Source organism: Pseudomonas sp. 5.2, assembly GCF_059025405.1.
The window spans coordinates 230,687-286,666 of sequence record NZ_JBYBHH010000006.1; the positions used below are offsets into that span (position 1 = coordinate 230,687).

Genomic DNA, 55,980 nt, shown 5'->3' on the forward strand with positions numbered 1-55,980 from the left:
CCAACGGCATGGCCAAGGACCGCATCCACTTCGAACTGTTCGCCGCCGCGGGCAGCGAAGCGCGCCGCGAAGCCCGTGAAGCTGCGCGCCAGGTGGATTCGGCGCTCAGCCATATCACCGTGATCAGCGATGGCCGGGCGCTGAGCTTCGACCTGCCGCGCAACAGCCAGAACGTGCTGGACGCCGGCAACGCCATCGGCGCCGAACTGCCGTACTCGTGCAAGGCCGGCGTGTGCTCGACCTGCAAGTGCCGGGTGATCGAAGGCGAGGTCGAGATGGACAGCAACCATGCGCTGGAAGACTACGAAGTGGCGGCCGGGTATGTGCTGTCGTGCCAGACCTACCCGGTGAGCGACAAAGTGGTGCTCGACTTCGACCAGCTCTAATACCTAGCCCGTGTGGGAGCGGGCTTGCCCGCGAAGAGGCCCTAAGCGCCACCGCAACACCTGTGTGACCTCAAAAACAACTACAACACCAAGAGATCGCTTGCCATGACCCCCGAATGCATAGAAAGCATCGCCAACCATCCCGACTTCCAGCACCTGGTCCGGCGCAAACGTCGCCTCAACGGCACCCTGACCCTGGCCATGCTGGTGATCTACTACGGCTTCGTCCTGTTGGTGGCGTTCTCCCCCAGCACCCTCGGCCAATCGCTCAGCGGTGGCGTGACCACCGTTGGCATGCTGGTGGGCGTGCTCATGGTGCTGCTGTCGTTCGCCCTCACCGGCATCTACGTGCACCGCGCCAACAACGTGCTCGACCCGCTGAACGACAAGGTCAAGCAGGAGTGCGCGCAATGAACTGGACTGCCATTTCGATGTTCATGGTGTTCGTCTGCTTCACCCTGCTGGTAACCCGCTGGGCCGCACTGCGGACCCGCTCGGCGAGTGACTTCTACACTGCGGGCGGCGGCCTGACCGGCATGCAGAACGGTTTGGCGATCGCCGGCGACATGATCAGCGCAGCGTCCTTCCTGGGCATCTCAGCCATGATGTTCATGAACGGCTACGACGGCTTGCTCTACGCCCTGGGCGTACTGGCCGGCTGGCCAATCATCCTGTTCCTGATCGCCGAACGCCTGCGCAACTTGGGCAAGTACACGTTTGCCGACGTCGTGTCCTACCGCCTGGCGCAAACCCCAGTCCGCCTGACCTCGGCATTCGGCACCTTGGTCGTCGCGCTGATGTACCTGGTGGCCCAGATGGTCGGGGCCGGCAAGCTGATCGAGCTGCTGTTCGGCATCAGCTACCTGTACGCGGTCATGCTAGTCGGGGTGTTGATGGTCGCCTACGTGACCTTCGGCGGCATGCTGGCAACCACCTGGGTGCAGATCATCAAGGCCGTGATGCTGCTGTCCGGCACCAGCTTCATGGCGTTCATGGTGCTCAAGCACTTTGGCTTCAGCACCGAAGCGATGTTTGCCAGCGCCGTGGCCGTGCATGCCAAGGGCCAGGCGATCATGGCGCCGGGTGGCTTGCTGTCGAACCCGATCGATGCGATTTCCCTGGGGCTGGGCATGATGTTCGGCACTGCCGGCCTGCCGCATATCCTGATGCGTTTCTTCACCGTCAGCGATGCCAAGGAGGCGCGCAAGAGTGTGTTCTACGCCACCGGTTTCATCGGCTACTTCTACCTGCTGCTGATCGTCATCGGCTTTGGCGCCATCGTCATGGTCGGCACCGAGCCGTCCTACCGCGATGCGGCAGGCGCGATCATCGGCGGCGGCAACATGGTCGCGGTGCACTTGGCCCAGGCAGTGGGTGGCAACCTGTTCCTGGGTTTCATCTCTGCCGTGGCCTTCGCCACCATTCTTGCGGTAGTGGCGGGCCTGGCCCTGTCCGGCGCTTCGGCGGTTTCCCACGACCTCTATGCCTGCGTGGTACGCAAAGGCCAGGCCACTGAACAGGAAGAAATGCGTGTCTCGCGTATCGCCACCCTGGTGATCGGCTTGCTGGCAGTGGTGCTGGGGCTGGTGTTCGAGTCGCAGAACATCGCCTTCCTCTCCGGCCTGGTACTGGCCGTGGCTGCATCGGTCAACTTCCCGGTGCTGCTGCTCTCGATGTTCTGGAAGGGCCTGACCACCCGTGGTGCAGTGTGCGGCAGCATGGCCGGTTTGCTCTCGGCCGTGGTGCTGGTGGTACTCGGCCCGGCAGTGTGGGTCAACGTGCTGCACAACGAACAGGCGCTGTTCCCTTACAGCAACCCGGCGCTGTTCTCGATGAGCCTGGCGTTTTTCGGCGCCTGGGTGTTCTCGGTCACCGACACCTCCGCGCGTGCCAGCGAGGAGCGTGGTCGCTACCTGGCGCAGTTCATTCGCTCCATGACCGGTATCGGCGCTGCCGGCGCCAGCAAGCACTGACTTCGAGAACAACCATGTCGGGTATAACAACAATGAACCGCACTCGCTTCTCTACTGCCGCTTGGCTTGCCACGCTCGCCCTGCCCTTGCCGGCCATGGCCGACTTCGTCAGCGACAGCCATGCACGCCTGGAACTGCGCAACCACTACATCAACCGCGATTTCCGCCAGAGCAATGCCCCGCAGGCCAAGGCCGAGGAATGGGGCCAAGGCTTTACCGCCCGCGTGGAGTCCGGCTTCACCGAAGGCCCGGTGGGCTTCGGCGTGGACGCCATGGGCCAGCTGGGTCTCAAGCTCGATTCCAGCCGCGAGCGCCGCAACACCGGCTTGCTGCCCTTTGGCCCGAACAGCCACGAGCCTGTCGATGACTACAGCGAGCTGGGCCTGACCGGTAAAGCACGGGTTTCCAAGAGCACCCTGCGCCTGGGCACCCTGCAGCCGATCCTGCCGGTGGTGGTGTACAACGACACCCGTCTGTTGTCTTCCACGTTCCAGGGCGGCCTGCTGACCAGCCAGGAGCTCAATGGCCTCACCGTCAACGCCGGGCGCCTCACCAAGGCCAACCTGCGCGATTCGTCCGGCCGCGATGACATGGGCTACGGCGCAGCCAGCAGCGACCACCTGGATTTCGGCGGCGGCAGCTACGCCATCACCCCGCAGACCAGCGTCAGCTATTACTACGCCAAGCTCGAAGACATCTACCGCCAGCAGTTCGTCGGCCTGGTCGATACCCGCCCACTGGGCGAAGGCCTGAGCCTGCGCAGCGACCTGCGCTATTTCGACAGCCGTAACGACGGCGCCGAACGCGCCGGCAACATCGACAACCGTAACTTCAACGCCATGTTCACCCTCGGCGTCAGGGCGCACAAGTTCACCGCCACCTGGCAACAGATGTCCGGCGACAGCGCCTTCCCCTTCGTCAACGGCGGCGACCCGTTCACGGTCAACCTGGTGACCTACAACACCTTCACCCGCGCCGGGCTCGATTCCTGGCAGGTGCGCTACGACTACGACTTCGTCGCCATGGGCATCCCGGGCCTGAGTTTCATGACCCGCTACACCGACGGCCGCCACGCCGAGACCGCCACGGTCAGCAACGGCCGTGAGCGCGAACGCGACACCGACCTCACCTACGTCATCCAGAGCGGCCCGTTCAAAGACGTCAGCCTGCGCTGGCGCAACGTCACCTTCCGTTCCGGCAATGGCCTGACCAATGCCGTGGACGAGAACCGCCTGATCATCGGCTACACCTTGGCGCTGTGGTAACAGCGCCCTTCCCCCATTAGAACAGCATGGAGAACAGCATGTCTGACGCCCCAACCCTGCAAAGCTTCATTGCCGGTCGCTGGATCGGCCAGCACGGCGCCCAGGCCCTGCGCAGCGCCTTGAACGGTCACGTTCTGGCCTACAGCCATGAAGAGCGCCCGGATTTCGCCGAAGCCGTGGACTTCGCCCGCGCCCGTGGCCTGGCCGCCCTCATGGCCATGGACTTCCAACAGCGCGCCGCCCGCCTCAAGGCCCTGGCCTTGTACCTGGCCGAGCGCAAAGAGCAGCTGTACGCCTTGTCCCACCACAGTGGCGCCACCCGCGCCGACAGCTGGATCGACATCGAAGGCGGTAACGCCACACTGTTCGCCTATGCCGGCATCGGCAGCCGCGAACTGCCCTCCGGCAACCTGGTGCACGAAGGCCCGGCCATACCGCTGGGCAAGCAAGGCCACTTTGCCGGCAGCCATATCCTGGTGCCGCGTGCCGGGGTCGCCGTGCACATCAACGCGTTCAACTTCCCGATCTGGGGCATGCTCGAGAAGTTCGCCCCGACCTTCCTGGCTGGCATGCCGTGCATCGTCAAGCCCGCCACCTCGACCAGCTACCTGACTGAAGCCGTGGTTCGCCTGATGAATGCGTCGGGCCTGTTGCCCGACGGCAGCTTGCAGTTGGTGATCGGCAGCACCGGCGACTTGCTCGACCGCTTGCAGGGCCAGGATGTAGTGACCTTTACCGGCTCCGCCGATACTGCTGCGAAATTGCGCGTGACGCCGAACCTGATCCGCAACTCGGTACCGTTCACCGCCGAAGCGGATTCGCTGAACTGCGCGATTCTCGGCCCGGACGTGACCCCGGACAGCGAAGAGTTTGACCTGTACATCAAGGAGGTGGCCCGCGAAATGACCACCAAGGCCGGGCAGAAATGCACCGCCATCCGCCGCGCCATCGTCCCGGCCAAGCACATCGATGCCGTCGCTACCCGCCTGCGCGAGCGCCTGAGCAAGGTGGTGGTGGGCGACCCTTCAGTGGAAGGCGTGCGCATGGGCGCCCTGGCCTCGCATGATCAGCAGCGCGACGTTGGCGAGCGTGTACGCAGCCTGCTGCAGAGCTGCGACCAGCTGTTCGGCGCCAGTGACGGTTTCGCGCCGCGTGGTGAGGGTGTTGCCGAGGGCGCGTTCTTTGCGCCGACCCTGCTCCAGGCCCGCGACCCGCATGCTGAAGGCGGTGCGCACGATATCGAAGCGTTCGGCCCGGTCAGCACGCTGATGGCCTACGATGACCTTGACGAAGCCCTGACCCTGGCTGCCCGCGGCAAGGGCAGCCTGGTGGCGACCCTGGTCACTGCCGACCGCGCCGTTGCCGCCAAAGCCATCCCGGTGGCGGCTGCCTGGCACGGCCGCCTGCTGGTGCTGGACCGCGAAGCCGCGCTGGAGTCCACCGGGCATGGCTCGCCGCTGCCGCAACTCAAGCACGGCGGCCCTGGCCGCGCGGGTGGCGGTGAAGAGCTGGGCGGCCTGCGCGCAGTCAAGCACTACCTGCAGCGTGCGGCCGTACAAGGCTCACCGAGCATGCTCACGGCAGTAACGGGCGAGTACGTGCGCGGCGCAGAAGTGATCGAGAGCGAAGTGCACCCGTTCCGTCGCTACTTCCAGGACTTGCGTATCGGCGAGTCACTGTTAACCCACCGCCGTACGGTAACTGAGGCAGACCTGGTCAACTTCGGCTGCTTGTCGGGTGACCACTTCTACATGCACTTCGACGAGATCGCCGCCAAGGAATCGCAGTTTGGCAAGCGTATCGCCCATGGCTACTTCGTGCTGTCGGCAGCGGCAGGCCTGTTTGTATCCCCTGGCGCCGGCCCGGTACTGGCCAACTACGGCCTGGATACCCTGCGCTTCATCAACCCTGTAGGCATTGGCGATACGATCCAGGCGCGCCTGACCTGCAAGCGCAAGATCGACCAGGGCAAGGCTAGCCCGTTGGGGCAGCCGCAAGGCGTGGTGGCGTGGGACGTTGAGGTTACCAACCAGCTGGGTGAGCTGGTGGCCAGCTATGACATTCTGACCTTGGTATTGAAGAAGGTTGACTGAGTAGCCTACCTGCCAAACGATGGGCTGCCTCGCAGCCCATCGCTCATTCATTCATCAACCCACCACGGCCGGGTCACCCACCGATTGATTGGGCTTGCTCCCGGAAATACGCCAGCTCACGGCGGTAATCCCGTACCGTTCGGCCATTGGCCTGCTGACTTTCTTGATCTTTTCCCGCCCGAATTTCGGAATGATGCCGATGCCCGCATCACAGCTGGCCCAATGCCAGGCCTCGGCATTGTCCAACCGTTCCAGGCGGATGATGAAACTGCGCGGTTGGCCATGCAGTTGGTAGTCGATGATGTACAGCTGTGGACCAGGCATCGCAGGGGCCTCCTCTTCTCCATGGATGACCTTTTGATTGATCTGGGCAGTGCCAGAAAATTCAAAAAATTTGCCAACCTAGGTCAATCGCTACGGTCGCCGTCCGCCGCCATGGCTGTTCTGGCCACCCTTGCGGCCGGCTTCAGCGGCGCGTTCACGGTCATTGGCGAAGTTGCCACCCGACACCTTGCCGCCTTTGTGCCCTGCGCGGGAGGCTTTTTCCCGGTCGTTGGCGAAATTGCCCGAGTTGGTTTCCTTGGTGCCGCCGCGCTGGCTGGTACGTTCTTGATCACGCGCCATGTGGTATCTCCTTGCGATGGAAAGGTTGCTGGGCCGTACCTTGATTCCGAGCCAGCAAATACGGGCAATGCTCAATCGAATTGCACACGGCTGACGGGTGGTGCCAAACGCCCCCAGGCCAAATGCTTGCGTGGTGGCATTAGGCATGCACGCTCCACTGGGTGGAATCGGACTCGATCGGCAGTTCGTCGATGGCATGGATCAGCCCGCTCTCCAGTGCCTCCTCGGGCCCCAGTATCCGCGGGTAGGCCATCAGGTAACGTGGCACGTCCAGCACTTCGGCACTGCCTTGGGTTCGCTCTGCCACGATTTGAGCGTACAGCCGCAGGTCGTAATCCAGGCTCATGGCGTATTCGGCCATCCTGGCGTGGTCGACCGACCCGTGAAGCGTCCAATGGAAAGGGTGAAACAAGAACTTGCTGAACGCGCAGGCGGTGCGATGCTCGCCCGCCAGAAACAGGATGTTGCCCATCGATTCCACCGTCCCCAGGTTGTGGGTATGCAGCGGAATCGGCAGCGCCCGCAGGAAGTTGTACAAGGTAAACCCATAGCTGCACTCCCCGCCCATGGTCGCGATGTTCAGTTGCAGCAGCTGTGCGCCTTGCTGCATGGCGCGCGAACAGGTGTTGATCAGGTTGCCGCAGGTGGATGAGTTGATCGGCCCGGTGAAATGGATGATGTGTCTGGCCATGTTTGCCTCCAGGGTTGGCGGTTCATGCCGGTGAATGGCCAATCCGTCATGGGGTGTAGTCGTCTTTTGCACCCGCTATGCGGTGGAGACGCCAACCGCGGCAAAGTTCAACTCTGCGTGCATTCCCCGTTGGTCAACCGTGCTGAACCTCACGGCCGCGCATCAGTCGCACTTTCAGAGCGACCTCTCAAAAAGCTGGCAATGAGGAAGGCAGCGTGAGCGAGATCCGTATTGGTATATCAGGTTGGCGCTATGGCCCTTGGCGCAAGGATTTCTACCCCAAAGGGCTGCGCCAGGACAGTGAACTCGCGTTCGCCTCGCGGGCAGTCAACAGCATCGAGATCAATGGCTCGTTCTACAGCCTGCAGACGCCCGAACGGTATCGGGGGTGGCGTGAGGAGACGCCAGAAGGCTTTGTATTCTCGGTAAAGGCACCGCGCTACATCACCCATGTACGGCGGCTCAAGGACATCGAAGCGCCGGTGGCCAATTTCTTTGCTTCCGGGCCTTTGTTGCTGGGCGACAAGCTGGGCCCGTTTCTGTGGCAGTTCCCACCCAACATGAAGTTCGACGAAGCACGCTTTGCGCGGTTTCTGGCGCTGCTGCCGCGTAACCGAAAAGCGGCGCGCGAATGCGCACAAGGGTGTGACGAGCGGCTCAAGGGCAATGGCGGCACTGACATCAAAGGCAACGCACGCTTGCGCCACGCCGTGGAAATCCGCCACGAGAGCTTTCTTTGCGAAGCCTTCGTGAAGCTGTTGCGCAAACACCGTGTGGCGCTGGTCGTGGCCGACAGTGCAGGGAAATGGCCCTATGTCGAAGATGTCACGGCCGATTTCGTCTACATGCGCCTGCACGGTGATGTGGAGCTCTACAGCAGTGGCTACACGGCGCAGGCCTTGCGCCGCTGGAAACAGCGCATTCTGCGATGGAGCCAAGGCAGCCAGGCAGACGACGCACACACCGTGCTACCCGGCGCACCGCCCAAGCGGGCCACGCGTGATATCTACTGCTACTTCGACAACGACCAGAAGGTCCATGCGCCCTACGATGCCCGGCGCCTTCTGGAGAAGTTGAAGCTGGACTATGACCTGCTCACCGAACCCGGTGTCGACCCGGAGGTTGAGCTGTGAACAAGACCTTGCCCACACCGCGCTGCATCATCGACAACGTCACCACGGTGCAAAGGCTGACCGTGCTGACTCTCAACGTGCACAAGGGCTTCACCGCCTTCAACCGGCGTTTCATCCTGCCTGAGCTGCGCGATGCCGTGCGCGCCACCGGCGCCGACCTGGTGTTTCTTCAGGAGGTGCACGGCAGCCACCAGCAGCATGCCGAGCGCCACGCAGCCTGGCCGGAAACGCCGCAGTACGAGTTTCTGGCCGACAGCATGTGGCCGCAGTTCGCCTATGGCCGTAACGCTGTGTACCCCCATGGCGACCACGGCAATGCCTTGCTGTCGAAATTCCCCATCAGCCAGTTCGACAACCGGGATGTTTCCATCGACGGCAATGAGCAGCGTGGCCTGCTCCATTGCCGCCTGGAGGTGCCTGGGCATAAAGAGGTGCATGCAGTGTGCGTGCACCTGGGCCTGCGGGAATCACACCGCCAGCGCCAGGTGCGCCTGTTGCTGGAGCTGCTCGACAGCTTGCCGCCCGATGCGCCGGTGATCATTGCCGGCGATTTCAATGACTGGCGCCTGAAAGCGGATGTGGCGCTGTCCGAACACCTGGTCGAAGCCTTTGGCGAGCGTTTCGGCACCCCGGCGCGCAGTTTTCCGGCGCGCCTGCCGCTGCTGCGGCTTGACCGCATCTACCTGCGCAATGCCATGCCGAGCAAGGCGCAGGTGCTGTCGAAGTACCCATGGTCGCACCTTTCCGACCATGCCCCCCTCACTGCGGAGATCAGCCTATGAACCGACCTTGGCTAGAGGGCAACAGCGTGCAGCTGTTGATCAATGGCGAACAGTATTACCCGCGCGTGTTTGAAGCGATGGCCCAGGCGCGGGAGGAAATTTTGCTGGAGACGTTCATCATCTTTGATGACAAGGTCGGCCAGCAGTTGCAGCAGGTGCTGATAGACGCCGCGCAGCGCGGCGTGCGCGTCGAAGTGGCGGTCGATGGTTACGGCACTGCCGACCTGCCCGACACCTTCATCTCGGCCATGACCGAAGCCGGCGTCAACTTTCATGCCTTCGACCCGCAGCCCCGGCTGGTGGGCATGCGCACCAACCTGTTCCGCCGCCTGCACCGCAAGATCGTGGTCATCGATGGGCAGCGCGCGTTCATCGGCGGTATCAACTACAGTGCCGATCACCTGGGCGACTACGGCCCCATGGCCAAGCAGGACTATGCCGTGGAGGTTACTGGCCCGGTGGTCGCGCAGGTGCATGCCACCAGCCGTCGCCTGATGTCCCCTGTGCTGCAGCCACCCAGTGAGGTGCGGCCTGTCACCGAGCCCACCGGGGCTATCACTGCCCTGCTGGTCGAGCGCGACAATGGCCAGCGCAGAACGGCCATCGAAGCCCAGTACCTGCAAGCCTTCCGCGCTGCCCGGCAGCGTATCGTGGTGGCCAATGCCTATTTCTTTCCGGGTTACCGGTTGCTGCGGGAGCTGCGCAATGCGGCGCGGCGTGGGGTGGACGTGACCTTGATTTTGCAAGGCCAGCCAGACATGCGCTGGGTGCGGGCCTTGTCGCGGCTGCTGTACAACTACCTGCTGCGTGACGGTGTGCTCATTCATGAATACTGCCGCCGGCCTTTGCATGGCAAGGTCGCGCTGGTCGATGACCAGTGGGCCACTGTCGGCTCGAGCAATCTCGACCCCTTGAGCCTGTCGTTGAACCTTGAAGCCAACCTGTTCATCCGCGATCACGGCTTCAACCAACAATTGCATCAGCACCTGCAGTCGCTGGCCAGCGAACAGTGCAAGGCCGTCACCCTGGAGCGCATGGTCCGCGGTTACTGGTGGCGGGCGCCGCTGATTTTCCTGTGCTTCCACGCGATACGTCACTTTCCGCGCATTGCCGGCTGGTTCCCGGCGCACCGCCAGCGCCTGCGCTCGGTGCAGCCGGAGGTGGAAGCCCACGGCGATATGCATGAGGGCCAGACGTGATGGCCCGTAAACGTTGGCAAATCTGGGCCAAGCGCCTGTTCACCTTGCTCTTCCTTTTGTTGATACCAGCCTTGCTGTTCATGCTGGCGCGCAACCTGGACTGGAACGAGGTGCGCCAGTCGCTGCTGGCCTACAAGCCTGGCACTTTAGCGATCGGGTTGGCGGTTGCGCTGTTCAGCTACCTGACGTTTGCCAGCTACGACCTGCTGGCGCGTGCCTATACAGGCCACAACCTGCCTGCCAGGCAGGTGTTGCCTGTGGCTTTCGTCTGTTATGCCTTCAACCTCAACTTCACCACCTGGGTGGGCGGCGTCGCGTTGCGTTATCGGCTGTACGGCCGGCTAGGTCTGGATACCGCGACCATCACCCGCATCCTGACCCTTGGCTTACTCACCAACTGGATGGGCTACATGCTGTTGGCGGGTACGGTATTCGCCCTGCGCCTGGTAGACCTGCCGGACAGCTGGGCAGTCGGGGCAACGGGGTTGCAACTGATCGGCTTTGGCTTGCTGGCAATCGCCATCGGCTACTTGCTGGCCTGCGGCTTTGCGAAAAAACGCACCTGGCAATGGCGTGAACACGAAGTCACCTTGCCTGGCTGGCGTCTGGCGCTGGCTCAAGTTGCCCTTGGCGCCAGCAACTGGGCGTTGATGGCCCTGCTGATCTTCTGGTTGCTGCCTGGGGAAGCCTTCTACCCGTCGATCCTCGGGATACTGCTGATCAGTTGCGTAGCGGGCGTGGTTGCGCACATCCCGGCCGGGCTTGGGGTGCTTGAAACGGTATTTCTGGCGTTGCTGCATGGCCAGATGCAACAGGGCACGCTGGTAGCGGCATTGCTGGGGTATCGCACGCTGTATTACCTGCTTCCGCTGCTGTTGGCAGTGATCACGTACCTGATTCTGGAGAAACGCGCCAAGGCCATGCGCCAGCGTGATAATCCGGCCTAAGCCTCTACAAGGGCCTCGGCCCGGGAAATTGGGGCTGCTGCGCAGCCCATCGCCGGCAAGCCAGCTCCTACAAGGAATCTCGCTCTCCTGTAGGAGCTGGCTTGCCTGCGATGGGCCGCGCAGCGGCCCCCTTGGCCCTAACAAACGGCCAGCGTGGTACAGCGAGCGCTTAGGACTTATCCCCTTCGTCAACCACATCATCGGTCCACGGCTCACCGTCCAATGGCGCCGAACGCGCCAGTTCAGCCTCATCCAACCCAAAGCCGCCGCCAATCTCGTTAGCATTGACCTGCCGCAACGACTGGTCTGCCGGCCCTTCGCCGTCACCCTCTTCAAACGGGTCGCGAGCACCGGTCTCGTCCAGCAAGGTATCCGGGCTCATGTCGTCATAGGTGACGTTATCCTCGTGCAGGCTGTCGCTCAACGCTTCGCCACCCGTCATACCGCTTTCGGCGACGCGCTGTGGCGGAAACTCCTGCTCATCTTCACGGGCAGGTCGTTCGTCGCCCACCCGCCCTTCGCGTTCGTCGTGACGGTCACTGAAGTCCAGCTCATGGACACTGCCCATGCGGTCTTCGGTGTCGTCGATTTCGGTAGGTGTGTAAGGCTTGGGTTCATCGGGGCGAGACATGTGCGTACTCCGTCAGTGGGCTATACACGGTCGACTGCGCTCACCACGGGAAAATTCAGAGTTTTTACGCCGGGGGCTGGGCCGCTTGTTGCGCACGGTGCAGTTCATTGGTCAGGTGCAGCCGCATCGCTGCCCGGGCGGCATCGGCGTCCTGGTGCGCGAGTGCAGCATGAATCTGCTCGCGCTCACGCACCTGTTGTGCGCGTTGCTGTTGGGTGACGTTGCTCTGCGCGCCACGCATCAGGGTATCGGCCAGGTGGCGCATGGCATCGATAAAGAAGCTGTTGCCGGTGCACAGGGCAATTTGCAGGTGAAACTCGAATACGATGCGCGTGCTGTCCTGGTGCAACGGCCCCACGGCATTGGCTTCGCCCAGGGCGTCGGCAATGGCCTGCAACTGGCTTGACGTAGCACGCTGCGCAGTAAGCGCGGCGCACTCCACCTCCAGGCTCAGGCGCAATTCGATGAGCGCCACCGCATCGAGGGCGCTGCCCTTCTCGTGCTGGCTGTCCTGAAAGTCGCCTGGCCGGGTGGTGTCGACCACGAACGTGCCGATGCCTCGGCGGGTCTCGACCAGGCCCTCTGCCTGCAGCCGCGACATCGCTTCGCGAACCACGGTACGGCTGACCTTGCGCGCCTCGGTAAAGGCTTGTTCGGTCGGCAACTTGGTGCCTGCCGGTAGCTCGCCGGCCAGTATGCTACGCGACAGTTCAAGCACCAGTTGCTGGGCCAGGCTGACACGTCGTTCAGGGTTGACACGCTCCATCAGAGGATCCATTCAAAAACCAGACGATGAACGATTGTAACCGCAGTTTTACGTCAAAACGCACTATAATGCCCGCTGATCTCACAAGAGCACGATGATGTCTGACCTCACGGCTATTGCCCGAATCAAACCTCGCCGCCTGGCCGAATCGTTGGTCGAACGCTTTGCCCAACGCATGCGTGATGGCACCCTCAAACGCGGCGACAAACTGCCCACCGAAACGCAGATCATGGCCGCCGAAAGCGTCAGTCGCTCGGTAGTGCGTGATGCCTTGTCGCGCATGCAGGCGGCAGGCCTGGTCGAGACCCAGCATGGCGTCGGCACCTTCGTCCTCGACATGCCGGCCCCCGAAGGCTTCAACGTCGGGCCCGCCACCATTGTGCTGTTGTCCGACGTCCTCGACCTGCTGGAGTTCCGCCTAAGCCTGGAAGTCCAGGCTGCAGGCATGGCCGCCGAACGGGCCACGCCACAGGCCATCGACGAGCTGGAACAAGCACTGCACGCGTTGCTGCAAGGCCCGGAAAAGTCCGGTAGCACCACCAACGCCGACTTCCAGTTCCACCTGAAGATCGCCAAAGCGGCCGGCAACCCGTACCTCATCGACATCATGAAACACTTGGGCACCAAGCTGATCCCGCGCACCCGGATGAACTCCGCCTATACCGGGCAGAGCAACCGCAGCACCTACCTGGCAGGGATCAATGCCGAACACCAGCAAATCTTCGACGCCATCGTCAGTAAGCAAGTCGATGCGGCGCGTGCGGCCATGTTCCTGCATTTGAGCAATAGCCGCATGCGCCTGCGCGAGGCGCAGAAACACCAGGCTGTCTACAGCGAGTGAGCCGCTTCAGGCGCCGGTTGCACATCCTCGAAGACCAACCCGTCGCTGGCACTGACCTGCCACGGGTTGGCACTGCCGGTTTCGCTGAAGTGGACCGTGTCGAACCGTGAGCCCTTCAAACCATCGATCTTGGCCTTGGCCGGCCCGCTGAAACGCACGCGCTCGAAGGACAGGCCTTGGTGGTAAGCGCCGTGCAGGCTGTCGCCCTTGACCTCGATCGCCGCCAGTTGGGCATTCTCGACCGTTACATTGCTAACCCGCACATCGCGGAACTGGCCGGCGATGGTCGACTTCTTGTAGTCCAGCTTGGCGTTCGGGTCGTTGTAGTCGAGGGTGAAGATGAACGCCTGCTTGACCGTATTGCGCATCGCCGAATCGCGGAACACCACATTACGCGCGCCACCGCCCATGAAGTTGGTGCTCTTCATGCGTAAGCCGGTATCGGTGCCGTCAGACACGTTATCTTCGGCCAGGATGTTCTGGATCCACGCCCCCGTGTGGCTGCCAGCCACGACCATGCCGTGGCCCTTGCGGAAATAGTTGTTGAAGATCCACGCGTCTTCCTGGGGCTTTTGCTTGACCGCATCGGCGCCGGTGCCGGCTGCGAAGTTGACGCAGTCATCGCCGGTGTCGAAGAAGTTGTTGAACACCAACGCGCCGCGGCTGTTGGCAAACTCGATGCCATCGCCGTTGTTGGCGTCGTAGGTCTTGTGCGTGGTGTTGGCCAGCACCACGTTCTCGGTCTCCAGGTTCATGATGCCGTGATAAGCCGGGTTGAGGACCGTGAAGCCGCCATAGAACACGTTCTTGACGTTGCGCAAGGTGACCAGCGACGAGCGCATTTGGCCATAGGCGTCCTTGACGTTCATGCCTTCGGCCACGGCGCGAGCGACCTGGGCTCTGGCCAGCACGCCGTCCTGCAGGTAGCGGGTGTTGTCGCTGGGCAGGTAGAACGGCAGCGGTTGGCCACGTTCATCGACGATGTCGGCGTTGCGCTTCCAGCCATTGCCATCAATCACCCCCTTGCCGACGATGCGTATGTTCTCGAATGCCTGGTGCGCACGCGGGTCACGCGGCAAGGCGTTGATCAGCGAGGCCGGGCGTACGGTGGTGGAGTACGGGTACTGGATATAGCCATCGCGGGGGTAGTCTTCGGCGCGCTCGGACCCGAGCAGGGTCGCGCCCTCGGCGATTTCCAGGGTCATGTTGCTTTTGAGGTACAGCGCGCCGCTTTTGTAGGTACCTGCTGGCAGCAGCACTTTGCAGCCGACGGTACAGGCGTCGATGGCCTTCTGGATGGCGGCGGTATCGAGGGTCTGGCCGTCGCCCTTGGCGCCATAGTGGCGCACGTCGAACAGTGCCGGCACGGCGGTAGTACGTTGGACGATTACCGGGCTGTCGGCCGATTCCTTGCCGGCGTGGTCCACCGACCGCACGGTGAAGCGGTATTCGGTGTCGGGCGCCAGGCCAACTTCGGTGTAGCTGTGGATGGCGATACGGTGGTGGAAATTGCGCGTGTCCTGCTCGTAGAAGCGGTCGATATAGGGTTTGGCCGGGGACACGTGCCCGTTGTTGGCGTTGCTACCACCGAGCAGCTTGCCATTGGCGTAGACGTGGTAATCGGCGATGTCGGCAAGGTCGGCGGGTTTCTCCCAGACCAGGATTATCTGCTGGTCGTCGTAGGCCAGCGTCGGGACCAGCACTTTGCTCGGCGCTTCGAGTGCCCAAAGGGGTGAACTGAAGCCGAGTGCCAGGACAGTCAGCAGTGATCGGGTGGTCGCGGTGTTTGCATGCGGCATGGGGTTATCTTCCTTGTTATAGCGCTATGCACAGTCGTTGTAGGAGCAGCCTTGTGCTGCGAAGAGGCCATCCCAGCCAAAGAAAACGGTGGGTAATACGGGCCTCTTCGCAGCGCAAGGCTGCTCCTACACAAAGCGTGTGTCAGCTGACGTTACGTACTGATTCAGCACTGAAATCGCGGCTGGCCTGCACCAGCATGCGGGTGTAGTCGTGGCTGGCCAGGTCCTGGCTCAAGGCTTGGCTGTCCAGGCGCTCGACAATCCGCCCCTGTTGCATCACCGCGACCTTGTCGCACAAATGGCTGACCACACCCAGGTCGTGGGTCACCATCAGGTAGGTGAGTTTCTCGCGCTGACGCAGGTCCGCCAGCAGGTTGAGAATCTCTGCCTGCACCGATACATCGAGCGCCGACGTCGGCTCGTCCAGCAGCAACACCCGGGGTTCGAGAATCAGCGCCCGGGCGATCGCCACGCGCTGGCGTTGCCCGCCTGACAGCTGGTGCGGGTAGCGGTAACGGAAGCTGTCGTTCAAGCCGACCTTGACCAGGATGTCGTTGATGCGGTCATCGCGCTCGCCCAGGCCATGAATGGTCAATGGCTCGCGCAACGCGGTGTCGATGGTGTGCCGCGGGTGCAGCGAACCGTAAGGGTCCTGGAACACCATCTGCACCTTGCGAAAGTGCTCCTTGGGCAGCTTGTGCTGCAGCGGGACGCCGGCAATGCTCAGCGCCCCGCTCCAGTGCCGGTACTGCCCAGCCAGGCAGCGCAAGACCGTGGTCTTGCCCGAACCCGACTCGCCCACCAGGCCGAACGACTCGCCGTCTTCGACCGTCAGGTCGACATCGTGCAGCACCTGGTTGCAGGCGGCGCCCACACCAAAACTCAGGTTCAGCGATTGTGCTTGGATCATGCTCATGTCAGTTCCCTCAGCAGGTGAGCCACAGCGGGTCGCGTTGCAGGACCGGCAGGCGTGGGCGGCGGTTGTCCATGCTCGGCAGGGCCGCCAGCAGGCCACGGGTATAGGGGTGTTCGGCATATTGCAGGTCGCAGGCGGCCAGCGACTCGACCACCCGCCCGGCATACATCACCAGCACCCTGTCGCAGTAGTTGCGAACCAGGTTGAGGTCATGGCTGACGAAAATCAGCCCCATCTGCTGTTCCACCACCAGTTCTTCGAGCACATTGAGCACCTGCTGGCGTACCGACACATCCAGCGCCGAGGTCGGTTCATCCGCGATGATCACCTCCGGGTTGGTGATGACCATCATGGCGATCATGATGCGCTGGCCCATGCCGCCGCTGACTTCATGCGGGTAAAGGTTGTAGACCCGCTTGGGGTCACGGATGTGGACCTTTTCCAGCATCAGCAAGACCCGCTCGCGGGCCTCGCTGCGGCTGGCCTTGTGGTGCGCCAGGTAGGCTTCGGCAATCTGATCGCCCACCTTGACCACCGGGTTGAGCGAATACTTGGGGTCTTGCATGATCATCGAAATGCGCTGGCCGCGAATCTTCTGCATGGCCTTTTCGCTGGCACTGAGCAAGTCGACATCGCCGAACTGCAGGGCCTTGGCAGTGATCTGCGTGCTATTGGGGTGCAGCTTGAGCAAGCTGCGCCCGACGGTGGACTTGCCCGAACCGGACTCGCCGACAATGGCGAGCTTCTCGCGGCCCAAGGTGAACGACACATCGCGTACCGCGTGCATTTCTTTCTTGCCATTGACGAAGCGCACATTGAGCGAATCGACAGTGAGTTTGAGCGTCGACATAAAGCCTCCAGTTACTCGCTACGCGGGTCGAGAATGTCCCGCAGGCCATCGCCCAACAGGTTGAACGCCAGGCTCACCAGCATGATCGCGGCCCCCGGTACGGCCACCAGCCACCAGCATTCGAGCATGTAGCGTCGGCCAGTGGAGATCATCGCGCCCCACTCCGGCAACGGCGCCTGCGCGCCCAGGCCAAGAAAGCCCAATGCAGCCGCGGTGAGGATGATGCCGGCCATGTTCATGGTCAGGCGGATGATCACCGACGACAGGCACATCGGCACGATGTGGCGCAGGATGATCCGCGTCGACGACGCGCCCTGCAGCTCGACCGCAACGACGAAGTCAGCCTTGCGCAGCGACAGCGTTTCGGCCCGCGCCAGGCGAGCGATCGGCGGCCATGAGGTCAGCGCGATGGCGACCACGGCATGCTCCAGGCCAGGGCCGAGCGCGGCGATGAACGCCAGCGCCAGCACCAGGCTTGGGAACGAGATGAAAATATCGGTGATACGCATGAACACGGTGTCGACGACGCCACCGAAATACCCCGACACCGTGCCGATGAACAACCCGATCGGGCCGACGATCACGGTCACCAGGGTAATGATGTAAAGGGTGATACGTGAGCCATACACCAGCCGGCTGAAGATGTCGCGGCCGTACTCGTCGGTGCCGAACCAGTGCGCGGCACCGGGTGCCTGCAGGGCGTTGGCGAGGTTTTGCACGACCGGGTCATGGGTGGCGATCCACGGCGCGAAGGCGGCGACCACCACCAGCAGCAAGGCCACCAGCAGGCCAGCCAGGGTCATCGGGTTGCGCAGCAGGTGGCGCAGCACCCGCAGGCTGCTTTTGTACAGCGCATCGACACTGGACGCAGGTGTGTTGTCGGCCTGCGGCTTGTCGCTTGAAACGGTAGAAGACAGGTTGGCAATCATCGGCATGTTCTCGATGTGAAATCATGGCCACCTGGGGCGCCCGCAGACGCCCTCGGCAGTGTTCAGCGTTGCTTGTAGACGCCCAGGTAACGGGTCGCCTCGGCGTCGTCGCCGGTGAAGCCCTTGACGTCCACTGCACTGACGGCGGTGTCGGTCATCTGCGAGATCATCATGATCGGGCCGACCTGTTGGTCGTAACGCTGCTGTGCCTGGTGGTACAGGTTCAGGCGCTTGCCGGCGTCACGCTCGACCCCAGCCTGGTCGATCAGCGCATTCAGCTGTTGGTCGAAGAACGATGCGCGCCAGCCCTGGAAGTTGGGCAGCCCGGCGGCATCGCTGTTGTCGGGGTTGTAGACGAAGGTGCGCAGGCTGAAGTACGGGTGCGGGTAGCGTTCGGCCCCACGGGCCACGATCATTTCGAAGTTGCGCGCACGCATGGCGCCGTACACCTGGTTGCCGGTGCCGGTGACGATGCTGGCCTTGATGCCGCCTTCGGCCAGGGTCGATTGCATGCGCGCGGCAATGTCGATGAAGGGCGGTTCGGACAGCGTCCGCAGGGTGGTGCTGAAGCCTTGCGGGTAGCCGGCTTCGCTCAGCAACGCCTTGGCTTTGGCCACATCGAGCCGGTAGCCAGGGTCTGGCAGGCGCGCGTCCAGGCCCAGTTGCATCGGCTGCTGGTTGAGCATGCCGTAATGCGGCATGACCTGTTCGTCGATGCCTTTGTAATCAATCAGGTAACGCACAGCTTCGCGCACCTTCGGGTTGGCGAACTCGGGCTGCTTCATGCTCATCGCCACGTAGTACATGGTGCCGCGCTGCAAGGGCTGCACCTGCAACTGGTCAGAGCGCTCGACGGCTTTGATATCCGGTGCGGCCATGCCGTAGGCGAGGTCCAGGTCACCGCGTTCGAGCATCAGGCGCAGCGATTGCGACTCGGTCATGTGCCGCACCAGCACCCGCTTCATTTTCGCCGGGCCAGCCCAGTAGCCGTCAAAACGGTTCATCACCAACGCATCGTTGGCACTCCACTTGGCCAGCGTGAACGGGCCGCTACCCGCTTCATGGGTGACCAGCCAGGCGGCGCCGAGGTCGCCGTTTTTCTCGTGCTTCAGCACTTCGAGGCGGTCGACGATGACCGCACTGGGCGAGGTCGCCAGCGAGTCGATCAGCAGCAGCGGGTCGGTCGGTTGTGGCAAGTCGACCACCAGGGTCTGTGCATCGGTGGCGCGGATCAGCGCCTGGATGTTGTCGACGTTGTAGCCGTAAGCCTTCCAGGTGGTGGCCAGGCCGAAGTTGAGCTTCATCACCCGGTACAGCGACCAGGCCACGTCCTCGGCGGTCAGCGGGTTGCCGGAATGGAATTTGACGTCGTTGCGCAAATGGAAGGTGATCTGCTTGCCGTCTTCGCTGATGTCCCAGCGGTCGGCCAGCTGTGGCAGGTGTTTTTCCGGGTTGCCCTGGTCGCGCTTGACCAAGGTGTCGTACAGGTTGGCGTTGACCCCGGAGGCATCCAGGCCCGGCGCATTGGCCGGGTCGATGGAAAACAGGTTGACCATGCTCATGCCGACGATCAACTGGTCGGCAGGGGTCTTGGCCTGCACGGCGGCCATCGGCGCCAGGGCCAGGATTGCACCCAGCAGGCTCATGTGCAGCGGGGGAAGTGCAGTCTTCATGTGGGCGTCCTTCTTTTTATAGTTATGCAATGTGTTCACGCAGCCCCTGGGGGCTTAGCGGGTCCTTGGGTCGAACACCTTGTACAGGGCATCGCTGATCAGGTTGAGGGCGACGAAAATCAGGCCGATCACCAGCACGCAGCCCATCACTGCGTTCATGTCACCGAGCATCAGGCTGCTGGTGAGGTATTGGCCAAAGCCCGGCCAGGCGAACACCGTCTCGATCAGCACCGCGCCTTCGAGCAGCGAGCCGTAGGCCAGCGCCACCACGGTCAGCAGTTGCACGAGGATGTTGCGAAACGCATGGCCCCACACCACCTGGCGCCGCGACAGGCCCTTGACCCGCGCCGTGATGATGTATTCCTGCGACAACTGCTCGAGCATGAAGCTGCGCGTCATGCGGCTGATATAGGCCACCGAGTTCAAGCCCAGGATCAGCCCCGGCAAGATGATGTGGCGCAAGGCACTGCTGAACGCCTCCCAGTCACGCGCCAGGGCGGTGTCGATCAGCAGCAGGCCGGTCACGTCCGGGACCATGCCGTCGTAGGCGAGGTCGATACGCCCTGCCCCGCCCGCCCAGCCGAGCCAGGCGTAGAACACCAGCAGGCCCATCATGCCCACCCAGAAAATCGGCGTGGAGTAACCGAACAAAGTGATCACCCGGGCCACATGGTCACCCAGCTTGCCCTGGTTGCTGGCGGCAACCACACCCAGCGGCAGGCCGATGAGGATGCCGAACAGGATCGCCAGCGTGGCCAGCTCGATGGTCGCCGGGAACACCCGCTTGATGTCCTCCAGCACCGGGTGGCCGGTGAGCAGCGCATTGCCGAAATCACCGTGCAGCAAATCGTTGAGGTACAGCCCGAACTGGGTCCAGATCGGCTTGTCCAGGCCCATCGCCTGGTAGACCTGATCATAGGTGGAGCTGTCGGCGTCCGGCCCGACCACGGCCAGCACCGGGTCCAGCGGCATCACCCGACCAATGAAAAACGTCAGCGCCAACAGGCCGAGCAAGGTCACCAGGACCGTGCTGGCGCGTCGGGCAGTGGCAGACACGCGCGTGCCCAGCACAGAGGCAGTCGAAAGCAACATAACAGGCTCCTGAAAAAACGTTCAGCAAACACCGAGGCGTAAGGGGCGCGGGCGCCCCCGTCCCGCTCATCGCGACTTGTAGACGTCTTTGTAACGGGTGGTGGCCGCGCTGTGGGCCTGATAGTTCTGCACGTCGTGGTACAGCACCACGGTGTCGGTCATCTGCGACACCGGCAGAATCGCGCCCACCTGGGCGTCCAGGGACGTCTGGATCTGCTGGTACTGGGCCAACTGCCGCGCCTTGTCCGGTTCCACTTCGGCTTGCTCGATGAGGGTGTTCAACTCAGGGCTGTAGAACGACGTGCGCCAGCCCTGGAAGTTGCTCAGCTTGGCTTCGTCACGGTTGTCCGGGTTGTACACCAGGGTGCGCAAGCTGGAATGCGGATGCCGCTCGGCACCGCCGCCGCCGCGGCCCACCAGGATGTCGAAACTGCGTTCGCGCATGGCGCCGTAGATCTGGTTGCCGGTGCCGGTGACGATGGTGGCCTGGATGCCGGCCTGGGCCAGGGTGGCCTGCAGGCTGGAGGCAATGTTGATGAACGGGGGTTCGGTGAGCACGCGGATGGTGGTCTTGAAACCATTGGGGTAACCGGCTTCTGCCAGCAGTTTTTTCGCTTCGGCAACGTTCAGGCTATAGCCAGGGTCGTCCAGGCGTGCCGGCAGGCCCAGTGGCAGCGGGCGCTGATTGAGCTGGCCGTAATGCGGCATGACGGTCTGGTTGATGCCCTGGTAGTCGATCAGCGAACGCACGGCCTTGCGCACGCGGGCGTCGTCGTAGGGTTTTTGTTTGACGCTCAGCGCCACGTAGTAGAGCGTGCCGCGCTGCACGGTCTCCGTGCGCACCTTGTCGGACTTCTCCAGCGCCTCGATGTCCGGGGCGGACATGCCCTTGGCCAGGTCCAGGTCGCCGCGTTCCACCATCAGCCGCAACGACTGCGATTCGGTCATGTTGCGCATGACGATGCGCTTGAGCTTGGCCGGGCCACCCCAATAGCCGTCGAAACGGCTCATCAGGATCACGTCGTTGGCACGCCAGTCGTTGAGGATGAATGGGCCGCTGCCAGCGGCATGGGTGGTCAGCCAGGCGGCGCCCATGTCGTCGCCCTTCTGGTGCTGCTGAACGACCTTGCGGTCGAGGATGAACGCGCTGGGCGAGGTCGCCAGGGTGTTCAGCACCAACAGCGGGTCGGTCGGCCGCGGCAGTTCGAGGACAAAGGTGTGTTCATCGCTGGCGCGCATGTACTGGGCGACGTTGCCCGCCGTGAAGCCGTAGGCCTTCCAGGTCGAGGCCAGGGCCAGGTTGAGCTTGAGGATGCGCTGCAGTGACCAGGCGACGTCCTCGGCGCTGAACGCGTTGCCGGACTGGAACTTCACGCCTTCGCGCAACTTGAAGGTGAGGGTCTTGCGGTCATCGCTGACCTGCCAGCTTTGGGCCAGCGCCGGCACCAGTTGGTCCGGTTGCTGCGCGTCCTGCACCAGCAGCATGTCGTACAGGTTGGCGTTGACCTCGGAAACGTCCAGCCCGGTGGCACCGGCAGGGTCGAGGGACAACAGGTTGATCATGCTCATGCCGACGATCAACTGGTCGGCCGGCGTCTTGGCGAAAGCAGCAGGTACCGAGGTCATTGCCAGCGATGCAGCAAGGACCCCTGCCCAGAATGTGGGGAGAACGCTCATGTGAGATTGCCTTTTTATAGTTATTGGACTCTCGGGCGGCACGCGAGGGCGCGTGCCGCCATGCACGAATCAGAAGCGTTGCAGCGTGTGGGTCTCGACGTAGTCGAAATCGATCTCTTCACCCAGGCCCGGCAGGTCCGACAGGTGCACGAAGCCGTCCTTGTCCATCGGGTCGACCAGGCGCTTGAGGTAGGCCGGTACTTCGTCGTAGTCGAGGAACGGGTGCAGCAGACCGCGCTCGTACCAGGTGCAGTTCTTGATCGCCCCGACCACGGCCAGGTTGGCTGCGCCGTTGCCGTGGATCTCGCAATCCATGCCAAATGACTCGGCCATGTGCGCCACCTTCAGGCATGGGGCGATGCCACCGACCCCGGCAACCCCGGCACGCAGGATGTCACACACATCGTTCTTGACCCAGCTGGCCCGGCTCAGGTGCTTGCCACCCAGGCTTTCCGGGCCCAGTACCGGGATGTCCAACTGGCTGGACAGCCAGGCATAGGATTCGGCGGAGTCTTCCATCATCGGCTCTTCGAACCAGGCGAAGTCGAGTTTTTCCAGGGCACGGCCGATGGTCAGGGCGTCGGTGCGGCTGTACCAGTGGTAGCCGTCGATCATCAGGGCGATGTCCGGGCCGACTGCCTCGCGCACCGCGGCGCAGGCCTTGATATCCATGCTCACGCTGGGCGCGAACGACACAGGCGGCATCCAGGTGTGCAGCTTGATCGCTTTGTAGCCGCGCTTGACCAGGGTTTCGGCAAAGCGCCCGTATTCCTCAGGGGTCGACAGGCCACCTTCAAGCTCGTCGCCACACATGGTCGAGCCATACGCAGGCACCTTGTCGCGGTAGCCACCAATCAACTTGTGCACCGGCACGTTGAGCTTGCGCCCGGCCCAGTCCCACAAGGCCTGCTCGACCAGCGCCAGGGCGCGATCGGTCAACTGGCTGGCACTGCCGCGCTGCCAGTGGGCGAGGTCGTGCCAGATCTTCTCACGGTCGAAGGCGTTTGCGCCGACCAGCACCTTGCGCACGAAACCGTCGAGCACGTAGGGGCGGATCAGTTCAGGGGCACCCAGTGCATAGCCTTCGTTACCGCATTCGGTGGTGATGCGCAGCAGCGCCATCTTGGCCTGGGTTACGTCACCGGGGTGGGCATGGCCGGCGCTGTCGACAGCACGGCGCGTGGGGTAGGAAAAAACCTGGACGTTTACAGCAGTGATGATCATGGACGTCTGAGCCTTCTTATTGGATTTGTGGCGGGTGAGTCACGCTCTGGAGGTCATCCTACGTCATCATACAACATTTGAAAAGCACCCCTTAAAAACTTTCAAAAATGGCTTTTACGTCTGCTTTTTTACCTCTTTTGGGATCCAGATCGCATTCCAATGGTTGCACTAAAGCCTCTATATCAGGCATTTCAAAGGCTAAATGAAAGGTCATCCGACAACCACTGAAGAAATCGTAGACAACCGAAATGTTGTACGATAACTTTGCCGAATCTGATCGCGGCGCCCTGCCCCTTACCGCATCCGATCGTGACCACCCGCTTCAAAACGACCTCAACAAAAACAAGAAAAGAAGATCGAATGAACACCACACTCCGCACTCTCATTGCTGTCAGTACACTCGGCCTGTCGTTTTATGCCTGCGCAGACTCGGCCAGCATCAACTACCGCCACGGCTACACCGAAGACGACAGCATCCATTCCGACCGGATCAAGCTGAACTACCGGATGGACACTGGCCTGGGCTTCGCCGCCGAGATCAAGTACAAGACCGCCGGCGACCGCGAGGACGTGGCGTACGACAACATGGTCAACAACGGCCATGAGTTCACCGTGGACTACAACTACAAGCTGAGTCCCAAGTCGACCCTTACCCCCGCGTTCCAGATGGACAGCTCCAAGGACGCCACCACCTACAAGTTCGGTTTGAAGTACAACTACAAGATCAGCGACACCTGGTACGTCGCCACCCGTGTGCGGCACGACGCGCGCAACCTCGACCGCGACCAGATCGACCACTCCAAGGCAGACCGCGCCAAGGACAACCAGAACACCACTCGGCTCGAAGGCTGGCTCGGCTACACCCCGAAAGGGCCGTGGGCCTTCGAGTACCAGTACATTTATTTCGACACCGACTACATCCGCTACGACAACAAGAAGAGCGACTACGAGCAGAACCTGATCGTCAAGTACAAGCTCAACAAGCAGTGGGCGCCGTTCATGGAAGTGGGTGACATCAAGGTCAACGCCTACACCGACGACCGCCAGGCCCGCTGGCGCCTGGGCATCCAGTACAACTTCATGTAATGCCGCGCTGCCGGGTGCCTGCCAGGTGGCCCGGCGTTGTCGCCCAACTACCCCCCAACCACCCCTCACGCCAAGGCGCTCGCCATGACCACACCCTCCTCGCCCACCCAGGGCAAACCGTTCAACCGCCTGCTGCTGACCGGCGCCGCCGGCGGGCTCGGGCAGATCCTGCGCGAAGCCCTGCAGGCGCACGCCAACGTCGTACGGGCTTCCGATATCAGTGCGATGGCGCCCGCAGCGGGCGCACATGAAGAAGTGATCAGTTGCAACCTTGCGGACAAGGCCGGTGTACTGGCGCTTGCCCAAGGCGTGGATGCCATCGTCCACTTGGGTGGGATTTCCACGGAGCGTGCGTTCGAAGAGATTCTCGACGCCAATATCCGCGGCACTTTTCATATCTATGAAGCCGCACGCAAGCACGGGATCCCACGGGTGGTGTTCGCCAGCTCCAACCACGTCACTGGGTTTTATCCGCAAGACGAGCAGGTGGATGCGCAGTCTGTGCGTCGCCCAGACTGTTATTACGGGTTGTCGAAATCGTATGGCGAAGACCTCGCCACCTTCTATTTCCACCGTTACGGCATCGAGACCGTGAGCCTGCGCATCGGCTCGTCATTCCCAGAACCGCGCAACATGCGCATGCTCTCGACCTGGCTGAGCTACGCAGACCTTTCGCACCTGGTAGAACGGGCCTTGCTCGCTGAAAACGTTGGCCACACCGTGGTGTATGGCGTGTCGGCCAACCGCGAGCTGTGGTGGGACAACCGCTACGCGGCGCACCTGGGCTTCAATCCGCAGGACAGCTCGGAGCGCTTTCGCGCAAAACTCGAGCAACAGCCAAAACCTGCTACTGACGATGCCAGCGCGCACCTGCAAGGTGGCGCCTTCACCGTCGCCGGCCCATTCGGCGACTGACCCCGCGCTCTGCCACCCTTTAAAGCCCCTTGCACCCGAGCGGTGCAGCGGGCTCATGCCATCAGAATGCTCACCAGCATCTGCGCGGGCCGGCTCAACTCCACGCCCTTGCGCGTGACCACTTCGTACGGCTCGCTGCGCGACTTCAGCTGCAGCGGCAGGCGCACCAGCATGCCATGGTCCAGTGCGACCTTGGCCACATCCCACGGCATCACAGCGAGCAAGCCCGGGTCCTGCAGCAGCATCGACAACGTGGTGAAGGTCGAGGACGTTTCAATCGGGTATTGCGGAAAGCTCAGGCCCGCTTCGCGGAATTCGCGCTCCAACGTCAAGCGCATGGGCATGTTGACTGGGAATACCACCCAGCGTGAACTTGCCAACTGCGCAAGGCTCAAGGTCTCGCTGCCGGCCAGGGCGTGTGCAGGGTTGGCCACCAGCACCAATTGCTCCTGGTGTTTTGGCACACTGTCGTAGGCGGCCGGCCGCGGGCTGACACTGGTCCGGCAGATCACCACGTCCAGGCGGCCCTGGTCGAGCAGGTTGAGCAGGCGGTCGCTGGTGTCCTCAACTACCGACACCGACAGGTCTGGCTGGCTTTCACGCAAGCGCGCCAACCCCTCCACCAATATCGGCACCGCCCCCATGATCGTGCCGACCGACAAACGACCCCCATGGCCCTGCAGAATGCCCAGCATCTCTTCACGCAGGTGTGCCAGGTCGTTACTGATCAGGCGCGCGTAGCGCAGCACGCAACGGCCCAGGTCATTGGCCTCGAGGCCCTTGCTGGTGCGCTCGAACAGCACCGCGCCCAGGGTCGATTCAATCTCGTTGAGGGCTTTTGTCGCCCCCGGTTGGGTGATCGACATGGCCTCGGCCGCTTTATGAATCGAGCCCAGCTCATCCAGGCTGATCAATAACCGCAACTGGCGCAGGCGAAGGCGCGAGGCCATGGAACTCAGGGGTGGCAGCATAGGGGATCACTTAAAGTTATCACGGGGTCAGCAGGTCTCATTAGGCAGCAACGGCGGGGAAAATTAAAGTGACCTGCATCTTCAACAAGAACAACACAGGAACCCGCATGCGCCTGATCCAATTTGAAACCGCACCCGGCCAACGCCACGTCGGCGTGGTCGAAGGCGACCTGATCCAGGTCGTGCGTGATACCCACTCCATGCGTGAGCTGGCCTTGGCTGCGATCCGCAACCACACCAGCCTGGCCGCAGAAGTGCTCGAACGCGGCCTGGACAGCACGCAACACAGTTACAGCCAGGCCCTGAGCGACTGCCGCGTACTGCCCCCGCTGGACCACGAAGACCCAGCCCATTGCCTGATCAGCGGCACCGGCCTGACCCACCTGGGCAGTGCCGCCACCCGCGACAAGATGCACCAGCAAAAAATCGACGATGCGGCGGCGTTGACCGACACCGCGCGGATCTTCCAGTGGGGCATCGAAGGCGGCCGCCCGGCACCGGGCACCGCAGGCGTACAACCGGAGTGGTTCTACAAGGGCGACGGCTCCATTGTGGTCCGCCCTGGCCAGGCCTTGCAGCGCCCGGCCTTTGCTGAAGATGCCGGTGAAGAACCCGAGCTGGCCGGCCTGTATGTGATCGGTGATGATGGCCAGCCCTACCGCCTGGGTTTTGCCATCGGTAACGAGTTTTCCGACCATGTGATGGAACGACGCAACTACCTGTACCTGGCTCACTCCAAATTGCGCAGTTGCGCCTTTGGCCCTGAACTGCGGGTCGGTGAGCTGCCGCGCCACCTCGATGGCATCAGCCGGATTCGTCGCGGCGACCAGGTGATCTGGGAAAAGGCCTTCCTCAGCGGTGAGGACAACATGTGCCACTCGCTGGACAACCTGGAGTATCACCACTTCAAGTACGCCCAGTTCCTGCGCCCAGGCGATGTGCACGTGCACTTCTTCGGCACGGCGACCTTGTCGTTCGCCGACCAGATCAAGCCCGCCGAGGGCGATGTGTTCGAGATCAGCCTGCCTGATTTCGGCGCCCCTTTGTGCAATGGCATTGCCGGGACGCCTTCGGCCATCTCACCTGGCGAGGTGAAGACGCTCTGAACCGACGGCGGCGCAGGGCCGCGCCGCCGCGGCATTTCATAACAATCACAACAGTGAGATGAGCATGAAACACACCCCTTACCCGGCGGCCACAGCCGCCACGGCCAGCACAGACACCGCCAAGCCGACCACCGTGCGCTGGCGGATCTTCTTGATCCTGCTGTTGCTGGCAGCGATCAACTACATCGACCGGGCGTCGCTGTCGGTGGCCCTGCCCTTGATTTCTGCCGAGTTCGAACTCACCCCAGCACTTGAAGGGTTGATCCTCAGCGCGTTCTTCTGGTCCTACGCCCTGATGCAGATCCCGGCCGGTGTGCTGCTCGACCGCTTCCAGGTGCGCAACATCATTGGTGTCGCCACCATCGGCTGGGGCGCCTTCCAGGCGTTGGGCGGCTTTGCCCACAACTGGGTCACCCTGCTGGTCACCCGCATTGGCCTGGGCGTGGCCGAGTCGCCGATCATGCCGGCGGGCGCCAAACTCAACGGTGCTTGGTTGACCCCCAACGAACGTGGCCGCGGCGCCACCCTGGTCGACGGCGGCGCGCCGCTGGGCACAGCGTTTGGCGCGATCATCATCGCCGGGCTGATCACCTGGTTCGACTCCTGGCGCATCGCCTTCATCATCGCCGGTGTCGGCACCGTGGCTGCAGGCATCTGGGCCTGGTGGTACATCCGTAACCACCCCAGCGAACACCCGCAGGTCAACGCCGCCGAACTGGCCTACATCACCCAAGCCAACGACGCCGCGACCCAGGCCAACGGCAACCGCAAGGCGGTACTCAAAGAGCTGCTCAAAAGCCGCTCGGTACTGTGCATGTTCGCCGGCTACGCCTGCTACAACAGCGTGTTCTATGGCCTGCTGACCTGGATGCCAAGCTACCTGCACCAAGCCCACAACCTGGACATCAAGGCCATGGGTGGCGCGACCTTCCTGATCTTCATGTGTGGTTTTGTCGGCGAGCTGGTGGGCGGCTGGATCTCGGACAAGTGGAAAGCCAATGGCGGCCAGCCGAACACGGTCATGCGCAGCATGTTCGCAGGCTCCGCTGCCGTCGCCGCGCTGTGCATCCTGCTGGTGGCCTACACCCCCGATGCTGCACGGGTGATCGCCCTGCTGTGCGTGGCGCTGTTCTTCATCCGCTGGTGCGGCATGTACTGGTGCCTGCCGGCCATTCTCGGCGGTAAATCCAAAGCCGGCGTTCTGGGCGGCAGCATGAACTTCTGCGGCAACATGGTCGGCGTGCTGGTACCGATCCTGATCGGCCTGATCGTGCAGTTCACCGGTTCGTACTTCTTGGCCCTGATCTTCTTCGTGGTCATGGCCTTCGGCCTGATGCTGTTCTCTGGCCTGATCGACTATCGCGAGCGCGGGCTGGCCTGAGCCACGCGCCCTATTGAGGTAACTGTCATGCAACTTATTACAACAACAGGCAGTGAACGCGCTGCCAACGCCGTGATCCGACTCAACCCGCTCGACGACGTGCTGATCGCCCGCCAGGCCCTGCCCGAAGGGTTGCTGCTGGACGAAGGCATCACCGTTCGCCAGCCAATCCCTGCCGGGCACAAGGTGGCGGCGCGCGACATTGCGGCCGGCCAGCCGCTGCGCCGCTACGGGCAGATCATCGGCTTCGCCAGCCAGGCCATCACCGCAGGCGAGCATGTGCACGTGCATAACCTGGCAATGGGTGACTTTGCCCGTGACTACGCCTTTGGTGTCGATGCCCGTGGCGCGCAGGCGCCCAACGACGACACCTTCAGGGGTATCGTCCGGGCCGATGGCCGGGTCGCCACGCGCAACTATGTCGGCATCCTCACCTCGGTGAACTGCTCGGCCACCGTGGCCCGGGCAATCGCCGACCATTTTCGCCGTGACATTCACCCCGAAGCGTTGGCGCCGTACCCGAACGTTGACGGCGTGGTGGCCCTGACCCATGGCGTCGGTTGCGCCGTCGACCCCTCTGGCGAGGCCTTGGCCATGCTGCGCCGGACCTTGGGCGGCTATGCCGTGCATGCCAACTTCGCCTCGGTGCTGCTGATTGGCCTGGGTTGCGAAACCAACCAGATCCCTGAGCTGCTCGCCGCCCAAGGGTTGCAAAGCAGCCACACTCTGCGCACCTTCACCATCCAGGGCACCGGTGGCACCAGCAAGACCATCGCCAGCGGCATTGCCCAGGTCAAGGCGTTGCTCGCCGAAGCCAACCAGGTCGAGCGCCAGCCAGTCAGCGTGCGCCACCTTACCGTGGGCCTTCAATGCGGTGGCTCGGACGGCTACTCGGGCATCACCGCCAACCCTGCGCTGGGCAATGCCGTGGACCGGCTGGTAGCCGCAGGCGGTACCGCGATCCTGTCTGAAACACCCGAAATCTACGGTGCCGAGCACTTGCTGACGCGCCGCGCCGTAAGCCAGCAGGTTGGTGAAAAGCTGATCGCCCGCATCCAGTGGTGGGAAGCCTATTGCCAGCGCATGGGCGCCGAGCTGAACAACAACCCCTCTGCCGGCAACAAGGCCGGTGGCTTGACCACCATCCTGGAAAAATCACTGGGTGCGGTCGCCAAGGCCGGCTCCAGTGACCTGGTGGATGTGTACGAATACGCAGAGCCGGTGCGCGCCCATGGCCTGGTGTTCATGGACACCCCCGGTTATGACCCGATCTCGGCCACTGGCCAAGTCGCCGGGGGTGCCAACTTGATCGCTTTCACCACCGGCCGCGGTTCCGCCTACGGCTGTGCGCCCTCGCCGTCCATCAAGCTGGCGACCAACACGCGGCTGTGGGAAACCCAGGAAGACGACATGGACGTCAACTGCGGCGGCATTGCCGACGGCAGCATGACCATCGAAGAGCGCGGCGAGCACATCTACAAGATGATGCTGCGCATCGCATCGGGGGAGCGCAGCAAGAGCGAACAGCATGGCTACGGGCAGAACGAGTTCGTGCCGTGGCAGATCGGCGCCATTACCTGACTGCTTGCCTTGATGTGCCTGCCTTAACGTTTATCGGAGCCCTCATGACCCAGATCCTTGGTCACAACTACATCGGCGGCCAGCGCTCGGCGCAAGGCAAAACGCTGCTCAAGAGCCTGGATGCCAGCACTGGCGAAGCGCTGCCCGGCGCATTCATTCAAGCCACCGAAGCTGAAGTGGCTGCGGCCGCAACGGCTGCTGCCGCGGCCTTCCCGGCCTACCGCAACCTGCCGGCCGAGCAACGTGCAGTGTTTCTGGAGGCGATTGCCGACGAACTCGATGCACTGGGTGACGCCTTCATCGCCACGGTATGCCGGGAAACGGCCCTGCCCGCCGGCCGAATCCAGGGGGAACGTGCCCGCACCAGCGGCCAGATGCGCCTGTTCGCCACGGTGCTGCGCCGGGGTGATTTTTACGGCGCCCGCATTGACCGCGCGCAGGCGCAGCGCCAGCCGCTGCCGCGCCCGGACATACGCCAGTACCGTATCGGGGTCGGCCCGGTTGCTGTGTTCGGGGCCAGCAACTTCCCGCTGGCGTTCTCGACCGCAGGCGGCGATACCGCATCGGCCCTGGCCGCCGGCTGCCCGGTGGTGTTCAAGGCGCACAGCGGCCACATGGCCACCGCTGAAGGTGTAGCGGATGCCATCTTGCGCGCCGCGGCGCGCAGTGGCATGCCGGCGGGCGTTTTCAACATGGTCTACGGTGCGGGCGTCGGCGAGTGGCTGGTCAAGCACCCGGCCATCCAGGCCGTCGGTTTCACCGGCTCGCTCAAGGGCGGTAACGCGCTGATGCGCATGGCTGCGGAGCGGGCACAACCGATCCCGGTGTTTGCCGAGATGTCCAGCATCAACCCGGTGATCCTGCTGCCTGAAGCGCTGGCTCAGCGAGGTGCTGCACTGGCCCGCGAGCTCGCCGCGTCCGTGACCCTGGGCTGTGGCCAGTTCTGCACCAACCCAGGCCTGGTGCTGGGCATGCGCTCTGCTGCATTCAGCCATTTTGTCGAGCACCTGCAAGCACAAATGGCTGCGCAAGGCGCCCAGACCATGCTCAACGCCGGCACCCTGGCCAGCTACCGCCAGTGCCTACAACACTTGCACGCGCACCCCGGCATCACCCACCTGGCCGGCGCCGAGCAAGGCGAGCGGCAGGCGCAGCCGCAACTGTTCAAGGCCGATGTCAGCCTGCTGCTGAACGGCGACCCGCTGCTGCAGGAAGAAGTGTTCGGGCCCGCGACCCTGGTCATTGAAGTTGAAGATCAGGCGCAACTGAGCGTCGCCGTGCAAGCCCTGCGCGGGCAACTGACCGCCACGGTCATTGGCGAAGCAGCAGAACTGACAGGCTTCAGCTGGTTGAGTGAATTGCTCCAGGACAAGGTCGGCCGCGTGTTGTTCAACGGCTACCCCACCGGCGTCGAGGTGTGCGATGCGATGGTCCACGGCGGCCCATACCCTGCCACCTCGGACGCCCGCGGCACCTCGGTGGGGTCGCTGGCGATCGATCGCTTCCTGCGGCCGGTGTGCTTCCAGAACTACCCTGATGCGATGCTTCCTCCTGCGTTGCAGAACGCCAATCCGCTGGGTATCTGGCGCCTGGTCGATGGTGAGGGCAGCCGCTCAAGCTGCTAAAGGGCCATGTGCCCCCGTCGAGCCGTCAGGCGCTCGACGGGGGGAAATTTTGAACTCCCCTCACCGCTCCCTCTCCCACCTGAAGAGCCCCCGCGATTCTTCAGGACCCCGCCATGGCCAAGCCCCTGCAGGAATACCAGCGCAAGCGTGACTTCAATGCCACGCCCGAGCCGAGCGGTAAACGTGGCCGGGGCCGCAAGCCCCATGCCCTGCAGTTCTGCATCCAGAAGCACGACGCCAGCCACCTGCACTACGACTTCCGGCTGGAGCTCGACGGCACGCTCAAGAGTTGGGCCATCCCCAAGGGCCCGTCGCTGGACCCGAAGGTGCGGCGCTTGGCCGTGCACGTCGAAGATCACCCGCTGGACTACGCCGATTTCGAGGGCAATATCCCCGAAGGCCATTACGGCGCGGGCGATGTGATCGTCTGGGACCGTGGCATCTGGGAGCCTGAAGGTGATGCGCAGCAGGCCTACGCCAAGGGCAAGCTGCGCTTTCGCCTGCAAGGCGAGAAGCTCAACGGTGTCTGGAACCTGTTCCGCACCCACCTGGCGGGCAAGAAAGAGCAATGGATGCTAGTCAAATCGCACGATGGCGAAGCCCGTAGCGAGGCCGATTACAGCATCGTCGAGGCCCAGCCCGACAGCGTGCTCAGCGAGCGCACCCTGGTCCCCAGGCGTAGCAAGCCTGCCGAAAAAGCGGCGCCGCGTACCCGCAAACGCAAGGCAGACGCACAGAAGGCCCCGTTACCCGACACGCTGCAACCGCAACTGGCGACGCTGGTCGACTCGCCACCCGCCGGCGACTGGTTGTACGAGGTCAAGTTCGATGGCTACCGGATTCTCGCGCGCATCGACGGCGATGACGTGCGTCTTTTTACCCGCAATGGCCACGACTGGACCGCCAAGCTGCCCCATCAGCGAGATGCACTGCGCACGCTGGGCCTCGACTCGGCCTGGTTGGACGGCGAAATGGTGGTCAATGACGAACACGGTGTGGCCGACTTCCAGGCCCTGCAGAACGCGTTCGATGTCGAGGACGATCAGCACATTCTCTACTACTTATTCGACCTGCCCTTCCTGGGCGGCGAGGACCTACGCCAGTTACCGCTGCAAGCGCGGCGCAAAACCCTGCAGCAATTGCTTGAACAGGCCGACTCGCAGTGGCTGAGGTTTTCCGAAGGTTTCGATCAGCCGGTCGACTCCCTGCTCGACAGCGCCTGCCGCATGAACCTGGAAGGCTTGATCGGCAAGCGCGCCGACAGCCCTTACATCGGGCGCCGCAGCGCCGACTGGGTCAAGCTCAAGTGCCAGCAACGCCAGGAGTTCGTGATTGTCGGCTACACCGACCCCAAGGGCAGCCGCAGCGCTTTTGGCGCCTTGCTGCTGGCCGTGCACGACGACAGCGGCGCGCTGCGCTATGCCGGCAAAGTCGGTACAGGGTTCAGTGCTGCCACCCTGGAAACCATTCATGCGCGACTCAAACCGTTGGAAACCCCCAAGCCGATGCTGAGCAAGCCGCCGACCGGCGCCGAAGCCCGGGGTGTGCACTGGCTCAAGCCGACGTTGCTGGCCGAAGTCGCCTACGCACAGATGACCCGAGACGGCGTGGTGCGCCATGCGGTGTTCCACGGCCTGCGTGATGACAAACCCGCGACCGCGATCGACCTGGAGCACGCCATGCCTGGCAAGTCCGTGGCTAAAACCAAGGCTCAGCACAAGCCCGAGGCGTTGGGCGAACTGCGCCTGACTCACCCTGACCGCGTCATCGACGCCACCCGCGCCACCACCAAGCGCCAAGTCGCCGAATACTATGCGCAGGTGAGCCAATGGATCCTGCCCCAGCTTAAAAACCGCCCTGTGGCGCTGGTACGCGCGCCCGATGGCCTCGGTGGCGAGTTGTTCTTCCAGAAAAACGCTGGCCAACTGCACATCCCCAACGTGGTCAGCTACGACAAGAAACAGGCCGGCCAGGCCGCCATGGTCATCAACCGCGCCGATACCCTGCTGGGCGCGGTGCAGATGAACATGCTCGAACTGCACACCTGGAACGCCACCGACAAGGACTTCGACAAACCGGACCGCTTCGTGCTCGACCTGGACCCGGACCCGGCGCTGCCCTGGAAGGCCATGCTGGAGGCCACGCAGTTGACCTTGACCCTGCTCGACGAACTTGGCCTGAAGGTGTTTCTGAAGACCAGTGGTGGCAAGGGCATTCACATTGTTGTGCCGCTGACCCGAAAAGCGGGCTGGGACGAGGTGAAGGACTTCAGCCATGCGATCGTCGATTACCTGGCCAACCTGTTCCCTGATCGCCTCAGCGCCGTGTCGGGGCCGAAGAACCGGGTCGGGCGCATCTTCATCGACTATCTGCGCAATGGCAAAGGCGCCACCACCGCCTGTGCCTATTCCTTGCGCGCGCGGGAGGGCCTGCCGGTGTCCGTGCCGATCTGGCGTGAAGAGCTGGCCGGGCTCAAGGGTGCCAATCAATGGCACATCGGCAACCTGCACGAGCGCCTGGCCGAGGTGGACGACCCCTGGGCCGACATGGGCAAGACCCGTCAATCGATCACTGCGCGCATGCGCAAACAGCTAGGGCTGGGCTGATGAGCATCATTCAGGACTTTGATTTGAACACCCTCGACCGCCTGTTGCGCACCTTCACCGAAAGGCCGCAGGCGCTGAACCTCGATACCCAACTGCCAGCGCTGATGCAGGCGCTGCAGGCGGACCACCTTGACCTGCTGCCCCTGCCCGGCCAGGGCAACACGCTGCGCCGCTGGCAGAGCCTGGCCCGCATTGCTGGCTGTGACATGGCCTTGGCCAAGCTCTACGAAGGCCATACCGATGCCTTGGCGATCCTGGCCGAATGTGGCGCCGCGCACCATGCGCAGGATGGCATTTGGGGTGTATGGGCGGCGGAACCGCCAGATGCCCGCGCACGTATCGTCGAGCGCCAGGGCGAGCAGGTGCGGCTTTCGGGCCGCAAGGCGTGGTGCTCGGGCGCCTTGCAAATTGACCGCGCACTGATCACGGCATGGGGCGAAGACGACCAACCGCAGCTGGTGGCCATAGAGCTGTCCCACCCCAGCCAAGGCTTGCGTATCGAACAGTGGCAGGCGGTCGGCATGGCCATTACCGCGAGCGTCGAGGTCGAGTTCAACCATACGCCTGGTATCGCCATCGGCAGGCCCGGGCAGTACCTCTCCAGACCCGGCTTTTGGCACGGTGGCGGGGGTATCGCGGCGTGCTGGTACGGCGGCGCCGAGGCCCTGGCGGACTACCTGCGCGAACACTGTCGCAACCCGCGGCCAGACCCGCACGCCGACGCGCACTTGGGGGCTGTGGACGCCGCCTTGTGCGGTGCCAGGGCGGCGCTGCGCGAGTGTGCGGGCTGGATCGACCGCCAGCCGGGCGCAGACGCCTGTTTCGAAGTGCGGCGTACCCGCGCACAGGTCGAGCAGGCCGTCGAGCACGTCATCCATCACGTGGGGCGCGCCTTGGGCGCCTCGCCGTTTTGCCGCAGCAGCCACTTTGCCCGGTTGAGTGCCGACTTGCCGGTGTTCCTGCGCCAGAGCCACGCCGAGCGTGACCTGGCCGCCCTCGGACAGCAGCTGGCTACCCTGCCGGCAGGAGCCTGGCAACTATGAATTTGATCGAGTCGAGTAGCGGTACCCCCTGGTCGGCCTGGCAGCACGCCGCGCACCTGGCCAGGGCCACCTGGATCGACCCAGAGCAACTGTGCCCGCCTGGCCGCCGGCTTGTACTGATCGCCCCGCACCCGGATGACGAAATTCTCATGGCGGGTGGTTTGCTGGCAGGCTTTCATGGGCGCGAGGACGACCTGGTGTTGGTCTCCGCTACCGATGGCGAGGGCAGCCATCCAGGCTCCAGCCACTGGACCGAGCACCGCTTGCGCAGGCAGCGGCCGCTGGAGAGCCGCCATGCCCTGCAACAGCTCGAACTTGACCTCAACCGGCTGGACTGGCGCAGGCTGCACCTGAAGGACGGCGCGCTGCCGCGCGACGAGGCCTTTCTAGTCAACCACCTGAGCCAGTTGCTCAAGCCTGACGACGTGCTGATGGCGACCTGGCGCAACGACGGCCACTGCGACCACGAGGCGGTGGGCAGGGCCGCCGCGCAAGCGGCAATGGCGCGCAAGGTGCAACTGGTGGAGGTGCCGGTCTGGGCCTGGCACTGGGCGCAACCTGATGACCCTCGCCTGCCCTGGCCACGGGCTCATCGCGTGCAGCTGGATGAAACCCGCCTGGCCCGCAAGCGCAAGGCCTTGGCCGCGCACACCAGCCAACTCGAGCCAGATGAAGGCCAACCGCCCGTGCTGCCAGCGAACTTGCAGGAGTGCCTGCTACAGCCTTTCGAATTGGTGTTCTTGTAAAGGGAGTTGTCATGAGCCTCGACGCACAGTATTTCGCCGACCTGTACGCCAGCAGCGAAGACCCTTGGGCCTTTCGCACCCGCTGGTACGAAAAGCGCAAACGCGAGCTGGTCATGGCCAGCCTGCCCCGCCAATGCTATGAGCGCGTGTTCGAGCCTGCGTGCGCCAATGGCGAGCTGAGTGCCTTGCTGGCCGAGCGGTGTGCAGACTTGTTGTGCCAGGACTTGAACCCAACTGCCGTAGGCCTCGCGCGGGAACGCTTGGCCGGGGTCAGCCACGCCTCGGTCGAACTCGGCAGGCTTCCGGGTGATTGGCCCGGTGGGCGCTTTGACCTGATCGTGCTGAGTGAGCTGGGTTACTACCTTGATCCCACCGATTGGTTGCAAGTGATCGAACAGTCAGCCGCCAGCCTCAGCGACGACGGCGGCCTGCTGGCCTGCCACTGGAAACACCCGATCGCGGGCTGCCCCCAGGACGGGCGTGAAGTGCATCGCATGCTGGGCAAGCATCTGCCGCTGTACCCCGTCTATCGCCATGAAGAAGCGGACTTTCTGCTCGAATACTGGTCCTGCCAGCCCAGCGTGGTCGACCTTGACGAGACCTGCCCATGATTGCCGTGGTCATACCCGCGCACAACGAAGCGCGCCGCCTGGGTCGTTGCCTCAAGTCCGTGCGGGCGGCTGCAGACCAGGCTGAGTTGGCGGGCTATCGGGTCGAAATACTGGTGGTGCTGGACCGCTGCAGCGATGGTAGTGCGGCGGTTGCCAGGCGGCACCAGGTGCAGACACTGGAAGTGCACGCAGGCAATGTTGGCATGGCGCGCAGTGCCGGCGCGGCACAGATGATCGAACAGGGCGCCAGCTGGCTGGCCTGTACCGATGCCGACAGCCAGGTGCCGCCGCATTGGTTGCTGTCGCAACTGGCGTGTGGTGCGGACGTGGTCTGTGGCACCGTGCATGTGGAGCGCTGGCAGCCCTGGCAGAAAGCCGCGTTGCGCCGGTTGTACCTGAGCCATTACCAGGCGCGAGAGGGGCACCGGCATATCCACGGCGCCAACCTTGGGGTCAGTGCGCAGGCGTATTTGCGTATCGGGGGGTTCCAGCCGTTGCCGGCGCATGAAGATGTACAGCTGGTGCGCGACCTGGAGGCGCACGGTGCGCAGATCTCCTGGACGGCACGGCATAGTGTGGCGACCAGCAGCCGACGCGACAGCCGCGCCCGGGAAGGGTTTGGGGATTTTCTGGCAGGCCTTGAGGCAGCCCCCACCTGAATCGCAGGCTTATAGAGATCCTTTGTGAGAGTGGGCTGCCGATACATAGATGGAAAGATCAAGAAGCCTTCCGGGTCCGCTTGGCAGGCTTCTTCTTGCCAGTAGCCCCACCCTTGCCCCCCAGGCTGCGTTTGAGCAACTCGGTAAGGTCGATGATGTCGGCACTTTTCTCCGCACTGCCGCCCTCGCCCCTCTCGACCACGCTGATCTTGCCTTTGCTAGCCTTCTCTTCCACCAGGTCCATGATCGTCTGGCGAAACGCATCGTGGTATTCATCCGGCTGCCACGGCCCGCTCATGTCCTCCACCAGCCGCTTGGCCATGTCCAGTTCACGCTTGTCTACCTTGGTGTCGGTCACGCTCTTGTCCAGTTCCAGCGTCTCCAGCCCTCGCACTTCCTCTGGCCAGCGCAAGGTGATCATCACCAGTGCATCGTCCAGCGGGCGCAGCAGCGTCAGGTGCTGACGGGTATGCAACACCACCGTGGCCAAGGCCACCTTGCCGGTACTCGCCAGGGTCTCGCGCAGCAGCGCGTAAACCTTGCCGCCACGGCGGTCGGGGGCCAGGTAATACGGGGTATCGAAATGCTGAAGGGGGATTTCGCCGGAGTCGACGAACGAGAAAATATCAATGGTCTGGGTCGCTTCAGGCCGGGCCGTGCGGATCTCCTCCTCGCTGATCACCACATAGCGGCCTTTTTCATACTCCACACCTTTGACGATGTGCTCCTTGTCGATTTCCTTGCCTGTGACTTTGTTGACCCGCTTGTACCCGACCGGCTCCATGCTGCGTTTGTCGAGCCAGTCGAAGTCCACCCGCTCGGTGCGCACAGCGGTATTGAGCGAGACAGGTATGTGCACCAGCCCAAAGCTGATCGCGCCTTTCCAGATTGCCCTAGCCATCGTTAATCACCTCCCGCCAGGCCCCGCGTCTATCGGGGCTTCTACTGGAAGTGACTGCGGCGCGCCGGGAAGGTTTAGTCAGGCTGCCCTGCGGCGGGCAGCGCCGTTGGATTAGCTGAACAGCACACGCTTGAAGGCTTCGGCGGCCAGGTGCACCTGCACCGACCAGTCGTCTGCCGCGTCGCTGCCGGCATCGTCTGAAATGTACTTGAGGCAGACGAACGGAATGCCTTCGTCACGGGCGATCAGGGCCAGCACATAGGCTTCCATGTCGACGATATCGTAAGGTGCCTCGCCGTGACTGACTTCGAAACTGTCACCACTGCCGCAGGTGCCCAGGGCAAGCCCGGGGATTTCCTCGCCGTGTTCCAGCAGCACTGGGATGTCAGACAGCGGCGTCTCGTACCGGGCGAAGCCCAATGGCGTGACGTCCATGTCGCGCTGCACGAAACGGGTACAGCACACCACCTCGCCCTTGCCATAGCGCTGGCTGCCGGCAGAGCCCAGGTTGACGATCAACTTGGGCTTGCGCTGGGCAATGGCTTTGGTCAGGGCGATGGCGGCATTAACCTTGCCGATGCCGGTGAACACGGTGTTCACATCGGCAAACACAGTGCCCGCTTCTGCCTCGAGGGCGAAGACAAAAAGCGTGTCGGTCGGGGTGATCTGGGGAAATTGCTTGATCAGCATCATGGCGCAGGACGTTCCGAGTGGCTGCAAAGGGCGCGGCCATTTTCGGTCAACCCTGTCTAATTGCAACCCCAGCCGTTGGCAATCCGGCGTTTCCTTGCGTCACCACCTGCTCGACCACGGCCTGTAAAGCGTGTGCTGCGCTTTGCCCATCGGCGTGGGCGCGCTCCAGGCAGTGCAATTGCCGGTCCGCGCTGGTGCCCTCGCGCAGAATGCCGTGGGCATGCTGGAAGGCGCGTTCGGCGTCGACAGTGTCGACCGGAAACTGGCCCTGTAACTGCCCAAGCCAGCCTTGCGCCGTGACCGGCTGCTGCCCATCGGCACCGATGAATTGACCATGGCGCCCATAGCGCATGGCTCGCCAGTAGTTTTCCTGTGCGACCCAGCGCAGTTCGCGATTGAAGGGGCTACGTTCATGCCTTGGCTGCAGGTTGTGCTCGACCAAGTGGCGAAAGACGCCGGCAATGCTCAATGCGTCCTCAAGGCAAGGGCAACCATCGCAGATACGCAACTCGACTGTCGGAAAGCGCTGCGAAGGCCTGATCGCCCACCAGAAATCACCCTTTTCTGCCAGTGAGCCGGTCCTTTGCAGCAAGGCTCGGTAGCGCTCGTAGGCGGGCCAATCAGCTAATGGCTCTGGCAGCCCCATGTGCGGCCACTCGCCACAAATGACCCGCCGGTAGCTCATGTAGCCGGTCGCCTGGCCCAGCCATAAGGGTGACGATGTGCTGAGCACTAGTAGCAACGGCAACCAGGGCACCAGGCGATTGATCAGTTGCATGCGATCGCAGTCAGCCGGTACGCCTACGTGCACGTGCAACCCGTTGAGCAGGCTGCGCCGTGCCACATGCCGGTAGTCGTCGAACAGCTGGCGGTAGTGTGCCGAGGCTGCCGGCTTATGCCGTAACCAAGGTGCATTGGGGTGGCTGGCTGCGCCATACAGGCCCATACCCTGCGCCGCCAGTACGTCGGTCAGCCGCTGCCGCGCATGCACGAAGAATTCCCGTGCCTGGTACAGGTTCGAAAACACCGGCGAGGCGACTTCTATCTGGCTGCGGAACATTTCCTGCACAAAGTACGGCCCCACTGCCTCTCGGCAGTGCCTTGCCAGGCTGGGCGCCGGCAACGCTGGGACTTTGCCGGTGGCAAGGTCCACCAACAAATACTCCTCTTCGATGCCGAACGTGCAAGGCCGCGGCATAGGCCTTCAGCCGTTGCGACTGACAGTGAGCGCTACGGCGGCAATGCGCTCCACGTGTTCATACCCGGGCTCAGCCAGTTGCTCGCCGAACACATCGGGGTCGATTTCCCGGTAGACCCAAGACCACTCCGGGCCCGCCAGGCGTAAACGAACAGCTTCAAGCAAGGCATCGCGGCCTTCGACGATCGCAACACCGGTGTAGAGCAACAAGGTGCCCCGCGAACTCAAGCGCTCCAGCGCCTGCTCGACGATACGCAGTGACAGCGCTTCGCCCAGCGCACCACCGCCGTGGCGGTAGGTGCGCGCGCTGAGGTCCAGCATGTAGGGAGGATTGGCGACAATCAGGTCAAAACGCCCGGTTGTGCCATCGAGCAGGTCACTGGCGGCCACCGACACGTTGTTGATCCCCGCCAAGGCGGCATTGATGGCGGTGTAGCGTAGCGCAAGCGGATTGATGTCCACCGCGCTGACCTGCGCATGCTGGGCGGCGCGCGCGATGATCAAGGCGCCCACGCCGGTACCGCAACCGATGTCGACCGCATGCTCCACCCGAGACAAGCGGTGTTGCAGGTGATCGTGGATGACCTGGGCAAAGCGGTAACTGTCGGGGCCGAAGAAAACTGCGTCACTGGCGTGGGTCGGGTAAGCCGAATGGACCAGCAGCAGGTCGTCCAGGCTTGACCAGCGCACCGTGGTGGCCATCAGCTCGCCGCATCGCGTCAGCACCTGCGCGCGCTCCAGCTGGTGTAGTAGGTCAGCAGGCATCAGCGAAGGCGCGAAGGGGCGGCTCCAGCCGAACACGTCGCGCACGTTCGTCGCCTGCCTGGCGGCATCGCGGGCATTGTTGCGGGCATGGGTGGCTGGGCTGACGCAGGTAAAGCGGTAGCCTTCGGCACGCAGGCGCTTGCCTAATTGCAGCAAGGCCTCGTCTGCCTGGCCTTGAGACGAGTCGAGCACCATCAATGGCATCCCTCTTGAATCAGGCCGGTTGCGCGGACGAAGGCTTGAGTAGCCTGCAAACCTTCCGGCAACGCGTGACGGTTACCGGACATCCGCTCCATAAGGGTAGCAAGCGCTTCTGGGGCAATGCTGGCGTTCGGTACTTCGCTCAAAGCTGAAGGTGTATCCCAACTGCCAGGCACGACGCGGCGGGTTGTGGCCTGCCAGTCGTCGGCGATCCAGTCATGCCACAATTGTTTTTCGTACGCCGTGAACACCCCGAACATGGCCGCCGTTGGCCCTTCGATCAGCTTCCACCAGCGGCTGTTCGCCGGGTCCTCGCCGCGGCGAATCCAGCCCTGGGCCTGCAGGGCACTGACAAAGGCCGGGATGGCCCCAGGCTCGGCTAGCCATTGATTAATGGTGCGTTGCTGCAAGCGGCAATGATCGGAGTGCATGAACTGACCATACTGGCGCTTGCACTCCAAAGCCGCGAACAGCTGCGTTTGAAGGTCAAACTGGCTGACCAGGTTGGCAGCCGAGATGCCCAGGTCGTTCAGGCGGTAACCCCGCCGCACTCGCTGATAGAACGCCTGTGGGTCTTCTGCGGGGCACAGTTGGTGCAACGCCTGGATAGACAACTGCGCGTGACCACTGGCAGCGTTGTCGATGGTCACGTGCAACTGGAAGTAGTGGCCATCGATACCCAGCTCCGCCAGCTCGTAGGTGGTGATCAGCAAATGCAGCGGCGGTTGTTCGTAGCCAAGGTTGTAGCCCAGCACTTCGGGCAGAAATTCGTCGCAGTTCTGCCCCAAGGCCAGTTGCACGGCACCTTGCAGATAACGGTCGTCATCCAGTGGCGGCAGTTCCAGGCAGCCGAGGCGGCTGAGCAGCCGTTGGTAGATCAACACATGGTTACAGCGCGGGTCGCCATTGCCCAGCTCTTCCAGGTAGGTGCGGATCAGCCCGTGGTAACGCGGGTCTTGCCAATGCTGCAGCGTGCCGTGCAACCAGGCCCCGTCCACGGCCTTGGTCGGCGCAATTTGCTGGAGGAACCACAACGCATGGGCGCGGTTGCTGAAAAACTGGCGTGGCCCACCTTGATGGCGCTGCTGGAGGTATTCGGCATAGGCCTTGGCCACCTCAGCGGCATGCTGGGCGCTCCAGGCAGGCAGCTGTGAAGGGTTGGCCGGCAGGTCGTCGGGGGACTGCTCGACGCGGGCGATAAGTTCATTAAGCCACGCAGCGCTGGTGGCGTCGTGGCCTTGCAATAGGGTCTGGTACCGGTGCTGCAGGCTATGGCTTGCGGTCATAGACCTTTCATGAGTAACGGTCTTGCAGGTCATCACCGTCATGCCGTGCGCCTCTGAATGCAGTGCCAGGTCGCCCTGGCACTGCGGATCCCTCGGTTACAAACGACGGTTACGAACGACCGCCTTTGCGGCTGGTGTCGTGAGGCATGTTGCCCCCCGAAGACTGGCCGCCTTTACGCCCGGCTTCGGACGCTTTTTCACGGTCGTTGGCGAAGTTGCCTGGGTTCTTGCTGCCGCCTTGGCTGCCTTCCTTGCCTTGGGTGCCGGTGCGGCTGTTCTCTTTGTTAGCCATGGTCTTCAAGCCTCGTATGACTTCAGGATGCACGGCGCTGGGCCGTACATAGCTTCGGAGTTCGGCGATATCGAGGGATTCGTTTTATTGCCGCACGTTCGGACCGGTGGCGTTAAATAAGGGAAGGTTACGTATTTGGTGCGCCAAGCGACCGCCCGCCTCACTCGGCATCGGGTGCATCGAGCCGCGCCTGGCGGCGACCCAGCCAGGCGCCGGTGCCGGCCCAGCCCAACGCGATCGCCGCGCCAATCAGCATCGCCAACTGCGGGTGCTCCGCGATCACATCCAGTGCCCTCTTGAGCCAGCCGCTGAGGGCGTCACCGCCGCGGTAGACCACGGTGTCGATGAAGTTCTTGGCTTTGTACTTGTCTTCTGCCGACAAAACGGTGAAGAGCATCTCCCGTCCCGGCCGGACCAGCGCATATTCACCGGCCCGGCGCACCACCATCACCACCACGAAGGCGGCGAACACCGGGGCAACTGCCAGCCAGACAAAGCCTGCGGCCATGATCAACGGCACCGCCACCAGCAATATGCCCACGCCCATCCTTCGCGCTAGCCGCCCGGTGAGAAACACCTGCGTGAGAATCGCCAAGGCCTGGACCACGGTGTCGATCAGGCCGAACACCTGGGTTTGCCGGGTGCGGTCGGTGAAGGTCTCGCTGACGATACGCGCCTGTTCGAAGTACAGGAACGTGCTGACACTGGCCAGCAGCACCACGAACAGCGCGATGCCCAACAGGTAAGGAGCGCGCAGCACGGCAGTAGCCCCCGCGAACGGGTTGCCACCCAACGGCTTGGACGTCGAGCGCTGCAGGTGGGCCGGCAGCGGATGACGGTCTCGCCAGCGCTGCAAAAACAGGGTAGCGCCGGTGCTGCCTAGCAAACATAGCCCGGCCAGTACCAGCAGGCCTGCATGCCCCAGCGGACCCACCAGCAACGTACCCAGGATCGGCCCGCAGAGGCCGCCCAGGCTGGCACCCGCTGCCAGCAGGCCAAATAACCGTTTGCCTTGTTCGGTGGCAAACAGGTCGGCAAGCACGCTCCAGGCCAGTGAAATGGTCAGCAAGTTGAACACCGACAGCCAGATATAGAACGCGCGCGCAGTCCATACATCGTCCGGGGCCCGGGCAAACAGCACCGCGAACAGCAACAGGTTGCTGGTGAAGAACCCGTAGGTCCAGGGCAGGATTTGCCGCCGCCGCACCTTGGATGCCAGCCAGCCGAACAGCGGCAGACATGCCAGGGTGGCGACGAAGGTGCCGGTGAACAGCCACTGCAGGTTATCCACGCCACCGGCCACACCCATGGTCTCGCGCACCGGGCGCAGCATGAAGTAGCCGGTGAACAGCAAGTAGAACAACAACAGGCCGGCAACCACCGCCGGCCCTTCGCCCGGTTGTATGTTCAGCCCTTGGTCCAGACGCCGCCGCCAGCCTTGCATGGTGTCAGCCGAACTGTTCGATCAGCGCCTGTTGCTGCGCCTGGCTGAGCAATGGCGTATGCCCGGCCTTGAGCTGGTCGAGCTGGCGATCCGGCCGGCTGGTGGCGGGAATGACCGTGGTCACTGCCGGGTGGCTGATGGCGAACTTCAGAAACAGCTGTGCCCAGCTGCCGATACCTACTTCCGATGCCCAGCCAGGCACCGGTTGGTCCTTGACCCGGGCAAACAGCCGGCCGTCATCGAACGCCCGGTTGATCAGCACCGCGACGCCCTTGTCTTGGCACAATGGCAGCAGCTCACGCGCGGCCTGTGGGGCGTTGACCGAGTAGTTGATCTGAATGAAGTCGAGCGGTTCGCTACGTACGATCCTGGCCACTTCATCCTGGCCGCTGTTCAGGTAATGGGTGATGCCGACGTAGCGGGTCTTGCCCTGCTGCTTGAGTTCACGGGCGTAGGGCAGTTGGGTCTGCCAATCGCGCAGGTTGTGGATCTGCAGCAAGTCGACTTTGTCGGTGCGCAAGCTGCGCAGGCTGCCTTGCCACTGCGCTTGTGCGTCGGCCTGGCTGTTGGCGGCGATCTTGGTGGCTAGAAAGCACTGCTTGTGCCAGCCGCCCTCTTCCAGCAACTGGCCCAGAATGCTGTCGGCCCCCCCGTAGTTGGGCGAGGTGTCGATGACCCTGCCGCCACCTTCGAAGAAGGCCCTGAGCACCGCGCCGAGCTGTTGGTACTGAGGCGAGCCGGCCTCAACCTCGAAACTGCCAGAGGTACCGGCACCGATGACCGGCAAGGCTTCGCCGGTGGAAGGGATAACGCGCGTCAGCAGGCCACTCGCCGCCCCTGCGTGCAGCCAAGGGCTTGCGGCCAGCAACCCCAAGGCTGCACCGGCGCGTAGGACATCACGACGTGCATACATGGAAAAGCCCCCGTCATGAACCGGAAACTTTCAAGGCTAGCCGCTCTACCCCGCCTCGGCGAGTGATTCTGTATCTGGATGTTAGCGATCAGGCCTGCAACAGCAGGCGCAGGTCCAGGCCGGTTTCACCCATCGGCGGGCACCAGTAATAACCACCGGTCAGTGGCCGGCTGAAGCGGTAGAGGCCGTCGATGATGCCGTCTTCCAGGCCGCTCATGCGCCGCAGTTGCACTTCGAAGGCATCGAAGCTGTGGCCCAGCGCCACGAAGGCAAGGCCAGCACCACGGGCGTCGGCCCAGGCGACCGAGCGACGGACCATGAACGCCTCAGGTTCGAAGCTTTCCTGGGCGGTGCGTTTGACGTGCGCGGACGCCGGGGCGTCGTCAAGCTCTTCGTTGTCGCTGAGGCGGCGGCCGATGATGTTGTCCTGGTCCGCCTGGGGCAGCGACTTGAAGTACTCCAAGTCATGCTTCCACAGTTGGAACGCGGCAAAGCTGGAACCGTAGAGGCCAGGGGGGGCGTCCTCAACGATGGCGGCTTGCACGGCGTCTTCGTCCACCGGGTTCTCGGTGCCGTCTTCATAGCCGGTCAGGTCGTGGCCACCCCGGTGCAAAAAGCCATCGACGCTGTCTGCCAGGCGCAACGCCGGGGCCAGCGCGTGTTCCAGGGCCTGGGCACGCAGCAGCAGGTCGCCACGCTCGTTACCCCGCAGCCACAGCCACAAGGCGTGCTGGGTGCTGGGGTTCTCCACGGCGGCGTCCAGCAGCGGGAAGGCACGCAAACCCGGCACGTCACGGCCCAGGGCCTTGGCCAGGGTCGCGCCGACGCCCAGGATCAACTGTTGGCCGTCGACCTGCGGCAGCAAGGCGTCGAGTGCGGCGGGCAGCGCTTCGGGCGAGTGCAGCGTGAAGAACAGGTGGCGGGCATGGGCCGGCACCGGCGTGGCAAGCAGACCTTGCTGAAACGGCATGACAGGCTAATCCTCGGTAAAAGCGCGCATGCTACTGCGCCGGGACGCCCATCGCAACGCGGCATGCAGACGCTGCGCACGGTGCACTCGGTAACAAAAGGTTACCAAGAGGTGGCGCTTTGCAATTAGCTATCACTACAGTGCCACCTACACTCCTCGAAATCCTTTGTGCGACTCCCTGATCCGAGAGCCCCTTCATGACTGCCTCGCCCCTGCTCACTGCATTTCTGCCCCTGGCCCTGGGCATCATCATGCTCGGCCTCGGGCTGTCGCTGACCCTGGCCGATTTCGCCCGTGTGGTGAAATACCCCAAGCCTGTGGTGATTGGCCTGGTCTGCCAGATCCTGTTGCTGCCGCTGGTGTGCTTCCTGATCGCCAACGGCTTTGGCCTGGAGTCCGCCCTGGCGGTGGGGCTGATGCTGCTGGCGGCCTCGCCGGGGGGGACCACGGCCAATCTGTTCAGCCACCTGGCCCACGGCGATGTGGCATTGAACATCACCTTGACGGCGGTCAACTCGTTGATTGCGATCCTCACCATGCCGCTGCTGGTGAACTTGTCGCTGGGCTGGTTCATGGCCTCGGACCAGGCCATCCCGCTGCAGTTTGCCAAGGTGTTACAGGTGTTCGCGATTGTCCTGCTGCCGGTGGCGCTGGGCATGTTGATCCGCCACTTTGCCCCGCGCTTTGCCGCACGCATGGAAAAGCCGATGAAGCTGGTGGCGGCGCTGTTTCTGGCCTTCACCATCATCCTCGCGCTGGCCAAAGACTGGCAGACGGTGGTCGAGTACGCCCCCGTGGTAGGCCTGGCGGCCCTGTTGTTCAACGTGCTGAGCCTGGCCGTAGGTTACTGGGTGCCCCGGCTGTTGAAGATTCCCAAGCGCCAGGCCATCGCCATCGGCATGGAAATCGGCATCCACAACGGTACCCTGGCGATCGCGCTGGCCTTGAGCCCTTCGTTGCTGAACAACGCCACCATGGCGGTGCCGGCAGCGCTTTACAGCCTGATCATGTTCTTTACGGCGGCAGGGTTTGGCTGGTGGGTGAGCCGCGGGCACGTGGCAGAAACCGTTGAGGCTGAGGGCAACGCGCTCAACTGACCGCAGTGACGGTCAGGGCCGCTCGCGTCGGTCGCGCAACTGGCGCTTGAGCACTGCAAGGGGCGGAGCGTAGAAAAAGCCGAACGACACGCTGCCTTGCCGGCCTTTGACCGCATGGTGAAGGCGGTGGGCGCGATGCAGGCGCTTGAGGTAGCGGCTGACTGGCCGCGGTTTTTTCGGCCAGTGGCGATGAAAGAAGCCGTCGTGGGCCAGCACATACAACAGGCCGTACCCCGCCACGCCCCCACCCACCCACTGCAAGGGGGCGTACCCGGCTTTACCCAGCGCCACCAGGCCGGCGGCGATCAGCCCCAGCGCAAGCAGGTAAATGTCATTGGTCTCGAGCATGCCCAGGTGTGGCTCATGGTGCGAGCGGTGCAGCCACCAGCCCCAGCCATGCATGATGTACTTGTGCGCCAGTGTGCCGACACCCTCCATGGCCACCAGTGTGCCGAGCAGCACGGCGAGATTGAACAGCATGTAACGGGTCCGGGTGATCGCAAGGGAAGGCGCAAGGTTACCGACTACCCGCCTATTTTTCCATGCAGGCGTGACGGGCTGTAGGCACTTTCCTGATGAAGCCCTTGTCATGTTTTTACCCTTGACCTCGCCTATCTCGGGGCGTAAGGTCCGCGACGCAATTTCGCATCCCCAAATAGGAGTCCTGCATTGGACAGTAGCCCCAGTCGCTTGCGACAGGCCCACTTGGCGAGCTAGTCCGGCAGTGCCCTGCCACTGTCTCGCCGTCATGGCTTGATGGTGGATTTCTTCAGCCCCCGTGGCTGCAGCCTTCCTCTTTTCTTCCCTTCTGTGGTCCTGCGCATTTTCTGGTTATTCAACCACGCCAACACCAGGTGGCGTTCATGCGGGCGTGTGCCCGTGGAAGAGGTTTGCTATGGATTGGAAAGTCTTTCTGCTGCGCGTCAGCATCGCCCTGCTGCTGGGTGCCCTGATCGGCGCCGAGCGTCAACTGCGTCAACGCCTCACGGGCTTGCGTACCAATGCGCTGGTCAGTACCGGCGCTTGCCTGTTCGTACTGATGACCCAGGCCGTACCGGGCATGGCCCCTAACGATGCCTCGCGCGTGGCCGCTTATGTGGTGTCGGGGATCGGCTTTCTCGGGGGCGGCGTGATCATGCGCGACGGTTTCAACGTGCGCGGCCTGAACACTGCCGCCACGCTGTGGTGCACGGCCGCCGTTGGCGTATTGTGCAGCCTTGGGCTGCTGCTGGAAGCGACACTGGGCAGCCTGGCCGTGTTGTGCGCCAACATCCTGCTGCGCGACATCGCCCAGCGCCTGGACCGCCAGGACATTGTCCCGGCCACTGAAGTGGAGCAGCGTTTCGAAGTGCGGGTTGTGTGCCGTGCCGAGGATGAAATCCAGGTTCGCAGCCTGATGCTGCACAGCCTCGGCGACCCGGAGCTGCGCCTGCAATCGCTGCACAGCGAGGACTTGCCCAACCCAGCGCGCCTCGAAGTACGCGCCGAACTGCTGGGCAACCCGCAGGCACCGGCGCAGCTGGAACGGCTGGTCAGCCGGGTGAGCCTGGAAAAAGGTGTAAGCTCGGTGCGCTGGCAGTTGCAGCCGCAAGAGGTGGCGGCAGACTGACGCCCACCCATCCCACGGTTTGCAGGACCCGACTGTGCATATACGCCCTACCCTCACCCGCGATATCCCCTGGCTGGCCGAGGTCGAGCGTTCAGCCGCCCAGGCTTTCGCCCAACTGCCGGCGCTGGCGTGGCTGGCACAAGGCGAAGTACTGGACAGCACAGCGCATCAAGGATTCGTCGATGCAGGCGCAAGCTGGCTGGCGGAGGGTGACGCCGGGCAGATCCTAGGCTTTGTGTGCGCACGGCGGGAGCATCAGGCATTGCACATTCATGAAATTTCCGTGCGCCGGGAGGCTCAAGGGCAAGGGATCGGGCGCCTGCTGCTGAATCAACTGGTCGATGCGGCGCAAGCCGCCGGCGTTCGGGAACTGACCTTGACCACCTTTGTCGACGTGCCCTGGAATGCACCTTTCTATGCACGCTTTGGGTTTGAAACTATTGATGAAGGCCTGCTGTGCTCGCGGCTGGGTAACATCCTGGCCAACGAGCGTGCCCACGGGTTTGTCGGGCGTTGTGCAATGCGCATGAGCATCGGTTGAACAGCGCCTGCCTTGCTCGCCCTTAATGGGCGATCATGGGTCTACACCTGCCGCGGCATTGTTCGCCACGCAGTAACCGTCCCGCCCCTGTCCCTTGGCCTGGTACAACGCGCTATCTGCCGCCGCCATCAGTCGCTCGGGCGTCATGGTTTGCCGAGCTGGGTCGCCGATCGCGATTCCGGCACTGAACGACACCCGCCCCAATGGGCTGCCGCCATGCTCGATCACATGGCGACGCAGCATATGCTGTATTTCCTGCACGACAAGCTCGGCACCCGGCGCATCGGTGTCGGGCATTAATAGCGTGAACTCCTCGCCACCAAAGCGCACCGCCAGGTCAGCCGGGCGCTTCAGCGCCTGTTGCAGCAGCTCGGCGAAACGCCGCAGGCACTGGTCGCCGGCAAGGTGCCCGTAACGGTCGTTGTAAGCCTTGAAGTAGTCGAGGTCGAGCATCACCAGCGCTACTGGGTAACCTTGCCGTCGAGCCCGCCGCACCTCGGGCTCGAACACCGCATCCAGCCGGCGGCGGTTGCCAAGGCCGGTCAGGCTGTCGGTCAAGGCCAGGGATTTCAGCGTCTGGTGCGCCTGGTGCAGTGCGCGCTCTATCACAATGCGTTCGCGCAGTTGGCGCAACACTACCCCGCCGAACGCTGCCAACCCCACCAACAACAGCAACAATACGGCCACTGATTTGATCGCGTCGTGCCGCCAGGGCGCGACAATGGATTCCCGCGACAGGCCAGCCTCTACCACCAACGGGTAACTCGACAGCGCCCGGTAGGCATATAGGCGAGGTGTGCCATCGACTACCGCCACTGCCTCGACCAGCCCTTCATCGGCATAGGGCAAGTGGTTGCGAAAGACTTCGCTTTTGGCCAATGTGCGCCCAACGACCCTCGAAACGAACGGGCGACGGACCAGAATCGTGCCGTCACGCTTGGCCAGTACCAGCGCGCCACGCTCGTCGATCTTGAAATCGCCGTAATAGCGCACGAACCAGTCCACTTTGATCGTGCCCAACAGCACCCCGGCAAAATGCCCGTCGGGGTATTCCAGGCGCCGCGAGATGGGAATGATCAAGTCGCCGGTCGAGCGGCTGCGCACCACCGAACCGATGCGTACCTGCCGGTCGCGATGATTGCGGTGGTAAACGAAATAGTCGCGGTCAGCATTGTTGAGGTTGGGCGGTAGGGTCGCCTGGTCGGTAACCAGCCAGCGGCCATCCGCGCCATACACGAACAGCCCGTGCAGCTGCGGCATGAGCGCTTTTTGTCGCGCGAGCAACGCCTGCAGGCGCGGGCGGTTCATATGCTCGAAGCCATCGCCCTCCAGGCGCTCGGCCAAGGACGCGCTGACGACATCCACTTGGCGAATGGCGTCCTCGGCGTGTTGCGCCGTCGCCCGAGCCAGGTTGGTCACCATGTTTTCGGCATTGCTGAACGCGTGACGGTAATCACGCCAGATACGCCAGCCTTCCACCATCACGAAGGCCAGCATCACCACCACCATGAATGCCAGGACCTGGCGGAACAATGCCACGGCGCGGCCCTCGCCCGCTACCGCGAGGTGCCCATCGTCATCCTGTTTCCTGGCTGCGCACATCCTATTCCCTTGTCGTCTCGCGTTCGCCGCTTATGACTATAGTTCAGCGCTGCTTACGCGAAGCCAGCTCGATCCACACCGGCGCATGGTCGCTGGCCTTGGGTTCGTTGCGTACCCAGGCATCCACGCCTGCGGTCTTGAGGTAAGGCGCAAGCTCAGGGTTGAGCAACACATGATCGATACGCAACCCGGCGTTACGCTGCCAGTGATTGCGAAAATAGTCCCAGAAGGTATAAACCCGCTCGTCAGGGTGCAGGTGGCGCAGCGCATCTGTCCAGCCCTGGTTGAGCAAACGCTGGTAGCAATCGCGGGTCTCAGGTTGCAGCAGCGCGTCCTTGAGCCAGGAGCGCGGGTTATAGATGTCGAAATCGGTGGGGACGACGTTGAAATCGCCGGCTAACACTGCCGGGTGCCCGCTCTTTTGCAAACTGGCCGCATGGTCGATCAGGCAGTGGAACCAGCGCAGTTTGTAGTCGAACCTAGGCCCGGGTTGCGGGTTGCCGTTGGGCAGGTAGAGGCAGCCGATGATCAGCCCCTGCACGGCTGCCTCCAGGTAGCGGCTCTGGGCGTCATCCTCCATGCCGGGTAGGCCGCGGCGCACTTCGAGTGGCTCACTGCCACGCGCGAGAATGGCAACGCCGTTCCACGAAGGCTGCCCTTGGTACAAACACCCGTAGCCCACTGCTTCAAGCGCTTCACGCGGGAACTGCTGGTCGGGCGCTTTCAGCTCTTGCAGGCAGGCAATGTCAGGCTTCTCTCGCTCTAGCCAGGCGATCAATGCCGGCAATCGGCTGCGAATGCCGTTGATATTGAAAGTGGCGATCTTCAGCGCTTTCATGCGTCAGGGTCGTCGACATGCGCCTGTACTGCATCTTCGAGCGCGTTGATGTGCGCCTGGTCGGCCAAGGCCTTCAGCTGCAACCAGTCATCCCAGTCGATGGCGCCGTCATCACGCAGGGCTTCGGCCGTGCGCACCAGTCCATGGTGATAGGCATCTGGCGATTCGCGGCGGTAACTGATGTCGTCGTACTGCGCGTACCAGGCCTCAAGCTCGGGAATGCTGCGTTCGATGCTCATGTACGTGGCTCCTCGCTACCCGCTTTGAATGTGTGAGCGCAGGTCTTGGCCAACGTTCAACCACGCTGAGAAAGCAGAGGACAGAAAGGCGGTGCTGAACAACTACCGTGGAGAAAAAGCTGTGGCAAAGCGTCGATAATGTGACTACTACGGACTTCTGCGCTCAGCGCTACTATCGCTCCTCACGGGTGTGCCACAGTCGCAGCAGGTAAATAGTGGAGTCCACGATCTCGTAGCGCATTTCGTAATGACCTATCTGAATTCGGCGCACATCCCGGGGCTCGAACTCTTCTAGACGTTCACCAATGCGCGGGTTGGCGATCAACGTGGTCGGCGCTGCTGTAAGTTGCTGAACCGTGCGTGCAGCGGCAGGTTGATTCACAGATGCAAGAAACTCGTACAGCCTGGCAATGTCGGACAGCGCCTTGCTTGTCCACTTCAACACCATCAGCGCGGTACCGGCAACGGAGTATCGGTGCTGAGGCTGTCAGCCCAGGCCTGCACAGCTTGGTGGTCAATCACGCTACCCGCGTCAACATCAGCCAAGGCCTCTCGGGTCAGGCGGCTACGCTCTTCTTCTTGGTCTATCCAGGCGGACAGGGCCTGCTTGACTATCCAATTTTTGGAGCGCTCAAGACGCTCTGCCATTAAATCGACTTTTTGGGCGAGTTGCTCAGGGACATGAGCTGTGACAGTACGGGTTTTCGCGGCAGTTGCCATGATAGGGTTGCTCCTGAACATTACGTGATTCAAAGTTAATCATAGTGAGTAATCAAGTGCCGTCAAGAGCACTTTCAGGTGCTCAACTGCGCTCGACAAGCGCTCAATGCCTCATCGCGCTCTAGCAGCTCATCCTCCAGACGCTGCACTTGGCGCACCTGTTCGGCATACAGCTCGCGCTTGTCTTCCAGGTTTTGCGTTTGCACATCCAACTGCCGCCGCATTTCCTCGGTCGCCCCTTGGGCTTGAGCCAAAATCGTTCGCAGGCCCTGAATCTGCGCGTCCCGCTGTTCAAGCAGTTCGTCACGTGCCTTGCGTTCGCTGGTGGCCTGGCGATGCTCGCCGAGCAAGCGCTCGTTATCACGGTGCAGGCGGGTCAGTTCGTCCTGCTTGACCATCATGCCCTGCTGCAGTTGCCTTACTTCTACTTGCAGCTGTTGCAGTTGCGCCTCGTGGCGGCGCTGGTCCTGCTCGCGCTGTTCGCGGCTGGCGCTGCGGTAGTGTTCCAGGGCATCGCGGGCGTGGCGGTGTTTGTCTTCGAGTGACCGCACCTGCTCTTCCTTGTCGTTCAGGCGCAATTGCAGCTCGCCCAATGACTGGTTGAGGCTGGCACTGCGCAGTTGCTCAGCCTGCAAGGTGCTTTGCGTGGACAGCAGTTTCTCCGATTCGGCAGCCAGTGCCGCGTCCTGGATCTTTTGCTGTTGATGCGCCGCAGCCAGCGCTTCTTGGGCCAGCTGCAATTGTGCTTCGAGCTGTTCGCGTTGCTGGGTGAAAACGCTTTCGGCCTCTTCGATGCGTATATCCGCCTCTTCCTGCAGCTGTGTTGCCAACTGCCCGACAAACCGCCCAAGCGTATCGCTCAACCCTGGGGCGCCCGCCGTGGCCACGGTTTGCTGGCCATTGAGCTCCTTCAAGTAGCGATGAATCGTGCTTTTCGAGCCGGTGTTGCCCAGCTCGATACGTACCGCATCGATGCTGGGGTTCTCCCCGCGGGCGATGAGCGCCTGACGCGCTTGCTGCACTACCACCTTATTGATACCGCCCCGGGCCATGCGTGCTCCTACGATTTTGTACTGGAATACGTAATATGTAATTACATACTAATTTTGACCGGTCAGCACTTCTAATTCAAGTGCTATCTAACATGGAATAATCACGGCTTATCGCATGTGAAGGGCTAAATAAGCGGTTTTTGACTGGGAAACGCGTACACGAAGCGCAGAAAGCAAAACGCCCCGCCTGGCAAAAGCCAGCGGGGCGTTGCGGTTGCAGCGTGCCGCGGTGTCAGGCCAGGCGTTCAACCTGCGCCGGCGTGCGCCGCATCAGCACCTTGCCGTTGCGCACCGACACCAGCGCATGCCCCTGGCTGCGCACCATCTCGTAGTCATCCGGCGCCGACAGCAGCAGCAGGTTCGCTGGCCGCCCCACCTCGATGCCATAACGCTCCCCCAGGTTGAGCGTGCGGGCGCTGTTGTCGGTGATCAGGTCCAGGCAGCGTTGCAAGTCTTCGTAACCGAGCATGTGGCAGATGTGCAGCCCGGCTTCAAGAATGCGCAGGATGTTGCCATTGCCCAGCGGGTACCACGGGTCGACGATCGAGTCCTGGCCAAAGCACACGTTCATACCTGCCCGGTCGATCTCCGCCACGCGGGTCACGCCGCGGCGCTTGGGGTAGCTGTCGAAGCGCCCTTGCAGGTGAATGCTCTCGGTCGGGCACGAGACGAAGTTGATGCCCGACAACTTGAGCAAACGGAACAGCTTGTAGCAGTAGGCGTTATCGTAGGAGCCCATGGCCACGGTGTGGCTGGCCGTGACCCGGGCGCCCATGTCGCGCACCCGCGCTTCTTCGGCCAGCACTTCGAGAAAGCGCGACTGCGGGTCGTCGGTTTCGTCGCAGTGCACGTCCACCAGGCAGCCGGTTCGCTCGGCCAGGTCCATCAGGAACTTGACCGACGACACGCCCTGGTCGCGGGTGTTTTCGAAATGCGGAATGCCGCCGACCACGTCGGCGCCGATGGCCACGGCTTCGGTCATCAGCGCCCGGCCGTTGGCGTACGACTCGATGCCCTCCTGCGGGAAGGCGACGATCTGCAGGTCGACCAAATGGCGCACCTCCTCACGCACTTCGACCATGGCCTTAAGGGCAGTGAGCTTGGGGTCGGTGACGTCGACATGGGTGCGCACATGCTGGATGCCGTGGTCCACCAGCATATTGATGGTCTTCTTGGCGCGGCCCTTGATGTCTTCGTGGGTGGTGATTTCCTTGCGCTCGGCCCAGCGTTCGATGCCTTCGAACAACGTGCCGCTCATGTTCCACTTCGGCTCGCCGGCCGTCAGGGTGGCATCCAGGTGAATGTGCGGCTCGACAAAGGGAGCAACCACCAGGTTCTGTTTGGCATCCAGGTCATCAGCGCCGCCTGGTGCCACCGGGTCGGCCTGTGGCGTGATGCTGGCGATGCGGTCACCGTTCAGTTCGATGCGAAACAGGCCAGCCTTGCCTCGCAGTTTTGCGTTGATGATGTTCATGGCGTTACTCCTTGCCTTGGGCTTCGGTCATGCGCCACACCAGCATGGCGACCGAAGCATTCATACGGAAAAGCGGGTCGTCCAGCGACTGCCCACTCAGGTGTTCGATGCGTTGAATGCGTTGATTGATGGTATTGCGGTGCAGCCCCAGGCGTTGCGCGGCCTTCAGGCCGTTGCCGTTTTCCTTGAGCAGGGCATCGAGGGTATGCACCAGTGTATTCGGGTGCTTGCGGCCGGGCGCGATCAGCGGCCCTAGTGTCTGGGCGACGAAGTCGTCGATCAATGACCGATCGACGATCCCTTGCAACAGGCGCAGCACGCCCA

Annotated in this window: 54 protein-coding genes and 2 pseudogenes (2 of these 56 only partly in view); 24 read left to right on the plus strand and 32 right to left on the minus strand. The window is 62.9% G+C overall.

Annotated features, from left to right (window positions below; all coding sequences use genetic code 11):
- From paaE to paaZ, 5 genes are all read left to right on the plus strand, one after another.
- A protein-coding gene (gene paaE, locus AC5PZ0_RS11965; protein ID WP_027593241.1) for a 1,2-phenylacetyl-CoA epoxidase subunit PaaE crosses the window boundary here: on the plus strand, positions 1-386 show its end. The gene continues 691 nt to the left of window position 1, outside the view; the window shows 386 of its 1,077 coding nt (coding positions 692-1,077); its start codon lies beyond the left edge, outside the window; the stop codon is at positions 384-386.
- Between the two features lie 105 nt (positions 387-491).
- The gene (locus AC5PZ0_RS11970) at positions 492-800 is read left to right on the plus strand and encodes a DUF485 domain-containing protein (protein WP_493855027.1); all 309 of its coding nucleotides are present in this window, start codon (positions 492-494) and stop codon (positions 798-800) included.
- Positions 797-2,359 carry a cation acetate symporter gene (locus AC5PZ0_RS11975; protein ID WP_099429343.1) on the plus strand — a complete coding sequence of 521 codons (1,563 nt, stop codon included), beginning with the start codon at positions 797-799 and terminating at the stop codon, positions 2,357-2,359. Before AC5PZ0_RS11970 ends, AC5PZ0_RS11975 begins: the two co-directional genes overlap by 4 nt.
- Positions 2,360-2,391: 32 nt before the next feature.
- Positions 2,392-3,624: an OprD family porin gene (locus AC5PZ0_RS11980; protein WP_274885339.1), complete on the plus strand. Its 1,233-nt coding sequence runs from the start codon at positions 2,392-2,394 to the stop codon at positions 3,622-3,624.
- A gap of 38 nt (positions 3,625-3,662) precedes the next feature.
- Positions 3,663-5,717, plus strand: a complete 2,055-nt coding sequence (gene paaZ, locus AC5PZ0_RS11985) for a phenylacetic acid degradation bifunctional protein PaaZ (protein WP_493855028.1) — start codon at positions 3,663-3,665, stop codon at positions 5,715-5,717.
- Between the two features lie 54 nt (positions 5,718-5,771).
- Here paaZ and AC5PZ0_RS11990 read toward each other — a convergent pair whose 3' ends face one another.
- The 3 genes and pseudogenes from AC5PZ0_RS11990 to AC5PZ0_RS12000 form a co-directional block, all read right to left on the minus strand.
- Complete coding sequence (locus tag AC5PZ0_RS11990; RefSeq protein WP_027593236.1) at positions 5,772-6,041, minus strand: DUF6555 family protein; 270 nt, start codon at positions 6,039-6,041, stop codon at positions 5,772-5,774.
- Positions 6,042-6,131: 90 nt separating this feature from the next.
- A pseudogene (locus AC5PZ0_RS11995) lies at positions 6,132-6,287 on the minus strand (con-10 family general stress protein); the annotation flags it as partial.
- A 193-nt stretch (positions 6,288-6,480) separates the two neighbouring features.
- Positions 6,481-7,032 (minus strand): ATP-dependent Clp protease proteolytic subunit, encoded by a 552-nt coding sequence (locus tag AC5PZ0_RS12000; protein ID WP_099429346.1) that lies wholly within the window; start codon positions 7,030-7,032, stop codon positions 6,481-6,483.
- A gap of 215 nt (positions 7,033-7,247) precedes the next feature.
- Here AC5PZ0_RS12000 and AC5PZ0_RS12005 point away from each other — a divergent pair, with 215 nt between their 5' ends.
- Genes AC5PZ0_RS12005 through AC5PZ0_RS12020 form a run of 4 tightly spaced genes read left to right on the plus strand, consistent with a single transcriptional unit; the run spans position 7,248 to position 11,093 of the window.
- The gene (locus AC5PZ0_RS12005; protein WP_493855029.1) at positions 7,248-8,165 is read left to right on the plus strand and encodes a DUF72 domain-containing protein; all 918 of its coding nucleotides are present in this window, start codon (positions 7,248-7,250) and stop codon (positions 8,163-8,165) included.
- The gene (locus AC5PZ0_RS12010; RefSeq protein WP_027593232.1) at positions 8,162-8,947 is read left to right on the plus strand and encodes an endonuclease/exonuclease/phosphatase family protein; all 786 of its coding nucleotides are present in this window, start codon (positions 8,162-8,164) and stop codon (positions 8,945-8,947) included. Before AC5PZ0_RS12005 ends, AC5PZ0_RS12010 begins: the two co-directional genes overlap by 4 nt.
- The gene (clsB, locus tag AC5PZ0_RS12015) at positions 8,944-10,146 is read left to right on the plus strand and encodes a cardiolipin synthase ClsB (protein WP_493855030.1); all 1,203 of its coding nucleotides are present in this window, start codon (positions 8,944-8,946) and stop codon (positions 10,144-10,146) included. The genes AC5PZ0_RS12010 and clsB overlap by 4 nt, the downstream gene beginning before the upstream one ends.
- A complete protein-coding gene (locus AC5PZ0_RS12020; RefSeq protein WP_027593230.1) occupies positions 10,146-11,093 on the plus strand; it encodes a lysylphosphatidylglycerol synthase domain-containing protein in 948 nt (315 codons plus the stop codon). The genes clsB and AC5PZ0_RS12020 overlap by 1 nt, the downstream gene beginning before the upstream one ends.
- Positions 11,094-11,262: 169 nt before the next feature.
- On the opposite strand, the gene AC5PZ0_RS12025 is transcribed toward AC5PZ0_RS12020, so the two are convergent.
- On the minus strand, positions 11,263-11,724 hold the full coding sequence (locus AC5PZ0_RS12025; RefSeq protein WP_493855031.1) for a phosphotransferase system, HPr-related protein: 462 nt from the start codon (positions 11,722-11,724) through the stop codon (positions 11,263-11,265).
- A gap of 64 nt (positions 11,725-11,788) precedes the next feature.
- The gene (locus AC5PZ0_RS12030) at positions 11,789-12,490 is read right to left on the minus strand and encodes a FadR/GntR family transcriptional regulator (RefSeq protein WP_493855032.1); all 702 of its coding nucleotides are present in this window, start codon (positions 12,488-12,490) and stop codon (positions 11,789-11,791) included.
- A 97-nt stretch (positions 12,491-12,587) separates the two neighbouring features.
- On the opposite strand from AC5PZ0_RS12030, the gene AC5PZ0_RS12035 reads away from it, so the two are divergent.
- Entirely contained in the window at positions 12,588-13,331 is a 744-nt protein-coding gene (locus AC5PZ0_RS12035; RefSeq protein WP_099429352.1) for a FadR/GntR family transcriptional regulator, read from the plus strand.
- Here the strand turns inward: AC5PZ0_RS12035 and AC5PZ0_RS12040 are convergent.
- The 8 genes from AC5PZ0_RS12040 to AC5PZ0_RS12075 all read right to left on the minus strand — a co-directional run bounded on the left by AC5PZ0_RS12040 (position 13,319) and on the right by AC5PZ0_RS12075 (position 23,491).
- A complete protein-coding gene (locus tag AC5PZ0_RS12040; protein ID WP_493855033.1) occupies positions 13,319-15,130 on the minus strand; it encodes a glycoside hydrolase family 28 protein in 1,812 nt (603 codons plus the stop codon). The two genes, AC5PZ0_RS12035 and AC5PZ0_RS12040, sit on opposite strands and share 13 nt — an antisense overlap.
- A 142-nt stretch (positions 15,131-15,272) precedes the next feature.
- The gene (locus AC5PZ0_RS12045; RefSeq protein ID WP_027593225.1) at positions 15,273-16,046 is read right to left on the minus strand and encodes an ABC transporter ATP-binding protein; all 774 of its coding nucleotides are present in this window, start codon (positions 16,044-16,046) and stop codon (positions 15,273-15,275) included.
- Between the two features lie 10 nt (positions 16,047-16,056).
- Positions 16,057-16,896, minus strand: a complete 840-nt coding sequence (locus AC5PZ0_RS12050; RefSeq protein WP_099429354.1) for an ABC transporter ATP-binding protein — start codon at positions 16,894-16,896, stop codon at positions 16,057-16,059.
- 11 nt (positions 16,897-16,907) lie between these two features.
- Positions 16,908-17,825, minus strand: a complete 918-nt coding sequence (locus AC5PZ0_RS12055; RefSeq protein WP_033694009.1) for an ABC transporter permease — start codon at positions 17,823-17,825, stop codon at positions 16,908-16,910.
- 62 nt (positions 17,826-17,887) lie between these two features.
- Complete coding sequence (locus AC5PZ0_RS12060) at positions 17,888-19,498, minus strand: ABC transporter substrate-binding protein (RefSeq protein WP_428625525.1); 1,611 nt, start codon at positions 19,496-19,498, stop codon at positions 17,888-17,890.
- Positions 19,499-19,552: 54 nt separating this feature from the next.
- Positions 19,553-20,590: an ABC transporter permease gene (locus tag AC5PZ0_RS12065; protein ID WP_027593221.1), complete on the minus strand. Its 1,038-nt coding sequence runs from the start codon at positions 20,588-20,590 to the stop codon at positions 19,553-19,555.
- A gap of 66 nt (positions 20,591-20,656) precedes the next feature.
- Positions 20,657-22,267 carry an ABC transporter substrate-binding protein gene (locus AC5PZ0_RS12070; protein WP_027593220.1) on the minus strand — a complete coding sequence of 537 codons (1,611 nt, stop codon included), beginning with the start codon at positions 22,265-22,267 and terminating at the stop codon, positions 20,657-20,659.
- 69 nt (positions 22,268-22,336) lie between these two features.
- Positions 22,337-23,491, minus strand: coding sequence for a mandelate racemase family protein (locus AC5PZ0_RS12075; protein ID WP_085272840.1), 1,155 nt, complete (start codon positions 23,489-23,491; stop codon positions 22,337-22,339).
- Positions 23,492-23,851: 360 nt separating this feature from the next.
- Here AC5PZ0_RS12075 and AC5PZ0_RS12080 point away from each other — a divergent pair, with 360 nt between their 5' ends.
- Positions 23,852-24,577, plus strand: coding sequence for an oligogalacturonate-specific porin KdgM family protein (locus AC5PZ0_RS12080; RefSeq protein ID WP_099454123.1), 726 nt, complete (start codon positions 23,852-23,854; stop codon positions 24,575-24,577).
- Positions 24,578-24,661: 84 nt separating this feature from the next.
- A complete protein-coding gene (locus AC5PZ0_RS12085) occupies positions 24,662-25,492 on the plus strand; it encodes an NAD-dependent epimerase/dehydratase family protein (RefSeq protein ID WP_099429357.1) in 831 nt (276 codons plus the stop codon).
- Positions 25,493-25,545: 53 nt separating this feature from the next.
- Here the strand turns inward: AC5PZ0_RS12085 and AC5PZ0_RS12090 are convergent, their stop codons facing one another.
- Positions 25,546-26,463 (minus strand): LysR family transcriptional regulator, encoded by a 918-nt coding sequence (locus AC5PZ0_RS12090; protein ID WP_027593216.1) that lies wholly within the window; start codon positions 26,461-26,463, stop codon positions 25,546-25,548.
- Between the two features lie 107 nt (positions 26,464-26,570).
- Between AC5PZ0_RS12090 and araD1 the strand changes: the two genes are divergently transcribed.
- The 9 genes from araD1 to AC5PZ0_RS12135 all read left to right on the plus strand — a co-directional run bounded on the left by araD1 (position 26,571) and on the right by AC5PZ0_RS12135 (position 37,821).
- Entirely contained in the window at positions 26,571-27,569 is a 999-nt protein-coding gene (gene araD1 / locus AC5PZ0_RS12095; RefSeq protein WP_099429359.1) for an AraD1 family protein, read from the plus strand.
- A 64-nt stretch (positions 27,570-27,633) separates the two neighbouring features.
- Positions 27,634-28,950 (plus strand): MFS transporter, encoded by a 1,317-nt coding sequence (locus AC5PZ0_RS12100; RefSeq protein WP_493855034.1) that lies wholly within the window; start codon positions 27,634-27,636, stop codon positions 28,948-28,950.
- 27 nt (positions 28,951-28,977) lie between these two features.
- Entirely contained in the window at positions 28,978-30,531 is a 1,554-nt protein-coding gene (locus tag AC5PZ0_RS12105; protein ID WP_493855035.1) for a UxaA family hydrolase, read from the plus strand.
- A 44-nt stretch (positions 30,532-30,575) separates the two neighbouring features.
- The gene (locus AC5PZ0_RS12110; protein WP_493855036.1) at positions 30,576-32,156 is read left to right on the plus strand and encodes an aldehyde dehydrogenase (NADP(+)); all 1,581 of its coding nucleotides are present in this window, start codon (positions 30,576-30,578) and stop codon (positions 32,154-32,156) included.
- 113 nt (positions 32,157-32,269) lie between these two features.
- Positions 32,270-34,762 carry a DNA ligase D gene (gene ligD / locus AC5PZ0_RS12115; RefSeq protein WP_493855037.1) on the plus strand — a complete coding sequence of 831 codons (2,493 nt, stop codon included), beginning with the start codon at positions 32,270-32,272 and terminating at the stop codon, positions 34,760-34,762.
- Positions 34,762-35,805, plus strand: coding sequence for an acyl-CoA dehydrogenase family protein (locus AC5PZ0_RS12120; protein ID WP_027593210.1), 1,044 nt, complete (start codon positions 34,762-34,764; stop codon positions 35,803-35,805). The genes ligD and AC5PZ0_RS12120 overlap by 1 nt, the downstream gene beginning before the upstream one ends.
- On the plus strand, positions 35,802-36,551 hold the full coding sequence (locus tag AC5PZ0_RS12125; RefSeq protein ID WP_099429363.1) for a PIG-L deacetylase family protein: 750 nt from the start codon (positions 35,802-35,804) through the stop codon (positions 36,549-36,551). The genes AC5PZ0_RS12120 and AC5PZ0_RS12125 overlap by 4 nt, the downstream gene beginning before the upstream one ends.
- 11 nt (positions 36,552-36,562) lie before the next feature.
- Positions 36,563-37,162, plus strand: a complete 600-nt coding sequence (locus tag AC5PZ0_RS12130) for a class I SAM-dependent methyltransferase (protein ID WP_085272833.1) — start codon at positions 36,563-36,565, stop codon at positions 37,160-37,162.
- The gene (locus AC5PZ0_RS12135) at positions 37,159-37,821 is read left to right on the plus strand and encodes a glycosyltransferase family 2 protein (protein WP_493855038.1); all 663 of its coding nucleotides are present in this window, start codon (positions 37,159-37,161) and stop codon (positions 37,819-37,821) included. Before AC5PZ0_RS12130 ends, AC5PZ0_RS12135 begins: the two co-directional genes overlap by 4 nt.
- A 58-nt stretch (positions 37,822-37,879) precedes the next feature.
- On the opposite strand, the gene ku is transcribed toward AC5PZ0_RS12135, so the two are convergent.
- The 9 genes and pseudogenes from ku to AC5PZ0_RS12180 form a co-directional block, all read right to left on the minus strand.
- Positions 37,880-38,722 (minus strand): non-homologous end joining protein Ku, encoded by an 843-nt coding sequence (gene ku, locus AC5PZ0_RS12140; RefSeq protein ID WP_493855039.1) that lies wholly within the window; start codon positions 38,720-38,722, stop codon positions 37,880-37,882.
- A gap of 111 nt (positions 38,723-38,833) precedes the next feature.
- The gene (locus tag AC5PZ0_RS12145) at positions 38,834-39,415 is read right to left on the minus strand and encodes a phosphorylase family protein (RefSeq protein WP_027593205.1); all 582 of its coding nucleotides are present in this window, start codon (positions 39,413-39,415) and stop codon (positions 38,834-38,836) included.
- A 46-nt stretch (positions 39,416-39,461) separates the two neighbouring features.
- Positions 39,462-40,613 (minus strand): carboxylate-amine ligase, encoded by a 1,152-nt coding sequence (locus AC5PZ0_RS12150; RefSeq protein WP_493855040.1) that lies wholly within the window; start codon positions 40,611-40,613, stop codon positions 39,462-39,464.
- Positions 40,614-40,619: 6 nt separating this feature from the next.
- A complete protein-coding gene (locus AC5PZ0_RS12155) occupies positions 40,620-41,573 on the minus strand; it encodes a methyltransferase (protein ID WP_493855041.1) in 954 nt (317 codons plus the stop codon).
- Positions 41,573-42,907: an iron-containing redox enzyme family protein gene (locus AC5PZ0_RS12160; RefSeq protein WP_493855042.1), complete on the minus strand. Its 1,335-nt coding sequence runs from the start codon at positions 42,905-42,907 to the stop codon at positions 41,573-41,575. Before AC5PZ0_RS12160 ends, AC5PZ0_RS12155 begins: the two co-directional genes overlap by 1 nt.
- Positions 42,908-42,974: 67 nt before the next feature.
- Positions 42,975-43,094: pseudogene (locus tag AC5PZ0_RS12165) on the minus strand (con-10 family general stress protein); the annotation flags it as partial.
- A gap of 223 nt (positions 43,095-43,317) precedes the next feature.
- Positions 43,318-44,601 carry an NTP/NDP exchange transporter gene (locus AC5PZ0_RS12170; protein WP_493855043.1) on the minus strand — a complete coding sequence of 428 codons (1,284 nt, stop codon included), beginning with the start codon at positions 44,599-44,601 and terminating at the stop codon, positions 43,318-43,320.
- Positions 44,602-44,605: 4 nt separating this feature from the next.
- Complete coding sequence (locus AC5PZ0_RS12175; protein ID WP_493855044.1) at positions 44,606-45,514, minus strand: aldo/keto reductase; 909 nt, start codon at positions 45,512-45,514, stop codon at positions 44,606-44,608.
- 88 nt (positions 45,515-45,602) lie between these two features.
- Positions 45,603-46,484, minus strand: coding sequence for a Dyp-type peroxidase (locus AC5PZ0_RS12180; protein WP_493855045.1), 882 nt, complete (start codon positions 46,482-46,484; stop codon positions 45,603-45,605).
- Between the two features lie 197 nt (positions 46,485-46,681).
- Between AC5PZ0_RS12180 and AC5PZ0_RS12185 the strand changes: the two genes are divergently transcribed.
- Positions 46,682-47,581, plus strand: a complete 900-nt coding sequence (locus AC5PZ0_RS12185) for a bile acid:sodium symporter family protein (RefSeq protein WP_493855046.1) — start codon at positions 46,682-46,684, stop codon at positions 47,579-47,581.
- Between the two features lie 12 nt (positions 47,582-47,593).
- Here AC5PZ0_RS12185 and AC5PZ0_RS12190 read toward each other — a convergent pair whose 3' ends face one another.
- Entirely contained in the window at positions 47,594-48,061 is a 468-nt protein-coding gene (locus tag AC5PZ0_RS12190) for a sterol desaturase family protein (RefSeq protein WP_027593197.1), read from the minus strand.
- Positions 48,062-48,476: 415 nt separating this feature from the next.
- Between AC5PZ0_RS12190 and AC5PZ0_RS12195 the strand changes: the two genes are divergently transcribed.
- Together AC5PZ0_RS12195 and AC5PZ0_RS12200 are read left to right on the plus strand one after the other, a co-directional pair.
- Positions 48,477-49,190, plus strand: a complete 714-nt coding sequence (locus AC5PZ0_RS12195; protein WP_099429372.1) for an MgtC/SapB family protein — start codon at positions 48,477-48,479, stop codon at positions 49,188-49,190.
- Between the two features lie 34 nt (positions 49,191-49,224).
- Positions 49,225-49,731 (plus strand): GNAT family N-acetyltransferase, encoded by a 507-nt coding sequence (locus AC5PZ0_RS12200; RefSeq protein ID WP_265967535.1) that lies wholly within the window; start codon positions 49,225-49,227, stop codon positions 49,729-49,731.
- A gap of 33 nt (positions 49,732-49,764) precedes the next feature.
- Here the strand turns inward: AC5PZ0_RS12200 and AC5PZ0_RS12205 are convergent, their stop codons facing one another.
- From AC5PZ0_RS12205 to AC5PZ0_RS12240, 8 genes are all read right to left on the minus strand, one after another.
- Positions 49,765-51,333, minus strand: coding sequence for a sensor domain-containing diguanylate cyclase (locus AC5PZ0_RS12205; protein ID WP_265967534.1), 1,569 nt, complete (start codon positions 51,331-51,333; stop codon positions 49,765-49,767).
- A gap of 43 nt (positions 51,334-51,376) precedes the next feature.
- Positions 51,377-52,171 carry an exodeoxyribonuclease III gene (xth, locus tag AC5PZ0_RS12210; protein ID WP_493855047.1) on the minus strand — a complete coding sequence of 265 codons (795 nt, stop codon included), beginning with the start codon at positions 52,169-52,171 and terminating at the stop codon, positions 51,377-51,379.
- On the minus strand, positions 52,168-52,410 hold the full coding sequence (locus AC5PZ0_RS12215; RefSeq protein WP_085272823.1) for a hypothetical protein: 243 nt from the start codon (positions 52,408-52,410) through the stop codon (positions 52,168-52,170). The genes xth and AC5PZ0_RS12215 overlap by 4 nt, the downstream gene beginning before the upstream one ends.
- Positions 52,411-52,582: 172 nt before the next feature.
- Positions 52,583-52,858, minus strand: a complete 276-nt coding sequence (locus AC5PZ0_RS12220) for a type II toxin-antitoxin system RelE/ParE family toxin (RefSeq protein WP_454243710.1) — start codon at positions 52,856-52,858, stop codon at positions 52,583-52,585.
- Positions 52,858-53,130, minus strand: coding sequence for a CopG family ribbon-helix-helix protein (locus AC5PZ0_RS12225; protein WP_027593190.1), 273 nt, complete (start codon positions 53,128-53,130; stop codon positions 52,858-52,860). The genes AC5PZ0_RS12220 and AC5PZ0_RS12225 overlap by 1 nt, the downstream gene beginning before the upstream one ends.
- Before the next feature lie 74 nt (positions 53,131-53,204).
- Positions 53,205-54,182, minus strand: a complete 978-nt coding sequence (locus AC5PZ0_RS12230) for a DNA-binding protein (protein ID WP_493855048.1) — start codon at positions 54,180-54,182, stop codon at positions 53,205-53,207.
- A gap of 232 nt (positions 54,183-54,414) precedes the next feature.
- A complete protein-coding gene (gene codA / locus AC5PZ0_RS12235; protein ID WP_027593188.1) occupies positions 54,415-55,656 on the minus strand; it encodes a cytosine deaminase in 1,242 nt (413 codons plus the stop codon).
- Positions 55,657-55,660: 4 nt separating this feature from the next.
- Positions 55,661-55,980, minus strand: the 3' end of a protein-coding gene (locus AC5PZ0_RS12240) for a PucR family transcriptional regulator (RefSeq protein ID WP_027593187.1). It continues 898 nt past the right edge of the window; 320 of the gene's 1,218 nt are visible here — the last part of the coding sequence; its start codon lies off the right edge, out of view; the stop codon is at positions 55,661-55,663.

Bases quoted from the DNA above. Each gene is read 5' to 3' on its own strand.
- AC5PZ0_RS11970 (WP_493855027.1), top strand. From the start codon at position 492: ATGACCCCCGAATGCATAGAAAGCATCGCCAACCATCCCGACTTCCAG.
- AC5PZ0_RS11975 (WP_099429343.1), top strand. From the start codon at position 797: ATGAACTGGACTGCCATTTCGATGTTCATGGTGTTCGTCTGCTTCACC.
- AC5PZ0_RS11980 (WP_274885339.1), top strand. From the start codon at position 2,392: ATGAACCGCACTCGCTTCTCTACTGCCGCTTGGCTTGCCACGCTCGCC.
- paaZ (WP_493855028.1), top strand. From the start codon at position 3,663: ATGTCTGACGCCCCAACCCTGCAAAGCTTCATTGCCGGTCGCTGGATC.
- AC5PZ0_RS11990 (WP_027593236.1), bottom strand. From the start codon at position 6,041: ATGCCTGGTCCACAGCTGTACATCATCGACTACCAACTGCATGGCCAA.
- AC5PZ0_RS12000 (WP_099429346.1), bottom strand. From the start codon at position 7,032: ATGGCCAGACACATCATCCATTTCACCGGGCCGATCAACTCATCCACC.
- clsB (WP_493855030.1), top strand. From the start codon at position 8,944: ATGAACCGACCTTGGCTAGAGGGCAACAGCGTGCAGCTGTTGATCAAT.
- AC5PZ0_RS12020 (WP_027593230.1), top strand. From the start codon at position 10,146: ATGGCCCGTAAACGTTGGCAAATCTGGGCCAAGCGCCTGTTCACCTTG.
- AC5PZ0_RS12025 (WP_493855031.1), bottom strand. From the start codon at position 11,724: ATGTCTCGCCCCGATGAACCCAAGCCTTACACACCTACCGAAATCGAC.
- AC5PZ0_RS12030 (WP_493855032.1), bottom strand. From the start codon at position 12,490: ATGGAGCGTGTCAACCCTGAACGACGTGTCAGCCTGGCCCAGCAACTG.
- AC5PZ0_RS12035 (WP_099429352.1), top strand. From the start codon at position 12,588: ATGTCTGACCTCACGGCTATTGCCCGAATCAAACCTCGCCGCCTGGCC.
- AC5PZ0_RS12040 (WP_493855033.1), bottom strand. From the start codon at position 15,130: ATGCCGCATGCAAACACCGCGACCACCCGATCACTGCTGACTGTCCTG.
- AC5PZ0_RS12045 (WP_027593225.1), bottom strand. From the start codon at position 16,046: ATGAGCATGATCCAAGCACAATCGCTGAACCTGAGTTTTGGTGTGGGC.
- AC5PZ0_RS12050 (WP_099429354.1), bottom strand. From the start codon at position 16,896: ATGTCGACGCTCAAACTCACTGTCGATTCGCTCAATGTGCGCTTCGTC.
- AC5PZ0_RS12055 (WP_033694009.1), bottom strand. From the start codon at position 17,825: ATGATTGCCAACCTGTCTTCTACCGTTTCAAGCGACAAGCCGCAGGCC.
- AC5PZ0_RS12060 (WP_428625525.1), bottom strand. From the start codon at position 19,498: ATGAAGACTGCACTTCCCCCGCTGCACATGAGCCTGCTGGGTGCAATC.
- AC5PZ0_RS12065 (WP_027593221.1), bottom strand. From the start codon at position 20,590: ATGTTGCTTTCGACTGCCTCTGTGCTGGGCACGCGCGTGTCTGCCACT.
- AC5PZ0_RS12070 (WP_027593220.1), bottom strand. From the start codon at position 22,267: ATGAGCGTTCTCCCCACATTCTGGGCAGGGGTCCTTGCTGCATCGCTG.
- AC5PZ0_RS12075 (WP_085272840.1), bottom strand. From the start codon at position 23,491: ATGATCATCACTGCTGTAAACGTCCAGGTTTTTTCCTACCCCACGCGC.
- AC5PZ0_RS12080 (WP_099454123.1), top strand. From the start codon at position 23,852: ATGAACACCACACTCCGCACTCTCATTGCTGTCAGTACACTCGGCCTG.
- AC5PZ0_RS12085 (WP_099429357.1), top strand. From the start codon at position 24,662: ATGACCACACCCTCCTCGCCCACCCAGGGCAAACCGTTCAACCGCCTG.
- AC5PZ0_RS12090 (WP_027593216.1), bottom strand. From the start codon at position 26,463: ATGCTGCCACCCCTGAGTTCCATGGCCTCGCGCCTTCGCCTGCGCCAG.
- araD1 (WP_099429359.1), top strand. From the start codon at position 26,571: ATGCGCCTGATCCAATTTGAAACCGCACCCGGCCAACGCCACGTCGGC.
- AC5PZ0_RS12100 (WP_493855034.1), top strand. From the start codon at position 27,634: ATGAAACACACCCCTTACCCGGCGGCCACAGCCGCCACGGCCAGCACA.
- AC5PZ0_RS12105 (WP_493855035.1), top strand. From the start codon at position 28,978: ATGCAACTTATTACAACAACAGGCAGTGAACGCGCTGCCAACGCCGTG.
- AC5PZ0_RS12110 (WP_493855036.1), top strand. From the start codon at position 30,576: ATGACCCAGATCCTTGGTCACAACTACATCGGCGGCCAGCGCTCGGCG.
- ligD (WP_493855037.1), top strand. From the start codon at position 32,270: ATGGCCAAGCCCCTGCAGGAATACCAGCGCAAGCGTGACTTCAATGCC.
- AC5PZ0_RS12120 (WP_027593210.1), top strand. From the start codon at position 34,762: ATGAGCATCATTCAGGACTTTGATTTGAACACCCTCGACCGCCTGTTG.
- AC5PZ0_RS12125 (WP_099429363.1), top strand. From the start codon at position 35,802: ATGAATTTGATCGAGTCGAGTAGCGGTACCCCCTGGTCGGCCTGGCAG.
- AC5PZ0_RS12130 (WP_085272833.1), top strand. From the start codon at position 36,563: ATGAGCCTCGACGCACAGTATTTCGCCGACCTGTACGCCAGCAGCGAA.
- AC5PZ0_RS12135 (WP_493855038.1), top strand. From the start codon at position 37,159: ATGATTGCCGTGGTCATACCCGCGCACAACGAAGCGCGCCGCCTGGGT.
- ku (WP_493855039.1), bottom strand. From the start codon at position 38,722: ATGGCTAGGGCAATCTGGAAAGGCGCGATCAGCTTTGGGCTGGTGCAC.
- AC5PZ0_RS12145 (WP_027593205.1), bottom strand. From the start codon at position 39,415: ATGATGCTGATCAAGCAATTTCCCCAGATCACCCCGACCGACACGCTT.
- AC5PZ0_RS12150 (WP_493855040.1), bottom strand. From the start codon at position 40,613: ATGCCGCGGCCTTGCACGTTCGGCATCGAAGAGGAGTATTTGTTGGTG.
- AC5PZ0_RS12155 (WP_493855041.1), bottom strand. From the start codon at position 41,573: ATGGTGCTCGACTCGTCTCAAGGCCAGGCAGACGAGGCCTTGCTGCAA.
- AC5PZ0_RS12160 (WP_493855042.1), bottom strand. From the start codon at position 42,907: ATGACGGTGATGACCTGCAAGACCGTTACTCATGAAAGGTCTATGACC.
- AC5PZ0_RS12170 (WP_493855043.1), bottom strand. From the start codon at position 44,601: ATGCAAGGCTGGCGGCGGCGTCTGGACCAAGGGCTGAACATACAACCG.
- AC5PZ0_RS12175 (WP_493855044.1), bottom strand. From the start codon at position 45,514: ATGTATGCACGTCGTGATGTCCTACGCGCCGGTGCAGCCTTGGGGTTG.
- AC5PZ0_RS12180 (WP_493855045.1), bottom strand. From the start codon at position 46,484: ATGCCGTTTCAGCAAGGTCTGCTTGCCACGCCGGTGCCGGCCCATGCC.
- AC5PZ0_RS12185 (WP_493855046.1), top strand. From the start codon at position 46,682: ATGACTGCCTCGCCCCTGCTCACTGCATTTCTGCCCCTGGCCCTGGGC.
- AC5PZ0_RS12190 (WP_027593197.1), bottom strand. From the start codon at position 48,061: ATGCTGTTCAATCTCGCCGTGCTGCTCGGCACACTGGTGGCCATGGAG.
- AC5PZ0_RS12195 (WP_099429372.1), top strand. From the start codon at position 48,477: ATGGATTGGAAAGTCTTTCTGCTGCGCGTCAGCATCGCCCTGCTGCTG.
- AC5PZ0_RS12205 (WP_265967534.1), bottom strand. From the start codon at position 51,333: ATGTGCGCAGCCAGGAAACAGGATGACGATGGGCACCTCGCGGTAGCG.
- xth (WP_493855047.1), bottom strand. From the start codon at position 52,171: ATGAAAGCGCTGAAGATCGCCACTTTCAATATCAACGGCATTCGCAGC.
- AC5PZ0_RS12215 (WP_085272823.1), bottom strand. From the start codon at position 52,410: ATGAGCATCGAACGCAGCATTCCCGAGCTTGAGGCCTGGTACGCGCAG.
- AC5PZ0_RS12220 (WP_454243710.1), bottom strand. From the start codon at position 52,858: ATGGTGTTGAAGTGGACAAGCAAGGCGCTGTCCGACATTGCCAGGCTG.
- AC5PZ0_RS12225 (WP_027593190.1), bottom strand. From the start codon at position 53,130: ATGGCAACTGCCGCGAAAACCCGTACTGTCACAGCTCATGTCCCTGAG.
- AC5PZ0_RS12230 (WP_493855048.1), bottom strand. From the start codon at position 54,182: ATGGCCCGGGGCGGTATCAATAAGGTGGTAGTGCAGCAAGCGCGTCAG.
- codA (WP_027593188.1), bottom strand. From the start codon at position 55,656: ATGAACATCATCAACGCAAAACTGCGAGGCAAGGCTGGCCTGTTTCGC.